54 protein-coding genes (2 of these 54 cut by a window edge) are annotated in these 54,396 nt (G+C 69.9%); 23 read left to right on the top strand and 31 right to left on the bottom strand.

Annotation, left to right across the window (positions count from 1 at the left end):
• The 4 genes from ACLBKU_RS15115 to ACLBKU_RS15100 all read left to right on the top strand — a co-directional run.
• Positions 1-58: the final stretch of a TPM domain-containing protein gene (locus ACLBKU_RS15115; RefSeq protein ID WP_410180386.1), read on the top strand. 797 nt of this gene lie to the left of the window's left edge; 58 of the gene's 855 nt are visible here — the last part of the coding sequence; its start codon lies off the left edge, out of view; the stop codon is at positions 56-58.
• Complete coding sequence (locus ACLBKU_RS15110; protein ID WP_410180385.1) at positions 58-732, top strand: TPM domain-containing protein; 675 nt, start codon at positions 58-60, stop codon at positions 730-732. The genes ACLBKU_RS15115 and ACLBKU_RS15110 overlap by 1 nt, the downstream gene beginning before the upstream one ends.
• Before the next feature lie 110 nt (positions 733-842).
• Positions 843-1,364 (top strand): NUDIX hydrolase, encoded by a 522-nt coding sequence (locus ACLBKU_RS15105; RefSeq protein WP_410180561.1) that lies wholly within the window; start codon positions 843-845, stop codon positions 1,362-1,364.
• Between the two features lie 5 nt (positions 1,365-1,369).
• Complete coding sequence (locus tag ACLBKU_RS15100; protein WP_410180384.1) at positions 1,370-2,152, top strand: SDR family oxidoreductase; 783 nt, start codon at positions 1,370-1,372, stop codon at positions 2,150-2,152.
• Positions 2,153-2,343: 191 nt separating this feature from the next.
• Here ACLBKU_RS15100 and ACLBKU_RS15095 read toward each other — a convergent pair whose 3' ends face one another.
• Genes ACLBKU_RS15095 through ACLBKU_RS15085 form a run of 3 tightly spaced genes read right to left on the bottom strand, consistent with a single transcriptional unit; the run spans position 2,344 to position 2,857 of the window.
• Positions 2,344-2,559, bottom strand: coding sequence for a PspC domain-containing protein (locus ACLBKU_RS15095; protein WP_410180383.1), 216 nt, complete (start codon positions 2,557-2,559; stop codon positions 2,344-2,346).
• Between the two features lie 31 nt (positions 2,560-2,590).
• On the bottom strand, positions 2,591-2,704 hold the full coding sequence (locus tag ACLBKU_RS15090) for an enoyl-CoA hydratase (protein WP_410180382.1): 114 nt from the start codon (positions 2,702-2,704) through the stop codon (positions 2,591-2,593).
• A 39-nt stretch (positions 2,705-2,743) separates the two neighbouring features.
• On the bottom strand, positions 2,744-2,857 hold the full coding sequence (locus ACLBKU_RS15085; protein WP_410180381.1) for an enoyl-CoA hydratase: 114 nt from the start codon (positions 2,855-2,857) through the stop codon (positions 2,744-2,746).
• Between the two features lie 243 nt (positions 2,858-3,100).
• Between ACLBKU_RS15085 and recF the strand changes: the two genes are divergently transcribed.
• Positions 3,101-4,189 carry a DNA replication/repair protein RecF gene (gene recF, locus ACLBKU_RS15080; RefSeq protein ID WP_410180380.1) on the top strand — a complete coding sequence of 363 codons (1,089 nt, stop codon included), beginning with the start codon at positions 3,101-3,103 and terminating at the stop codon, positions 4,187-4,189.
• Positions 4,190-4,275: 86 nt separating this feature from the next.
• Here recF and ACLBKU_RS15075 read toward each other — a convergent pair whose 3' ends face one another.
• Entirely contained in the window at positions 4,276-5,001 is a 726-nt protein-coding gene (locus ACLBKU_RS15075) for an arylesterase (RefSeq protein ID WP_410180379.1), read from the bottom strand.
• Positions 5,002-5,060: 59 nt separating this feature from the next.
• Here ACLBKU_RS15075 and ACLBKU_RS15070 point away from each other — a divergent pair, with 59 nt between their 5' ends.
• Positions 5,061-5,768: an ABC transporter ATP-binding protein gene (locus ACLBKU_RS15070; RefSeq protein WP_410180378.1), complete on the top strand. Its 708-nt coding sequence runs from the start codon at positions 5,061-5,063 to the stop codon at positions 5,766-5,768.
• Positions 5,765-8,290, top strand: coding sequence for an ABC transporter permease (locus tag ACLBKU_RS15065; RefSeq protein ID WP_410180377.1), 2,526 nt, complete (start codon positions 5,765-5,767; stop codon positions 8,288-8,290). Before ACLBKU_RS15070 ends, ACLBKU_RS15065 begins: the two co-directional genes overlap by 4 nt.
• A gap of 1 nt (position 8,291) precedes the next feature.
• On the opposite strand, the gene ACLBKU_RS15060 is transcribed toward ACLBKU_RS15065, so the two are convergent.
• From ACLBKU_RS15060 to ACLBKU_RS15050, 3 genes are all read right to left on the bottom strand, one after another.
• Positions 8,292-9,152 (bottom strand): hypothetical protein, encoded by an 861-nt coding sequence (locus tag ACLBKU_RS15060; RefSeq protein ID WP_410180376.1) that lies wholly within the window; start codon positions 9,150-9,152, stop codon positions 8,292-8,294.
• 117 nt (positions 9,153-9,269) lie between these two features.
• Positions 9,270-9,749, bottom strand: coding sequence for a DUF805 domain-containing protein (locus ACLBKU_RS15055; protein ID WP_410180375.1), 480 nt, complete (start codon positions 9,747-9,749; stop codon positions 9,270-9,272).
• 121 nt (positions 9,750-9,870) lie between these two features.
• Positions 9,871-12,588, bottom strand: a complete 2,718-nt coding sequence (locus ACLBKU_RS15050; RefSeq protein WP_410180374.1) for a TonB-dependent receptor — start codon at positions 12,586-12,588, stop codon at positions 9,871-9,873.
• Positions 12,589-13,009: 421 nt separating this feature from the next.
• On the opposite strand from ACLBKU_RS15050, the gene typA reads away from it, so the two are divergent.
• Positions 13,010-14,842 (top strand): translational GTPase TypA, encoded by a 1,833-nt coding sequence (gene typA, locus ACLBKU_RS15045; RefSeq protein WP_410180373.1) that lies wholly within the window; start codon positions 13,010-13,012, stop codon positions 14,840-14,842.
• Positions 14,843-14,852: 10 nt separating this feature from the next.
• On the opposite strand, the gene ACLBKU_RS15040 is transcribed toward typA, so the two are convergent.
• Positions 14,853-15,725, bottom strand: coding sequence for a DUF4253 domain-containing protein (locus ACLBKU_RS15040; RefSeq protein ID WP_410180372.1), 873 nt, complete (start codon positions 15,723-15,725; stop codon positions 14,853-14,855).
• An 80-nt stretch (positions 15,726-15,805) separates the two neighbouring features.
• On the opposite strand from ACLBKU_RS15040, the gene putP reads away from it, so the two are divergent.
• Both putP and ACLBKU_RS15030 read left to right on the top strand, forming a co-directional pair.
• Positions 15,806-17,275 (top strand): sodium/proline symporter PutP, encoded by a 1,470-nt coding sequence (gene putP, locus ACLBKU_RS15035; protein ID WP_410180371.1) that lies wholly within the window; start codon positions 15,806-15,808, stop codon positions 17,273-17,275.
• Between the two features lie 119 nt (positions 17,276-17,394).
• Positions 17,395-18,123, top strand: coding sequence for an extensin family protein (locus tag ACLBKU_RS15030; protein WP_410180370.1), 729 nt, complete (start codon positions 17,395-17,397; stop codon positions 18,121-18,123).
• 216 nt (positions 18,124-18,339) lie between these two features.
• Here ACLBKU_RS15030 and ACLBKU_RS15025 read toward each other — a convergent pair whose 3' ends face one another.
• From ACLBKU_RS15025 to ACLBKU_RS14990, 8 genes are all read right to left on the bottom strand, one after another.
• The gene (locus tag ACLBKU_RS15025; RefSeq protein WP_410180369.1) at positions 18,340-18,960 is read right to left on the bottom strand and encodes a response regulator transcription factor; all 621 of its coding nucleotides are present in this window, start codon (positions 18,958-18,960) and stop codon (positions 18,340-18,342) included.
• Between the two features lie 142 nt (positions 18,961-19,102).
• Positions 19,103-19,849, bottom strand: a complete 747-nt coding sequence (locus ACLBKU_RS15020) for a peptidase (protein ID WP_410180368.1) — start codon at positions 19,847-19,849, stop codon at positions 19,103-19,105.
• Between the two features lie 71 nt (positions 19,850-19,920).
• Entirely contained in the window at positions 19,921-20,799 is an 879-nt protein-coding gene (locus ACLBKU_RS15015) for a transglutaminase domain-containing protein (protein ID WP_410180367.1), read from the bottom strand.
• Positions 20,796-21,740 (bottom strand): alpha-E domain-containing protein, encoded by a 945-nt coding sequence (locus ACLBKU_RS15010; protein ID WP_410180366.1) that lies wholly within the window; start codon positions 21,738-21,740, stop codon positions 20,796-20,798. Before ACLBKU_RS15010 ends, ACLBKU_RS15015 begins: the two co-directional genes overlap by 4 nt.
• A 121-nt stretch (positions 21,741-21,861) precedes the next feature.
• Positions 21,862-23,292, bottom strand: a complete 1,431-nt coding sequence (locus ACLBKU_RS15005; protein WP_410180365.1) for a circularly permuted type 2 ATP-grasp protein — start codon at positions 23,290-23,292, stop codon at positions 21,862-21,864.
• A 122-nt stretch (positions 23,293-23,414) separates the two neighbouring features.
• Positions 23,415-23,879, bottom strand: a complete 465-nt coding sequence (locus ACLBKU_RS15000) for a hypothetical protein (protein WP_410180364.1) — start codon at positions 23,877-23,879, stop codon at positions 23,415-23,417.
• 142 nt (positions 23,880-24,021) lie between these two features.
• Positions 24,022-24,843 (bottom strand): esterase/lipase family protein, encoded by an 822-nt coding sequence (locus ACLBKU_RS14995; RefSeq protein WP_410180363.1) that lies wholly within the window; start codon positions 24,841-24,843, stop codon positions 24,022-24,024.
• A gap of 86 nt (positions 24,844-24,929) precedes the next feature.
• Positions 24,930-25,469 (bottom strand): DUF3617 domain-containing protein, encoded by a 540-nt coding sequence (locus ACLBKU_RS14990; protein ID WP_410180362.1) that lies wholly within the window; start codon positions 25,467-25,469, stop codon positions 24,930-24,932.
• 121 nt (positions 25,470-25,590) lie between these two features.
• Between ACLBKU_RS14990 and uvrB the strand changes: the two genes are divergently transcribed.
• From uvrB to ACLBKU_RS14970, 4 genes are all read left to right on the top strand, one after another.
• Positions 25,591-27,786 (top strand): excinuclease ABC subunit UvrB, encoded by a 2,196-nt coding sequence (gene uvrB, locus ACLBKU_RS14985; protein WP_410180361.1) that lies wholly within the window; start codon positions 25,591-25,593, stop codon positions 27,784-27,786.
• A gap of 89 nt (positions 27,787-27,875) precedes the next feature.
• Positions 27,876-28,649 (top strand): class I SAM-dependent methyltransferase, encoded by a 774-nt coding sequence (locus ACLBKU_RS14980; protein ID WP_410180360.1) that lies wholly within the window; start codon positions 27,876-27,878, stop codon positions 28,647-28,649.
• Positions 28,650-28,703: 54 nt separating this feature from the next.
• Positions 28,704-28,835 carry a hypothetical protein gene (locus tag ACLBKU_RS14975; protein WP_410180359.1) on the top strand — a complete coding sequence of 44 codons (132 nt, stop codon included), beginning with the start codon at positions 28,704-28,706 and terminating at the stop codon, positions 28,833-28,835.
• Positions 28,832-29,455: a hypothetical protein gene (locus ACLBKU_RS14970; protein WP_410180358.1), complete on the top strand. Its 624-nt coding sequence runs from the start codon at positions 28,832-28,834 to the stop codon at positions 29,453-29,455. The genes ACLBKU_RS14975 and ACLBKU_RS14970 overlap by 4 nt, the downstream gene beginning before the upstream one ends.
• Here the strand turns inward: ACLBKU_RS14970 and ACLBKU_RS14965 are convergent.
• Entirely contained in the window at positions 29,441-31,528 is a 2,088-nt protein-coding gene (locus ACLBKU_RS14965) for a protein-disulfide reductase DsbD family protein (RefSeq protein ID WP_410180357.1), read from the bottom strand. The two genes, ACLBKU_RS14970 and ACLBKU_RS14965, sit on opposite strands and share 15 nt — an antisense overlap.
• A 53-nt stretch (positions 31,529-31,581) precedes the next feature.
• On the opposite strand from ACLBKU_RS14965, the gene ACLBKU_RS14960 reads away from it, so the two are divergent.
• Entirely contained in the window at positions 31,582-32,817 is a 1,236-nt protein-coding gene (locus ACLBKU_RS14960; RefSeq protein ID WP_410180356.1) for a UbiH/UbiF/VisC/COQ6 family ubiquinone biosynthesis hydroxylase, read from the top strand.
• A gap of 116 nt (positions 32,818-32,933) precedes the next feature.
• Here ACLBKU_RS14960 and ACLBKU_RS14955 read toward each other — a convergent pair whose 3' ends face one another.
• The 3 genes from ACLBKU_RS14955 to hemC form a co-directional block, all read right to left on the bottom strand.
• Entirely contained in the window at positions 32,934-33,839 is a 906-nt protein-coding gene (locus tag ACLBKU_RS14955; RefSeq protein WP_410180355.1) for a hypothetical protein, read from the bottom strand.
• A gap of 65 nt (positions 33,840-33,904) precedes the next feature.
• Positions 33,905-34,597: a uroporphyrinogen-III synthase gene (locus ACLBKU_RS14950; RefSeq protein WP_410180354.1), complete on the bottom strand. Its 693-nt coding sequence runs from the start codon at positions 34,595-34,597 to the stop codon at positions 33,905-33,907.
• Positions 34,594-35,535, bottom strand: coding sequence for a hydroxymethylbilane synthase (gene hemC, locus ACLBKU_RS14945; protein ID WP_410180353.1), 942 nt, complete (start codon positions 35,533-35,535; stop codon positions 34,594-34,596). Before hemC ends, ACLBKU_RS14950 begins: the two co-directional genes overlap by 4 nt.
• A 44-nt stretch (positions 35,536-35,579) precedes the next feature.
• Between hemC and tsaD the strand changes: the two genes are divergently transcribed.
• The 8 genes from tsaD (at position 35,580) to ACLBKU_RS14905 (ending at position 43,843) form a co-directional block, all read left to right on the top strand.
• The gene (tsaD, locus tag ACLBKU_RS14940; protein ID WP_410180352.1) at positions 35,580-36,653 is read left to right on the top strand and encodes a tRNA (adenosine(37)-N6)-threonylcarbamoyltransferase complex transferase subunit TsaD; all 1,074 of its coding nucleotides are present in this window, start codon (positions 35,580-35,582) and stop codon (positions 36,651-36,653) included.
• The gene (locus ACLBKU_RS14935; protein WP_410180351.1) at positions 36,650-37,666 is read left to right on the top strand and encodes an NAD(P)H-dependent glycerol-3-phosphate dehydrogenase; all 1,017 of its coding nucleotides are present in this window, start codon (positions 36,650-36,652) and stop codon (positions 37,664-37,666) included. The genes tsaD and ACLBKU_RS14935 overlap by 4 nt, the downstream gene beginning before the upstream one ends.
• On the top strand, positions 37,663-39,174 hold the full coding sequence (locus ACLBKU_RS14930) for a lipopolysaccharide biosynthesis protein (protein ID WP_410180350.1): 1,512 nt from the start codon (positions 37,663-37,665) through the stop codon (positions 39,172-39,174). The genes ACLBKU_RS14935 and ACLBKU_RS14930 overlap by 4 nt, the downstream gene beginning before the upstream one ends.
• 75 nt (positions 39,175-39,249) lie before the next feature.
• Positions 39,250-39,834, top strand: coding sequence for a hypothetical protein (locus ACLBKU_RS14925; protein WP_410180349.1), 585 nt, complete (start codon positions 39,250-39,252; stop codon positions 39,832-39,834).
• A gap of 73 nt (positions 39,835-39,907) precedes the next feature.
• Positions 39,908-40,264, top strand: a complete 357-nt coding sequence (locus tag ACLBKU_RS14920; RefSeq protein WP_410180348.1) for a response regulator — start codon at positions 39,908-39,910, stop codon at positions 40,262-40,264.
• A gap of 215 nt (positions 40,265-40,479) precedes the next feature.
• On the top strand, positions 40,480-41,124 hold the full coding sequence (maiA, locus tag ACLBKU_RS14915; RefSeq protein ID WP_410180560.1) for a maleylacetoacetate isomerase: 645 nt from the start codon (positions 40,480-40,482) through the stop codon (positions 41,122-41,124).
• A gap of 146 nt (positions 41,125-41,270) precedes the next feature.
• On the top strand, positions 41,271-42,281 hold the full coding sequence (locus ACLBKU_RS14910; RefSeq protein ID WP_410180347.1) for a fumarylacetoacetate hydrolase family protein: 1,011 nt from the start codon (positions 41,271-41,273) through the stop codon (positions 42,279-42,281).
• 110 nt (positions 42,282-42,391) lie between these two features.
• A complete protein-coding gene (locus ACLBKU_RS14905; RefSeq protein WP_410180346.1) occupies positions 42,392-43,843 on the top strand; it encodes an NAD-dependent succinate-semialdehyde dehydrogenase in 1,452 nt (483 codons plus the stop codon).
• A 16-nt stretch (positions 43,844-43,859) separates the two neighbouring features.
• On the opposite strand, the gene ACLBKU_RS14900 is transcribed toward ACLBKU_RS14905, so the two are convergent.
• The 11 genes from ACLBKU_RS14900 to atzF all read right to left on the bottom strand — a co-directional run.
• Positions 43,860-44,009: a hypothetical protein gene (locus ACLBKU_RS14900; protein WP_410180345.1), complete on the bottom strand. Its 150-nt coding sequence runs from the start codon at positions 44,007-44,009 to the stop codon at positions 43,860-43,862.
• A gap of 162 nt (positions 44,010-44,171) precedes the next feature.
• On the bottom strand, positions 44,172-45,338 hold the full coding sequence (locus tag ACLBKU_RS14895) for an alpha-hydroxy-acid oxidizing protein (protein WP_410180344.1): 1,167 nt from the start codon (positions 45,336-45,338) through the stop codon (positions 44,172-44,174).
• A gap of 44 nt (positions 45,339-45,382) precedes the next feature.
• Entirely contained in the window at positions 45,383-45,754 is a 372-nt protein-coding gene (locus ACLBKU_RS14890) for a thiol-disulfide oxidoreductase DCC family protein (RefSeq protein ID WP_410180343.1), read from the bottom strand.
• Positions 45,751-45,849 (bottom strand): DUF2474 family protein, encoded by a 99-nt coding sequence (locus tag ACLBKU_RS14885; protein ID WP_410180342.1) that lies wholly within the window; start codon positions 45,847-45,849, stop codon positions 45,751-45,753. Before ACLBKU_RS14885 ends, ACLBKU_RS14890 begins: the two co-directional genes overlap by 4 nt.
• A 35-nt stretch (positions 45,850-45,884) precedes the next feature.
• Positions 45,885-46,880 carry a cytochrome d ubiquinol oxidase subunit II gene (gene cydB / locus ACLBKU_RS14880; protein ID WP_410180341.1) on the bottom strand — a complete coding sequence of 332 codons (996 nt, stop codon included), beginning with the start codon at positions 46,878-46,880 and terminating at the stop codon, positions 45,885-45,887.
• Positions 46,880-48,334 carry a cytochrome ubiquinol oxidase subunit I gene (locus ACLBKU_RS14875; protein WP_410180340.1) on the bottom strand — a complete coding sequence of 485 codons (1,455 nt, stop codon included), beginning with the start codon at positions 48,332-48,334 and terminating at the stop codon, positions 46,880-46,882. The genes cydB and ACLBKU_RS14875 overlap by 1 nt, the downstream gene beginning before the upstream one ends.
• A gap of 170 nt (positions 48,335-48,504) precedes the next feature.
• On the bottom strand, positions 48,505-49,233 hold the full coding sequence (locus ACLBKU_RS14870; RefSeq protein ID WP_410180339.1) for a hypothetical protein: 729 nt from the start codon (positions 49,231-49,233) through the stop codon (positions 48,505-48,507).
• Positions 49,230-50,237 carry a sterol desaturase family protein gene (locus tag ACLBKU_RS14865; RefSeq protein WP_410180338.1) on the bottom strand — a complete coding sequence of 336 codons (1,008 nt, stop codon included), beginning with the start codon at positions 50,235-50,237 and terminating at the stop codon, positions 49,230-49,232. Before ACLBKU_RS14865 ends, ACLBKU_RS14870 begins: the two co-directional genes overlap by 4 nt.
• Positions 50,238-50,374: 137 nt before the next feature.
• Positions 50,375-51,289, bottom strand: coding sequence for a response regulator (locus ACLBKU_RS14860; protein ID WP_410180337.1), 915 nt, complete (start codon positions 51,287-51,289; stop codon positions 50,375-50,377).
• Complete coding sequence (locus ACLBKU_RS14855) at positions 51,279-52,754, bottom strand: hybrid sensor histidine kinase/response regulator (protein WP_410180336.1); 1,476 nt, start codon at positions 52,752-52,754, stop codon at positions 51,279-51,281. Before ACLBKU_RS14855 ends, ACLBKU_RS14860 begins: the two co-directional genes overlap by 11 nt.
• Before the next feature lie 4 nt (positions 52,755-52,758).
• Positions 52,759-54,396 carry the 3' portion of an allophanate hydrolase gene (gene atzF, locus ACLBKU_RS14850; protein ID WP_410180335.1) on the bottom strand. The gene runs 129 nt beyond the window's last position, so the window shows 1,638 of its 1,767 coding nt (coding positions 130-1,767); its start codon lies off the right edge, out of view; it ends in the stop codon at positions 52,759-52,761.

The raw sequence follows: 54,396 nt of genomic DNA, 5'->3' as shown, positions 1-54,396 counted from the left end.
CGGCTTTTCCGGCGGTGGCGGCTCTTTCGGTGGCGGCGGCGCCTCGGGAGGATGGTGATGGCGCACATGGATGAAGCCGGTCGCCAGCTCGTCGGCGCCGCCGTGACCGAGGCCGAGGCACAGACCTCGGGCGAGATCGTCGTCGTGCTCGCGGACAGCTCGGACGGTTACAGCGACGTCGCCCTCCTCTGGGCGATCGGGGCGGCCTTCACCGCGATGAGCGTCTTCGCGGCTGTCCCGAGACCTTTCCTCGACGCCTGGGACGCGCTCTTCGCCGGCTGGGGTCACCAGTGGTCGACGGGCGAGCTCGCCAGCATGGTCATAGCGCTGGGGCTTATCAAGTTCCTCGGCGTGCTGCTGGTCCAGCAGTGGCAGCCGCTCAGGTTCTGGCTGATCCCCGCACCCGTCAAGACGATGCGCGTCCACAACCAGGCGGTGCGGCAATTCAAGGTCGGAGCCGAGCGCCGCACCACCGGGCGCACCGGCGTGCTCATCTACCTCTCGATGCGCGAGCACCGAGCGGAGATCGTCGCCGACGAGAGCATCGCGGCGAAGGTCCCCGCGGAGGTGTGGGGCGAGGCGATGGGAGACATGCTCGCGCATATCCGGCACGGCCGCATCGCCGAGGGCCTCGCGGTCGGCATCCGCGACGTCGGCCACGTCCTCGCCGAGCACTTCCCGCGCGCCGAGGACGACGTGAACGAGCTCCCCGACCGGCTGATCGAGGTGTGACGATTTAGCCCCTTGACCCTTCGTGCGCGAGCCTGTCGAAGGGCGCTCCGAAGCTTTGGACGGAGCAAACCTTGGAACGAGACCGCGACGCCGACCTGCCCGAGCAGGTGATGTGGGAGGGCCGTTTCATCACCGCCAAGACGCGGGGGCGCTGGGAATATGTCGGGCGCGCGCGCGGCATTCGCGCCGCCGCGATCATCGCGCTCGACGTCGACCCTGACGGCACGCGCCACGTGATCCTCGTCAGCCAGTACCGGGTGCCGCTCGGGCGCTTCAGCCTCGAAATTCCCGCCGGGCTCGTCGGCGACGATGCGGGCGGCGAGGGCGAGGACGCCCTCACCGCCGCCGGGCGCGAGCTCGAGGAAGAGACCGGCTACCGCGCCGCCAGCCTCGAGGTGCTGGGCGAGTTCTACTCCTCCCCCGGCATGGTCTCGGAAGCCTTCACGCTCTTGAAGGCGACCGGGCTCGAACGCGTTGGCGAAGGCGGCGGGACCGAGGGGGAGAGCATCACCGTGCAGCGCGTCGCGCTGCGCGATCTCGCGCGCTTCGTCGCCGAGTGGCGGCGGGCTGGCCATGCGGTCGATGTGCGGATAGCGATGCTGCTGACACCGGGATACTTGGGAGAGGAATGAGAACTATGGCAGGACGTGTTGCGGGCAAGCTCGCGCTGGTGACCGGCGGGGCGCAGGGCCTCGGCCGCGCGCATTGCATCCGCCTCGCGCAGGAAGGCGCGCGGGTGCTGGCGACCGACATCAACGGCGCGGGCGCCGAGGAGACGGCGGCGCTGATCAACGCCGAACTCGGCAAGGGCACCGCCTTCGGGATGGCGCATGACGTCACCAAGCCCGATCAGTGGGAAGCCGCGGTCGAGGCCGGGCGGGAGAAGCTCGGCGGCCTCAACGTGCTCGTCAACAACGCCGGGATCGGCGTTCCGGGCAACATCGAGGCCTGCGACTTCGGCGACTGGCAGCGCTGCTTCGACATCAACGTCAACTCGATCTTCCACGGCTGCCAGAAGGCGCTCCCGCTGATGCGCGAGCACGCGCCGGGCTCGATCATCAACATTTCGAGCATCGCCGGGCTGATCGCGAGCGACACCATGCCGGCCTACAATGCCTCGAAGGCGGCGGTGTGGATGCTGTCGAAGTCGATCGCGCTGCACTGTGCGAAGAAGGGGATGCAGATCCGCTGCAACTCGGTGCACCCGACTTTCGTCGACACGCCGATCCTCGACGGCACGGCGCGGGCGCACGCGCTCGACAAGGACGTGCTGATGGAGAAGCTTGCGCGGCAGATCCCCTTGAAATTCGTCGGCGAGCCCAACGACATCGCCAATGCGGTGGTCTACCTCGCCAGCGACGAGAGCCGCTTCATGACGGGCGCGGAATTGAAGCTCGACGGCGGCATTTCGGCGATGTGAGTGGCAGACCGCCCGCCCCGCCTCCCCACCCGGCCACCACAAAATAGTGGTACTATTGGTGGCCGGGTGGGGAGGCGGGGCGGGCGGTCTGAAACGCCGGCAAAAAGAAAGGGGGCCGATAGCCCCCTTCCCGGTCTTCCAAATCAGGTGCAGCGGCCCGATAACCGGGAACCGCTTGTCCGGCGCTGCACTCAGTCGGCGATCAGGGCGATCGCGAGGTAGATCAGCACCGGGCTGCCGAAGCCCAGCAGCGTGGCGAGCACGAAGCCGATGCGGACCAGCATCGGATCGACGCCGAAATAGTTGCCGATCCCGGCGCAGACGCCGAACACCTTGCCGTCCCGCTTGTCGAGGCGGAAGCCGGCGCGGGGGGGCTTGCCGCCCGGGTTGCCGATGATGTCGCTCATGGTGGTCAGTCTTCCTTCTGGGTGGTGACGATCAGGCCATCAGGCCCGGGGTGGCGGGGACGATGGCGTAGGCGAAGCTTGCAACGGTCAGCACGACGGCAAAAGCGGCCGAAGCGAAGCGGGCGGTGGTGTCTTGTCCGAACATGGGTCTGGGTCCTTGGGTCTGGAGTGATCTGCGGGCGGATCAGGCGACGAGCGAGGGGCTGGCGGGGATGATCGCGTAGGCGAGGAAGGCGGCCGAGAGCACCACCGAGAAGGCGGCGGCGGCGAGGCGGTTTGCGGTTTCGGTGACGAACATCTGAGGTCTCCTTGGGTCTTCTGTCTGGCGTTTCCGGGACCGTCCCGGGGATGCCGGATACTTTGCATCAGCCGTGCCAAACTCGAAAAACCGCGGATTTGCGTGGGTTCGCGGCTGTCGCGGGACCAACCCCAGGTTCAGCAAAGCGAAAGCTTGGGAATTTTCGCCAAGGGTTGGCGAGGCACCTTTTGACACGACCCGCGCACTGGCCAAACGCGCCCCCTCCCGCTACCCCGAGGCGCCATGGGCCTCAGCCGCATCACCCTCGCAAACTTCCGCAACCACGCCGCGACGAGCCTTGCCGAGACCGCGCATTTCAACCTGCTGGTCGGCGAGAACGGGGCGGGCAAGACCAACCTCCTCGAGGCTCTGTCGCTGCTCGGGCCGGGCCGGGGCCTCAGGCGCGCGAACCTCGGCGACCTCGCGCGCCGCAGCGCGCCGGGCGAGGCGCCGGGCGCTTTCGCGATCGGGGCGAGCCTCTCGGAGGCAGGCGCCTTGTCGGCGCGGATCGGCACCTACACCGAAGCCGGGCAACCCGGTCGCCGGCTGGTGCGGGTCAACGGCGCCCCGGCGACGGCGGCGAGCCTCGCCGAGTGGCTCGCATTGAGCTGGCTGACCCCCGCAATGGACGGGCTCTTCACCGAGAGCGCGGGGGCACGGCGGCGGTTCATGGACCGCATGGCGCTCGCCATCGCGCCCGATCACGCGCGCCGCGTGAATGCCCTCGAGGCGGCCCTACGCGAGCGAGGCAAGTTGCTGGAAGACAGGGCCGATCCCCGCTGGCTCGATGCCGTGGAGGCTCAGGCGGCCGAGCATGGCGCGAGCGTCGCGCGCGCCCGCGCGGACCTCGTGCTGCGGCTCGCCGACGAGCTCTCCGCCCTGCCGCCCGAGCCCTTCGCGCGGCCTGCCCTCACCTACCGTCCCGGCGGCCCGATGGACGAGACTGCGCTGCGGGCCGAACTCGCCAAGAGCCGCCCCCGCGACCGGGCTGCGGGGCGCGCCCTAACGGGTGCGCAACGCGATGAATTGCAAGTGGAAATGGCCGCCACCCGCCAGCCCGCCGCGTCCTGTTCGACCGGCGAGCAGAAGGCGATGCTGATCGCCATCACCCTCGCCCACGGCATCCTCGCCGCCGCGGGCCGCCCCTCTGTGTTGCTGCTCGACGAGGTCGCCGCCCACCTCGATCCGCTGCGCCGCACCGAGCTGTTCCGGCGCCTGCGCGAAGGCCGCGCGCAGGTGTGGATGACCGGCACCGAACTCGCCCCCTTCGACGCAATTCGCGGCGAGGCGGCGATCTGGCGGGTGTCCGGCGGGGGTGTGGAGCGGGTCTAGAGGGGGTTTGGAAGGGGCTTGGAGGGGTCTTGCGCGGGCTAGGACGGGTCTCTCACCCCCCTGCCTTCGGCTGGCGATGACGAAGGCTACTTCTGTTCCTTCGGCAGCGCCCCCTCCACCTCGCCGAGCGTCGAGGCCACCAGCCGCTCGATCCCGTCGGCGGTGGGGTGGATGCGGTCCGACTGGAACAGCGCGGGATCGCGGTAGATGTCCTCGAGCCAGAAGGGGATCAGCGTCGCGCCATACTCCTTCGCGAGATCGGCGTAGAGCGCGTCGAACTGCGCCTGGAACTCCGGGCCGTAGTTGGGCGGCGCGCGCATCCCCATCAGCAGCACGGGCACCTTCTGCTTCCGGAGGATCGCGAGCATCTTGCCGAGGTTCGCCTTGGTCTCCTCGGGCGAGAGCCCGCGCAGGAGGTCATTGCCGCCCAATTCGAGGATGAACAGCGCCGGCGGCCCGTCCTTTTGCGCGGCGAGGGTGAATTCGAGCCGGTTCAATCCCGCCGCGGTGGTGTCGCCCGAGACGCCGGCGTTGATGACGTCGGCATTGATCCCCTGCGCGCGCAAAGCGCCCTCGAGCTTCTCGGGATAGGCATCGCGCGGGTCGAGGCCGTAGCCCGCGAAGAGGCTGTCCCCGAAAGCGATGATCTTGCGCTCGGGCCCCATCACCGGGACCGCGGGGAGGGTCGGCTGGCCGTCCTCGGCGATCCCGCCGGGAGGGGCCTGCGCGGCATCGGGCTCGCTCCCGCAGGCGGCGAGCGCGAGGAGGCCGGCACCGACGACGCCGATTTTCGACCAACCACCCTTGCGCATCCGACCGCCTTCCATACCAGTAGCTTGTTGCAACCCCTCACCTATGCCATCGAAGCCGCGTGACAAGTCCCTCTCTCGCGATCAGCGCCCGCAACCTCACCCTCACCCTCGGCAGCAATGCTGCGCCGGTCACGATCCTGCGCGGGATCGATCTCGACATCGCGCGCGGGGAGGTGGTCGCCCTGCTCGGCCCCTCGGGATCGGGCAAGAGCTCGCTGATGGCGGTGCTGTCCGGCCTCGAGCGCGCGAGCGGGGGGAGCCTGACCGTCGCCGGGGCGGACTTCGCGAGCCTCGACGAGGACGGGCTCGCCGCCGCGCGCCGGGGGCGTATCGGGATCGTGCTCCAGGCCTTCCACCTCCTCCCCACCATGACCGCGGCCGAGAACGTCGCGACCCCGATGGAACTCGCCGGCATGGCGGACGCCGCCCCCCGGGCGCTCGCGGAACTCGCAGCGGTCGGCCTCGCGCACCGCACCGGGCACTACCCCACCCAGCTTTCGGGCGGCGAGCAGCAGCGCGTCGCCATCGCCCGCGCCACCGCGCCGCGCCCCGACCTCATCTTCGCCGACGAGCCGACCGGCAACCTCGACGCCGCGACCGGCGAGGAGATCGTCAAGCTCCTCTTCGCCCGCCGCGCCGAGACCGGGGCGACGCTGCTCATCATCACCCACGACGCGAGCCTCGCCACGCGCTGCGAGCGGGTGCTGACCATGGCCGACGGGGTGATCGTCTCCGACACCCGCGCAGGGACGACGGCGGCGGCATGAGCCTTCCCCTCGCCACCGCCTGGCGCATCGCCCGGCGCGACCTCAACGCGCGCTTCCGCGGCCTCAGGCTGCTGCTGGTCTGCATCTTCCTCGGCACCGCCGCCCTCGCCGCGATCGGCACGCTCACCGCCGCGATCGAGCGCGAACTCGCCTCGAGCGGGCAGGAACTGCTCGGCGGCGATCTCGAGGTCGAGGTCTGGCAGCGCGACCTGCGCCCCGAGGAGCGCACCGCGCTCGAGGCCTATGGCCGCGTCTCGAGCGGCTTCCGGATGCAGGCGATGGCGAGCACGCCCGAGGCCGCCGCACCGATCGAGCTGAAGGCGGTCGACGCGAAGTGGCCGATGTTCGGGACGCTGACCCTCGCCGACGGGCGGACGGCGGGCGCGCCGACCGGCACCGACGCCTGGATCGCGCGCACCGCCTTGGAGCGGCTCGGGATCGGGCTCGGCGACAGCTTCAAGGTCGGCCGGCTGACCCTGCGCGCGGCAGGCATCATCAAGGACGAGCCCGACCGGCTCTCCGAAGGCTTCCAGCTCGGCCCCACGATCATCGTCGCCGCCGACGTGCCGGGCAAAGCCGGGCTGCTCGAACCGGGCGCGCTCTACCAGAGCAAGCACCGCATCGCCTTCAAGGCCGGCGCGGGGAGCCCCGCCGCGGTGGAGGAGGCGCTCACCCAGCGCTTCCCCAATGCCGGCTTCGACATCCGCACCCGCGACCGCGCCTCGCCCGGCGCGGAGCGCTTCGTGCGGCAGATGAGCGATTTCCTGACGCTGGTCGGCCTCGCCGCGCTCGTGATCGCCGGGATCGGGATCGCGGGCGGCGTGTCGTCCTATCTCGACCAGCGCCGGGCGAGCATCGCCACCCTCAAGGTGCTCGGCGCGACCTCCTCCGACATCGTGCGCATCTATGCGATGCAGATCGGCGTCGCGGCGCTGGTGGGCAGCCTTGCGGGGCTGGCCGCCGGGGTCGCGGTGACGCCGCTGCTGGCGAGCGCGCTCCAGGGGCTCCTTCCGGTCGAAAGCGGCTTCATCGTCGCGCCTGCGCAGCTCGCGCTGGCAGCATCCTACGGCCTGCTGGTCGCCTTCGCCTTCGCCGCCGCGCCCTTGCTGCGCGCGCGGACCTTCCCGGCGATGGCGCTGATGCGCTCAGGGGTCGTGCCGCTGGCGCGTGACCGGCGGGCGTTGATCGCGACCGGGCTCGGCCTTGCGGCAATTTGCGTGCTGGCGCTTGCCACCACGGCGCAGCCGATGCTCTCGGGCGGGTTCCTGCTGGGTGCGGGCGGTGCGCTGGTGCTGCTCGCGGGGCTCGGCTGGGCGATCCAGGCGGCGGTGCGCCGCCTCCCCCGCCCCGCCAACCCGCTGCTGAGGAGCGCGCTCGCCAACATTTACCGTCCCGGCGCGCCGACCGGAGCGCTGGTGACCGCGCTCGGCTTCGGGCTCGCCGCCTTCGTCCTCCTCGCCGCGGTGCAGAGCGCGATCGACGGCAACATCGCGAGCCGCGTGCCGCGCGAGGCGCCCGACTACTTCGTGCTCGACGTGCCGCAGGACGGCGAAGCGCGCTTCGCGAGCCTCGTGCGCGCCGAGTTCCCCAAGGCGACGATCCGCTCGGTGCCGACGATGCGCGGCGCGGTGCTCGCCTACGGCCCCAAGGGCCGGATGATCCGCGTCGCCGACCTCAAGGAGCTCCCCGAGGGTGCCTGGGCGCTGCGCGGCGAGCGCGGGCTGACCTATGCCGACAACCTGCCCCAGGGCAACCGCATCACCGCGGGCCAATGGTGGGGGCCCTTCTACACCGGCGAGCCGCTCGTCTCGGTCGACGCCGACTTCGCCGAGGCGGTGGGGCTGAAGGTCGGCGACTACCTCACGATCGGCATCCTCGGGGTCGAGCGGACGGCGCGGGTCGCCAATCTGCGCGAGATCGACTGGGAGAGCATGGGCTTCAACTTCGCGCTGGTGTTCAGCCGCAACGCGATCTCGGACGCGCCGCACAAGATCGCCGCGACCATCGACCTGCCCCCCGGCGCCGACGACGCCGCGCAGGGCCGGTTGCTGCGCGCGCTGGTGAGGGAGATGCCCTCCTCCTCGGTGATCGAGGTGGGCGGCATTCTCGTCGAGGCGAGGAAGCTGCTCGAACAGGTCAGTCTCGCGACGCTCGCGGCGGCGGCGGTGACGGTGCTCGCGGGGCTCGCGGTGCTGATGGGCGCGATCGCCGCGGCGCGGGCGGCGCGGACCTACGACACGGTGATGCTGCGGGTGCTGGGCGCGAGCCGGCGGCAGATCCTGCTGCTGCAACTCGCCGAATATGGCCTTCTCGCCGGGGTGCTGGCGCTGGTCGCGCTGGGGCTCGGGGGCGGGCTCGCCTGGGTGGTGATTACCCGGCTGTTCGAATTCGACTGGCTGCCCGACTGGGGCGAGGTGCTCGCCGTGCTCGGGTTCGGCATCGCGCTGGTGCTCGGCTTCGCACTCGGCGGCTCGCTGCCGCTGCTGCGAGCCAAACCGGCGCGGGCGCTGCGCGAGCTCTAGCTCAGGCGAAGACCTCCTCGAGCGACTCCGCCCCGCCGCCCGTCATCTCGCTGTGCATCGCGGCGATGAAGGCCGGCGCATAGATCGAGAAGGCGATGAGCAGCGGGATGAAGAGGAGGAGGCCGCCGAGCACCACCCACACGGCCGTTTCGGGTTCCCCGCTCGTCGACCCCACGGCATAGAGGAAGACGAGGAACGGCACGCCGACCGCCGCGAGGCTCACTGCCCCGAAGGCGAGCAGCGCGAGAAACACGTCCCCGGCCCTGCCCCGGGTGACGGCCCAGCAGCGGCGGAGCGCGGCGAGCGGGTTCCACACCTCCTCGACCGCCACCACCGGGACCAGCACGGCAAGGCGGCAGCCGAGCCACGCCAGCAGCGGCAGGACCGCGAGCGCCACCACCACTTCGACCGCCGCGCCAGCGTCCCCGGCAAGCGCCGCGAGGCTGTCGGTCACCGCGACGAAGGCGAGCCAGGCGATCACGCCGACCAGCGTCATCGCGAAGAACGGCAGTGCGCTCCGGAACCCCTTGGCGAGCGCCGCGCCGAACGCGGGTTCCTCGAGCGGCGAGGCTAGCGTCACCAGCGCCGCCTGCTGGGCGAGGAAGACGACGAGGTAGGCGGCGTAGAACAGCACCAGGAAGACGATCATCCCGATCCCCATCCCCGCCAGCGCGCCCGGCTCCTCCAGACCCCCCGTTGCGCCGGCGGTGATCGCCTGCATGCCGAGCACCACCCCGAGGATACCGAGCGCGAAGGTCCCTGCGATCTGGATCACGAGGAACACCGCCCACAGGCCCACGAGCGGCCAGAAGCGCTGGCGGAACATGGCGAAGCTGGTCGCGAACACCTGACCGATCTTCATCGGCGCACTCCTGTCAGGCAAGGACAAGGGGCCGGCCGCGGCGGCCGCCGGCTGAGGAAGCCTCGGCTTACCCGCCCTCCGGCCACAAGGCCGGCGGGCGTGCGGGCACGCGGGGCTCTAGGCGAAGACGTCCTCGCCCATCGGGTTCTTGGGGTCGGGGCCGAAACGGTTGTCGCCCTCGGTCCCGGGCAGCACGAACAGCACGAGCATCGCGATGCTGGCGAGGAAGCCGACGAAGGGCAGCATGCTCGCCACGATCAGCCCGAGATACCACCAGCCCGACATGTCGCGGTCATGCAGCCGTCGCACCGCCACCGCGATCGACGGGATGAAGGCGGCGAGCGTGTAGAGTCCGTAGAGGCCGAGCCCGATGAAGGCGAGGCCGAAGCCGCCGGACATCATCGTCTCGAAAGCCTCGTCACCCGCGCCCGGATTGCCCGCCGCAAGGAGGCCCGCCCCGATCACGCCGACGAGGAAGGGTCCGGCAAGGATCGAGGCGAGGATCGCGTTGAGGAGCGAGAACATCCAGAACTCCCGGCGCCGCGAGCGCCCCGCGAAGTCGGCGTAGCGCTTGAACGGCAAGATCATCCATTCCATGCCAGATCCCCTTTTCGGCAGTGAAGTCGTTGCAAAGCATCACATTCCCGGCCCGCGCGCAAACGAAAAGGCCCCGCACATGGGGTGCGGGGCCTTCTTTTCTCGTGGCCGAGGCTACGCGTCAGAACCGGTAGCGCACGAGCCCGCCCCAGGTGCGCGGCGCGCTCGGGTAGCCCGAGACCGTGCCGCCCTGCGCCACGCCGTCGAACACGGTGAGGATGTAGCGGTCGTCAAGCAGGTTGCGCGCGAAGACACCGACTTCGACACCGTTGTTCAGCCCCAGGGTCATCGAGGCGTTCACCAGGTTGACCTCGCGCTGGAAGATCCGGGTGTCGCCCCGCTGTGCGTTGAACGCAGGCAAGCCGTTGTTGATGTTGACGTTGCTCTCGTGGCTGTAGTCGACGCGGGTGACGAGCTTCGTCCCGTTGTCGCCGATCTCGAGCGTGTGGGTCGCCGAGGTGCGCAGGTTCCAGGCGGGAATGCCGCCGACGCGCCGGCCGCTGAGGTCACCGAGCACCGACCCGGGGAAGCTGTCGAACTTCGGATCGAGGTAGGTCGCAGCGAAAGTGAAGACCAGCGAGTCGGCGGGTTGGACGGTGCTGTCGAACTCGAAGCCCTTGACCGACTGCTGGCCGGCGTTGAGCAGCTCGAAGCCGAGGCCAGTGAAGACGAAGCTCTGGAAGCCCTTGATCTTCTGGTCGAACAGCGCGAGGTTGAAGCCGAAGCCCTCCCACTGCGCCTTCATCCCGATTTCGAAGACTTCAGCGTTTTCCGGAGCGGCCGTGCGTGTGCCGTCGCGCAGGTTGGCGGTCGCAAGGCCGGCGTTGGTGATCGGCGATGCCGGGGCGGCGAAGGTCGACCCGCGACCGCGCGGCCCCGGGCCGGGGCGGAAGTCGGCGATCGAGGGACGGGTGTCGCGCGAGAGGTTGATCGAGCTCGCCTTGAAGCCGGTCGCATAGCTCGCGTAGATGTTCACCTCGCGCGAGATCTCGTAGGAGGCGCGCAGCAGGTAGGTGAACTTGTCGTCGCGGGTCCTGCCGTCCTCGACCGCGTTCGGCACGTCGGGAACGGGGGTCTGGAACTGCAGCGCCGACAGGCCGAGGAACGGGTTGCCGGTGGCAGGGTTGCTCGAGGAGGTGGTCGCCAAGGCCAGCAGGCCCTGCTGCTGGGCAGCGGGAAGCGCCTGGAACTGCGCACGGTTGCGCACCGCTCCGCCGGTGGCGAGGGTGATATAGGAATCGACGAGGTTGATGTTGGCCAGCGGATCGAGCGCGTTGAAATCGATCGCGTAGTCCTTCTTGTCGTCGGTGTAGTTGAACCCGCCCGTGAAGACGAGGCCATCGATCGGCTCGAAGTCGACGGTGCCGAAGATCGACCACGAGGTGTTGTCGACCGCGAAGCGTTCGGTCGTCAGCAGGCTGCCGCCGAAGATCGAGCCGAGCGGCAGTCCCAGGCCGGCTTCCGCCTGGCGCAGCGCGCTCTCGCCAGCGGCAATTTGCTGAGCGTTGGTCAGGCCGGGGATGAGCGAACCGGCGAGCAGGCTGCTGCGAGCCGGGTTGAAGCCGGGCGTGCCAGGGGTGGAATTGTAGAACCCGCCGCTCGCCGCGCTGAACGCCGCGAACTCGCGGAAATCGGCGCCTATTGTGAGCTGGCTGTCCTGACGGATGGACTCATCGAAGTAATAGCCGCCAAGCAGGAAGTTGAGCGGCCCGTCGAAGTCGGACGTCAGGCGCAGTTCCTGGGTGAAGGTTTCGACGCTCTGGTCGCGGGTCTCGGCCGACAGGTCCGCGCTGGTGAAGTCGATGTCCTGGTTGAAGAAGTTCTTCAGCTCGCGATAGGCGGTGATCGAGGTCAGCGAGAGGTTGCCAAGGCTCCAGTCGACCTGGCCCGAGAAGCCGTAGTTCTCGTTCTTGTTGACCGGGACGACGTTGAGGTAATTGTCGTCGCTGAAGAAATCGCTCGGGAACTGGCCGCCGACGCCGACCACCGCGCCGGAGGTGCTCGGGCCGATCACGATGTTGCTGGTCTGGCAGCAGACCTCGTCGATCTTGGTATAGTCGCCGATCAGCCGGATCTTGATGTCGGCCGAGGGTTCGATGAGCAGCTGGCCGCGCGCCGACCAGCGGTTGCGGTCGTTGATCTCGGCGTTGTTGAGGTTGACGATCCGGCCGAAGCCGTCACGCTTCTGGTAGGAGCCGTCGAGCGACCACGCGATCGCGTCGTTGATCGGGCCGGTCACCTCGCCGCGCAGGAACACGGTGTTGAAGTTGCCGTAGACCGCCTCGACCTGGCCGCCGAACTCGTGCTGCGGCTCCTTGGTGACGACCGAGATCACGCCGGCAGACGCGTTCTTGCCGAACAGGGTCGATTGCGGCCCGTTCAGCACTTCGACGCGCTGGACCATGTTGAGGTCGGACAGCGCCGAGGCCGAGCGCGAGCGGAACACGCCGTCGATGAACACGCCGACCGAGGGCTCGATCCCGAAGTTGTTGTCGCCGTTGCCGAAGCCGCGGATGATGAAGGTGGTCGCCGAGGAGGTCTGGAGCTGGCTGACGCGCAGCGAGGGGACCACCGTCTGGAGGTCGAGCACGTCGCGGATCTGCGCGCGCTCGATGGTCTCGCCGCTGGTCACCGAGACCGAGATCGGCGTCTCCTGGAGGGTCTGTTCACGCTTGCTCGCGGTGACGATGATGACGTTGCTCGCCTCGGGCGTCTCGGCGGTTTCGTCCTGCACGTCCTGTGCGAAGGCGGCCCCCGGGATGGCGAGGGCCAAGGTGGCCGCACCCGCAAGCAGGGTGAATCGGTTGGCGCCGGCAAGGCCGGTGAAAGTCGATGTCATGGAAGCTCCTCTCCAAGTATACCCCCGATCCCGGCGCCCCATACTTCGGGCACGCACCGTCCCCGTGCGCTCTCTCCCGGGATCGTGTGGCGCGGTGATAAGCCAGCCGCAGCTTACCGACAAGCCGCGAACCCGCGCTTTTCCGGGGCAATCGGGGTTGCTGTTGCACACAGGTCACAGTGCCCCGCCGCGCCTGCGTGGCCTTGCGCGCTTGCCCCGGACCCGCCGCCCTGCTAGGCGCCGCGGCGATGTTGCAGCGCAGCACATCCGCGCGCGCGGCCGGAACCCTCGGGAGCCGTAGCGTCGGGTGCTCGCGGATCGTCCTGAACCTGTCCCGATGCAGCGCGCGCCCGCGCCCTGCCGCCTGTCGTAACCCCGGATGCCAGCACGCGTCCGGCCTTTCCCCGGAAGTGCCTCCCCCATGTCGTCCGCCCTCAGAAATATCGCGATCATCGCCCACGTCGACCACGGCAAGACCACGCTGGTCGACCAGCTGTTCCGCCAGTCGGGCACCTTCCGCGAGAACCAGCGGGTCGAGGAACGCGCGATGGATTCGGGCGATCTCGAAAAGGAACGCGGGATCACCATCCTTGCCAAGTGCACCAGCGTCGAGTGGGAGCAGGACGGCCAGACGACCCGCATCAACATCGTCGACACCCCCGGCCACGCCGACTTCGGCGCCGAGGTGGAGCGCATCCTCTCGATGGTCGACGGGGTGATCCTGCTGGTCGACAGCGCGGAAGGGGCGATGCCGCAGACCAAGTTCGTGACCGGCAAGGCGCTGGCGCTCGGCCTCAGGCCCATCGTCGTCGTCAACAAGATCGACCGCCCCGACGGCCGGGCGCAGGAAGTGCTCGACGAGGTTTTCGACCTCTTCGTCAGCCTCGACGCGAACGACGAGCAGCTCGATTTCCCCGTGCTCTACGCCTCGGGCCGCGAAGGCTATGCGAGCGAGGACATGGACGCCCGCAGCGGCACCCTCGCCCCGCTGTTCAACAAGGTGATCGAGCACGTCCCTGCCCCGGGCCTCGACCCCGACGCCAAGTTCGCCTTCCTCGCCACCCTGCTCGACCGCGACAACTTCATGGGCCGCGTGCTCACGGGCCGCGTCCAGTCGGGCACGATCCGTGTCAACGACCCGATCCACGCCATCGACATGGACGGCAAGGTGATCGAGACCGGCCGCGCGACCAAGCTGATGAGCTTCGACGGCCTCGAGCGCGTGCCGGTCGAGATCGCGCGCGCGGGCGACATCATCGCGCTCGCCGGGCTCGAGAAGGCGACCGTCGCCAACACCATCTGCGATCCTTCGGTGAGCGATCCCATCGCCGCCCAGCCGATCGACCCGCCGACCCTCGCGATGCGCTTCGCGGTCAACGACAGCCCCCTCGCCGGGCGCGAGGGCAGCAAGGTCACGAGCCGCATGATCCGCGACCGCCTGCTGCGCGAGGCGGAAACCAACGTCGCGATCCGCGTCACCGAGAGCGAGGACAAGGACAGCTTCGAGGTCGCCGGGCGCGGCGAACTCCAGCTGGGCGTGCTGATCGAGACGATGCGCCGCGAGGGCTTCGAGCTCGGCATCTCGCGCCCCCGCGTGCTGTTCCGCGAGGAGGACGGCCAGCGCATGGAGCCCTACGAGACCGTCGTGATCGACGTCGACGACGAGCACTCGGGCACGGTCGTCGAGAAGATGCAGCGCCGCAAGGGCGACCTCACCGAGATGCGCCCCTCGGGGCAGGGCAAGACCCGCATCACCTTCTCGGCCCCCTCGCGCGGCCTCATCGGCTATCACGGCGAGTTCCTGTCCGACACGCGCGGCACGGGGATCATGAACCGCCTCTTCGAGAAGTACGGCCCCTACAAGGGCCCGATCGAGGGCCGCATCAACGGCGTCCTCATTTCCAACGGCGACGGCGAGGCGGTGGCCTATGCATTGAATTCGCTGGAGGAGCGCGGCACCCTGTTCATCTCGCCCCAGATGAAGGTCTACGAGGGCATGGTGATCGGCGAGAACGCCAAGCCCGAGGACCTCGAGGTCAATCCGCTGAAGGCCAAGCAGCTCACCAACATCCGCTCCAGCGGCAAGGACGACGCGATCCGCCTCACCCCGCCGCGCCGCATGAGCCTCGAACAGGCGATCGCCTATATCGACGACGACGAGATGGTCGAGGTCACCCCGCAGTCGATCCGCTTGCGCAAGGCGATCCTCGACCCGCACGAACGCAAGAAGGCGCGCCGCAAGAAGGAGGATTGATCCCGCCGGATCAGTCCCACCAGAAGTACCACCAGCGGCTCTCGAGGTAGGTCGCGGCGAGCGCGGCCAGCGAACCCATGCCCTGCTCGACGATGTCCGCGCAGTAGGCGTAGTGCTCGCGCGCGAGGGCGAGCGCCTCTACGCGGCTCGCCGGCTTGCGGGCGACCCGCAGGTTCATCACGTCGCCGCTCATGCCGACGAGCTCGGCGCCGTAGCGTTCGTGCCATGACTTCAGCGCCGCCACGTGGAGCGCGGGCGCGGGGTTCTCGTTCCAGCCGCCCCAATTGGCATAGGCGGGCACTTCCCAGCCATGCTGCGCGGGGAAGATGACGATGAAGCACTGGCGGTGGGGCTTGCCGGTGAGGATATCCTCGCGGGTGGTGAGCTCCGGCGCGTCGGCGACCTTGGCCGGCCAGTCGCCGACGATCGCCTCGTCGTCTTCCTCGATCTCGCCCGCGCCATACTCGGCGGCGAAGGCCTCGCGCTCGCGGCGGCGGGCATCGAAGATCGCCTGCGGCCATTGCAGCGCCGCGGCCTCCGCGAGGATCGCCTTCGGGTCCTCGCGATCGTCGAAGCCTGCCGCCTCGGCGAGGAATGACAGCGCCTCGGCATCCCCCACCACCACCGGATAGCCCTCTCCGGCCCTACGCAGCGCCTCCCACCGGGCCAGCGCCTGCGCGCCGTCGACCACCTCGACCGGGTAGCCGACCATCGCCCGAAGCGCCGCGATATCGACTGCCGGGGCGGCCGCGCCCGCCGCCTGCCGCACCTTCGCTCCGCCGCGCCCCGCGCCGAGCAGCGCGAGCAACCCGCCCAACAACCCCTTCATCACGCCCCTGCGCTCCATCGCCAAGCCCCACTGCGCCGGATCGCACAGGGCCATGCTAGGGCAGCGCGCCAGCTGTTGCCAAGTGACCATGCGCGGCTAGCCAAGCCCCCTCGCCCTTGTTACGCCCGCTTTCCATGAACCCCTACACCCTCGCCAGCCTCGCCGCCTATTTCGTGCTGATGGTCGCCATCGGGATCTATGCCTGGGCGAAGACCCGGGGCGATTCCGAGGGCTACTTGCTTGCCGGGCGTGACCTCTCTCCTTCGGTCACGGCGCTTTCGGCCGGGGCTTCCGACATGTCGGGCTGGCTGCTGCTGGGGCTGCCGGGCGCGCTCTATGTCGGCGGGCTCGTCGAGGCGTGGATCGCGATCGGGCTGACGGTCGGCGCGGGGCTCAACTGGATCATCGTCGCCCCGCGGCTGCGCGAACAGACCGAACGGCTCGGCAATGCGCTCACCATACCGCAGTTCCTCGCCAACCGCTTTCCGGAGAGCGGGACGGTGCTGCGCGTCGTCTCGGCGGTGGTGATCGTCGGCTTCTTCACCGTCTACACGGCGAGCGGCATGGTCGGCGGCGGCAAGCTGTTCGAGACCGCCTTTGCGGGCGCGCTGCCTGCCACCGGCCTCAGCGACTACATGGTCGGCATCCTGCTGACGGCGGGGATCGTGCTGGTCTACACCACCATCGGCGGCTTCCTCGCGGTGAGCCTCACCGACTTCGTGCAAGGGATGATCATGATGATCGCGCTGGTGGTGATGCCGCTGGTGATCCTCTCGGGATCGGACGGCACCGCGCCGGTCGACCTCGCGAGCGTGACGCAGCCGGGGTTCCTGAGCCTCACCGAGGGCGCCACCCTGGTGGGGGTGATCAGCGCGGTGACCTGGGGGCTCGGCTATTTCGGGCAGCCGCACATCATCGTGCGCTTCATGGCGATCGACCGGGTCGAGAACGTCCCGCGCGCCGGGGTGATCGGGATGAGCTGGATGGTGATCTCGCTCGCCGGCGCGGTGCTGGTGGGGCTTGCGGGGCGCGCCTATGCGCAGGGCAAGGGGCTGGTGGTCGAGGACCCGGAGACGATCTTCATCCTTCTCTCCGCCATCCTCTTCCACCCGGCGGTGACGGGCTTCCTCTACGCCGCGCTGCTGGCCGCGATCATGAGCACGATCTCCGCGCAGCTGCTGGTGTCCTCCTCCTCGCTGACCGAGGACTTCTACCGCCTGTTCCTGCGCCGCGACGCCTCGGAAGCCGAGGCGGTCAATATCGGGCGCCTGTGCGTTGCGCTGGTCGCGGCCGCGGCGCTGGTGATCGCCGCCGATCCCGACAGCGAGGTGCTCGGGCTGGTGGCGAATGCCTGGGCGGGGTTCGGCGCGGCCTTCGGGCCGCTGATCCTGCTCGCGCTGACCTGGCCGCGGATGACCGGCGCGGGCGCGGTGGCCGGGCTGGTGACCGGCGCGGGGGTGGTCGCGGGGTGGATTGCGCTGGGGTGGAACGCGTCCTTCCTCGGCGGGCCGGGGCTTTACGAGATCGTCCCGGGATTCTTTGCTGCTTCGGTTGCAATCGTGGTGGTGAGCCTCGCCACCGGCAGGCGCCCCGCCGCCGGATAGGCTGCCGCACTTCGCGTTTTTTGCAGCGATGGGCGGGGCGCTTCCCCGCGATTCGCCAGCCTTTGTTAACCCAGTTTCTTGCGCGTGGCTTAAGGTTACCTGCGCAATAGTCCTCAGTCATGAGGCACCTGGCACATCTAGGCAGAGCGGGCTTGCTGGCGGGCGCGTTGGCGCTGGCGGGCTGCGGCTCGCTGATCCCCGGCGGCAGCGGCGGCGCGGCGCCGGGCACGGCGAGCGCGACGGCGCGGACACCGGCGCGGCCCGCCATGCCGATCGCCTCGGCGCCGCAGAGCTTCCTCCCGCGACCCGAGGACAGCGGCTGCATCGCCGACCTCGGCGCGAGCGGCGCGCGCTTCGATCTCCTGCCCGACACCTATGCGGCGCCGGGGTGCAACAAGCTCGGCACGGTGCAGCTGATGGCGCTCGCCGGCGACCGTGCGCCGCTCAGCATCGCCAATCTCGGCCCGGTGCAGTGCTCGGTCGCCAAGGCCTTCAACGACTGGGCACGCTTCGGCGTCGACCGCGCTGCGCGGCAGATCCTGAAGAGCCCGGTCGCGCGGATCGAGACGATGGGCTCCTACGCCTGCCGCAATGTGGCGGGGACCGACCGCCGCTCCGCCCATGCGCGGGCCGAGGCGATCGATGTCGCCGCCTTCGTGCTCGCCGACGGGCGGCGGATCGTGCTCAAGCGCGACTGGCAGGGCGGCGATGCGGCGACGCGCGAATTCCTGCGGGTGGTGCACAAGAGCGCCTGCAAGCGCTTCGGCACGGTGCTCGGGCCGGAGTACAACGCCGCGCACGAGGATCACCTGCACCTCGAGGGCACGGGCGCCAAGTTCTGCCGTTAAGGGCCAAGGTTGCCGCATCGCCGCGTCCGGGCAAGACGCTCACCTCGCGGCCTTCCCACCAGCTACCGGCCTTGCGCCCCGCGCTCAGCTCCGCGTCGAGGGGGTCTTCGCGCGCGCCGGCCTCACCTCGCAAAAGGGGGTGGCGGTCCGGGGGTGAGTGGGGGGGGGCTCCCGGACCGCCTGGGGGTGACCCGTGATCGTCTGCCGCGGGCGCACTCAGGCGCGCAGCCTGGGTTCCAGCTTCGCTTCCAGCTTCAGCCGCACCGCCTCGGCCGCGTGGCGGGCGCCCAGCTTCGTCATCATGTTGGCGCGGTGAATCTCGACCGTGCGCGGGCTGATGTCGAGCTCGCGGGCGATCGCCTTGTTGCTGCTGCCCTCGGCCAGCCAGTCGAGCACCTCGCGTTCGCGGGCGGAAAGGGTCGAGATGCGGTCGCGCGCCTCGATCATGCGGCGGCGGGCGGCGCCGAAGAGTTCAGCCTCCTTCTCGATGCGCAGGAGGGAGCGGGTGAAGCGTTCGGGATCGAGCGGCAGGGCGAGGTAATCGAGCGCGCCCGCCTTGATCGCCTCGACGATGCGCCCCGGGCGCGGCTGGACATCGACCGCGATCAGCGGCAGCCAGATGCCGAGCCGCCCGAGCCGGTCGAGGATCATCCCCACCCCGCCCTCTTCCGCGGTGTCGCGGGCGATGATGATGCCGTCGCGCGGCGGGTGCACCGCGAGCTCCGACAGGTCGCCATAGACCTCGCAATGATGGCCGAGGCCGAAGCCCACGCGGGCGAGTTCGGCGCGTTGGCGGCTGCACGAATCGATGAAGTGGAGTGAGGCTTTGCGTGTCATGGCAGGCTGTCTGCGCTAACCCCTTATGGGTTACACGCAGGAGCGCCGCCGATCCGGAGGATTTACCATATCCGAAAAGGGTTAACCTGCTGATCTACAACAGCTATTCCGCTCCGGAACGGAGGCAGATCAGGCCTTGCCCCTAAGCGTCATCGCTGAAGTGGTAGGGCGGCAGCGAGTGGAAGGCCTGCCGCAGGGCATTGCCCCAACCCGATGAAATCGTGTCGAAATAGGGGTCGTCCTCGGTCACCCGGTGAGCGTGCGTCACCGCGAAGGTATCCTTCGCCAGCACCAGCAGATCGAGCGGCAGGCCGACTGACAGGTTAGCCTTGAGAGTCGAATCGAAGCTGACCATCAGCAGCTTGACCGCATCCTCGAAGCTCATGCCGCGCTCGTAGCCGCGGATCAGGATCGGGCGGCCGTACTTGGTCTCGCCGATCTGGAAGAAGGGCGTGTCCCAGCTCGCCTCGATGAAGTTGCCCTCGGGATAGATCATGAACAGGCGCGGCTGCATCCCCTTGATCTGCCCGGCGACGATCATGGTGGCGGTGAAGCGGCCCTTGCCGGCATCGCCGTTGGCGCGCTGCACCTCCTCGATGGTGTTCCTGAGGATCCGCCCGATCTGGGTCGCCACCTGGAACATCGTCGCGCCCTGGAGGATGCAGTTCTCGCGGTCCTCGGGCGCCTTGGTACGCTCCTCGAGCTGGCTGATCACCGCCTGGGTGGTGGCGAGGTTGCCCGCCGTCATCACCGCGATCATGCGCTCGCCGGGCACGCCCCAGTGGAACAGCTTGCGGAAGGTCGAGATGTTGTCGACGCCCGAATTGGTGCGGGTGTCGCTCATGAGCACGAGGCCCTTGTCGAGCACCATGCCAACGCAATAGGTCATGCCGTCATCCTCTTTCCGCCCAGCCCGGCCCTAGCCCGATGCGACCGTGAGCGCAAAGGGGGCATGATCCCCTACTGGTTCGACTGGCTCTGGCTCTGACCTTGACTCTGGCTCTGGCTCTGGCTCTGGCCGGACGCCTGCGCCTCGACCGCGACGCCGACGGTCAGCACCTGCTCGGAGGCGCCGATGCTGATGCCGGTGACGGGCGCGGCGTCGCGGTAGTCGCTCCCCGTCGCGACGCGCACGTAGCGCGGATCGGGCGAGATGCCGTTCGAGACGTCGAAGCCGACCCAGCCCAGCCCCTCGACATGCGCCTCGGCCCAGGCGTGGGTCGCCTCCTGCTCGATCCGGTCGTTCATCATCAGGTAGCCGCTGACATAGCGCGCGGGGATGCCGCTCGCCCGCGCGGCGCCGATGAAGATATGCGCATGGTCCTGGCATACGCCCGCGCCCTGCGCCACCGACTCCTCGGCGGTGGTGGCCGGATGGGTGCGCCCGGTCTCGTAGACGACCCGCTCGCGGATCAGCGCCGAGAGCGCGTGGAGCCCGTCGAGCGGCGCCTCGGCGGCGGCGACCGGCAGGTCGCGCAGCAGCGCGCGCAGCCGCGGCCCCGGGCGGGTGAGCGGGGTCTGGCGCAGGAAGCTCCACAAGGGCAGGTGGCCCGAGTGGCGGCCGATCACCCCGGCATTGTCGTCGGTCTCGACCGTGCCCTCGCAGGTCACCGTCACCTCGCGCGCGCCGGGGGCGAGGCTGACGAGGGTCACGTGGTTGAAGTGCTGGTCGTCGTACTGGAGCTCGGCCGCGGCATTCTCGAAGCTCATCCGCCAGTCGAGGATACGCTGCCCGTGGGTCTCCTTGGGGGTGAGCCGCAACCGCTGGAGCGCGTGCACCACCGGCGTCGCGAAGGCGTAATGCGTCGTGTGGCGGACCTGGAGGGTGAGCTTGCTCATGCGCGGAACCGGTAGTCCTCGGCGATCGCCTGGGCGATGGCGTTGTTGCGGGCGAGGAAGTCGACGAGGAATTCGTGGAGGCCCTGCTCGAAGATCTGGTCGACGGTGAGGTTGCTGATCCGCGTGTCGGCCTCGCGGCTCAGCGCGACGGCGCGGCCCTCCCCGCCATGCGCGCGGGCGAGCGCGCCGAGGCAGCCGCGCAGGGCAGAGCGGCAGAAGGCGAGGCTCCTCGGGAAGCGCTCGTCGAGCACCACGAATTCGACGATCCCGCGCGCCTCGATCTGTCCGGCGTTGAGCCATGAGTAGGCCCGCGCCCCGGCGACCGAGCGCAGCACCTGCTCCCACTGCCCGGTGTCGAGGCTCGACCCGACATAGGAGAGCGAGGGCAGCAGCAGGAAGTACTTCATGTCGAGGATGCGCGCCGAGCTGTCGGCGCGTTCGATGAAGGTGCCCGCGCGGCTGAAGTGGTAGCCCTCGTCGCGCAGGATCGAGCCGTCGAAGGCGCCGTGGACCTGCGTGCCCGCACGGCGGATCGCGGCGAGCACCTCGCCGACCGCGCCCTGCCCGACCGGCCGGGCGAGCAGCCGGTCGATGCGCATCCAGTTTTCGTTGACCGCCTCCCAGACGTCGGAAGAGATATTGATCCGCGCCGCCCGCGCATTGGCGCGCACCGCGCCGAACATCGCGCGGACATTGCCGGGATTGCCGCTCCCGCGCAGCACGAAGTTCCAGACGGCGACGCCGTCATAGCCGTCATGGGCGGCGCGGTAGGCCTCGGTGAGGCCGAGCGTCGCGATCACCGAGCGCCACTCGGCCTCGGCGGTGACGAGGTCGCGGGTCAGCGCCATGCGCAGCGCCGCCTCGAGCAGGCGCGCGGTGTTCTCCGCGCGCTCGAGGTAGCGGAACATCCAGAACAACCCGTTTGCGGTGCGGCCTAGCATTCTCCCCTCCCGCTTGCGGGAGGGGCCGGGGGTGGGCACGCTCCCCGCGCCGGCACTTGCCCACCCCTAACTCCTCCCGCAAGCGGGAGGGGGACTGTCGAGAGGCGAACATCCCGCGCCATCAGTCCTTCAGCACCCAGGTATCCTTGGTGCCGCCTCCCTGACTGGAGTTGACCACCAGCGAACCCTTCTTGAGCGCCACCCGGGTGAGCCCGCCGGGCGTGATGTCGATCCCCTCGGGGCTGACGAGCACGAAGGGCCTGAGGTCGACGTGCCGCGGGGCGAGGCCCTTGGCAGTGTAGATCGGGCAGGTCGACAGGGCGAGCGTGGGCTGGGCGATGTAGTTCTCGGGCCGGGCGATGAGCTTTTCCCGGAAGGCGGCGATCTCGCGCTTGGACGAGGTCGGCCCGATCAGCATCCCGTAGCCGCCCGAGCCGTGAACCTCCTTCACCACCAGCTCCGACAGGTTGTCGAGCACATAGGCCAGCGCCTCCTTGTCGGCGCAGCGCCAGGTTTCCACGTTGGGCAGGAGCGGCCGCTCGCCCGTGTAGAACTCGACGATCTCGGGCATGAAGGAATAGATCGCCTTGTCGTCGGCAACCCCGGTGCCCGGCGCGTTGGCGATGGTGATCCCGCCCGAGCGGTAGACGTCCATGATCCCCGGCACCCCGAGCACGCTATCGGGGTTGAAGGTCAGCGGATCGAGGAACTCGTCGTCGACCCGGCGATAGAGCACGTCGATCGGCTGGTAGCCGCGGGTGGTGCGCATCTGCACCCGCCCCTCGACGACCCTGAGGTCGCTGCCCTCGACGAGCTCGGCGCCCATCTGGTCGGCGAGGAAGGCGTGCTCGAAATAGGCCGAGTTGTAGATGCCGGGCGTGAGCACCGCGACGGTCGGCTTGCCGCCGCGATAGGCGGGCGGGACGCAGGCGGCGAGACTGCGGGCGAGGCGGCGGGGGTAGTTGGAGACCGACTCCACCCCGATCCGGCTGAACAGGTCCGGGAACATCCCCATCATCGTCTCGCGGTTCTCGAGCATGTAGGAGACGCCCGAGGGGGTGCGGGCGTTGTCCTCGAGCACGAAGAATTCGTCCGGCCCGGTGCGCACGAGGTCGATGCCGACGATGTGGGTGTAGATGCCGCCGGGCGGCGTGAAGCCGACCATGTTGGCGAGCCACGCATCATTGGTGCGCAGCAGCCGTTCGGGCAGGCGTCCGGCGCGCACGATCTCCTGGCGGTGGTAGAGGTCGTAGAGGAAGGAATTGAGCGCGCGCACCCGCTGCTCGATCCCGCGGCTGAGGCGGCGCCACTCGGCGGCGGTGATGATGCGCGGCACCATGTCGAAGGGGATCAGCCGCTCCTCGGCCGCATCCTCGCCATAGACGTTGAAGGTGATGCCGGTGCGGCGGAAGGTGTCGTCGGCCTCGCGGTCCTTGCGGCGCAGGAACTCCGGGGGCTGCTCGCCGAACCAGCGCGCGTATTCGGCATAGGCGGGCCGGGTGTTCCCCGCGCCGTCGAACATCTCGTCGAAATTGCTGCCCCGCCCGTGCATCGACCCCCGCAGAATGACTTAGTCCGGGCACTCTAACCGGGCTTTCGCAAAAGGAAAGCCGGTGGGGCATTTGACGTAGATCGGGACGGGGCAGATGCCTGTGATGCGATGCTGCCGGGCCGCTAGCGGCCAATCAGGACTGTGCCAGATGGACGAGTGAGCGGGGCAGCAGGTGGGACGGTCGGATTGCCGGGGTAACGCTCGCCATCGAAACGCAAGCGGGCGATGGAGGGGCGAGTGGTGCCGCCCCCCGAGACGTTCACTCCCACATCCCGCCAGCCATTCGTCGAGGTCTCGAGCAGCCGTATCGGCAGCTGCGTCACGGTGGATCGCATGACAACGCGGAAGCCGTGGCCTTGCGGCGACAGGACAACCAGCGTGCAACCGCCGCTGCCACAATATGCCGGATCGGTCGCGTATACGAATGTTTCCGCTCGACCATCGCCATCGAGGTCAGCTTCCGCGCGCTGGTAGCTGCTGAAGTGCAAGGTGCCTTCGACATATCGTGCTACCGCGTCCGAAGGCTCCCCGCCGGCAGGCGCAGTCACAGCGAGGGAGGCGGCGGTGACAAGAATGACGGCCTTCATCGTCTTGGCATATGCCGTTTTTTTACGATTTGCGACGATCGATCCCGATCTGCGCCATCCCGACGGTAGCTGGGACCAAACTGCGGCAAGCGCTAAACCATCGGAGCCCGAAGCCCGCCTCTCGCCGGTGTGACGAGGAGGCTCAGCCCCGCGTCGCCTCCAACTCGGCGAGCAGCGTCGCGATCACCTGGGGGTCGTAGGTGAAGCCCATGTGGGTGCAGCGCAGCGGGATCGCACGGTCGCGTTCGCCGGGGCGGCCGGCGGCGCAGCGGGGGGCGATCACGCCGTCGTTGGCGCTCCACAGGGCGACGGTCTCGACCGGAGGCTTGCTGCGCAGGTCCGCATCGATCGGCGGGGCGTCCACGGAATGCCCGGTGATGAACTGGTAGGCGCGCCACACGTTGTTGGCCCGCGGGGATCCCGAGAAGGGCGAGCCCATCGAGATCACCTTCGCCACCGCCTGCGGCTGGCGCTTGGCGATCTCGCGCGCGTAGAGCCCGCCGAGGCTCCAGCCGATCAGCACCACCTTGCGGCCGTGGCGCGCGTGAAGCTCGAGCAGCCTCGCCTCGACCGCATCGAAACGCTCTTCGGTCGGGCCCCAGTTGAAGCCGAGGCCCCAGCGCTTGGCAATGTGCCCGGCGCGCTCCAGATGGCGGGCGAGATAGCGCATCCGCATCGGGTGCGCGCCGAAGCCGGGGAGGATCATCGCCACCTGCGGGTTGGCGGTCACCGCGACCGGCACCTTGCGGCGCGGGCGGCGCACGGGCTCAAGCAGAACCTGCGCCTCGCCGAGCAACCGCGCGAGGGCTGGCTTGCCGGTCTCGAACTCCTCGGGGCAGGCCTCGCGGGCGAGCGCAAGCCGGCGCGCCAGCTCGCTCGCCGCATAGGCCTGCTGCCCGCGCGCGCCGGCCGCGAGCAGCGGGGCGGGAAGGCGCGGAGGGGCAAAGGCGAAGCGCGAGGCCATGCGCCCTCCATAGGCAGCATCGACCTGAATATTCAATGAAGTGTAACAGATGAAATAAAACCGTCACACTTTGCGCGAGGCCCGCCTCACTTGGCGGCGCATTCCCCGATCCGCTCGTGCTTGACGCTGGCGGTCATCGTGCCCTTGCCTGCGCCGTCGAAGGCCATCTGCGTGGTCGCGACGAGGTCCGCGCCGGTCGCGCTGGCGGTGCCGCTGAGGGTGCTGCGGACCTCGCGCCCTTCGGCCTTGCACACCATCACCGCATCGAGCTTGTTGCCCGCGAGCGCGAAGCTCTCGTAGCCGCAATCGCCGTTCTGGCCTTGCTTGACCATCTCCTCGAAGCCCTTGCCGACCTCCTCGGCGGTGAGGCAGTCCTCGACCGTGGTGGTCATGCCGGCGCCGTGGCCCTTCATCTCGGGCGGCAGGCCGGGGATCTGGAGATCGGTCATGGTGACTGTCGTCCTGTATAGGCCCGGCTGCGGCTTGAGCCCCGCGGCCTCGACCTCCTTCGCCGCCTCGCCGAGGCTGAGCTTGCCCTCCGCGTCGGCATCGGCCGAGCCTGCATCGGAACAGCCGACGAGCAGCAGCGCGGCGGCGGCGGCGGCGATGATGGCGTGGGACGTCATGACGGGTCTCCTGTTGCTCGCGGGGACCATAGCCCGGATTGCGGCGAAGCGTGATCCGAAAAGCGCGGCCGCGCCCCCGCGCGCCTTGCGCGTCCCCGCTTTGTTCCCCATACAGGAGCGCATGGCCGAACTCGTGATCCGCCGCGGACTGGACGAGCCCGAGACGGGCGCCGATTTCGTCCCGCACCGCCCCGCCCGCCCCGAGAAATCGATGGGCGGCATCCCCTTCAAGCTTGTCTCGGACTATCAGCCGGCGGGCGACCAGCCGACCGCGATCAAGGAGCTGACCGAGGCGGCGCTTGCGGGCGACCAGACCCAGGTGCTGCTCGGGGTGACCGGCTCGGGCAAGACCTTCACGATGGCCAAGGTGATCGAGACGCTCCAGCGCCCCGCCCTCGTCCTCGCCCCCAACAAGATCCTCGCCGCGCAGTTGTATGGCGAATTCAAGAGCTTCTTCCCCGAGAATGCGGTCGAGTATTTCGTCTCCTACTACGATTACTACCAGCCCGAGGCCTACGTCCCGCGCTCCGACACCTATATCGAGAAGGAGTCGAGCGTGAACGAGGCGATCGACCGGATGCGCCACTCGGCCACCCGGGCGCTGCTCGAACGCGACGACGTCATCATCGTGGCGAGCGTTTCGTGCCTCTACGGGATCGGTTCGGTCGAGACCTATTCGGCGATGATCTTCGACATCAAGGTCGGCGAGAGCGTCGACCAGCGCGAGCTGATCAGGAAGCTCGTCGCCCTGCAATACAAGCGCAACGACGCCGCCTTCGCCCGCGGCAATTTCCGGGTGCGCGGCGACAGTCTCGAGATCTTCCCCTCGCACTACGAGGACGTCGCGTGGCGCGTCACCTTCTTCGGCGACGAGATCGAGGAGATCGCCGAGTTCGATCCGCTGACCGGCACCAAGGGCGCGAAGCTCGACAAGGTGCGGGTCTATGCCAATTCGCACTACGTGACGCCCGGCCCGACGATGAAGCAGGCGATGGCCGCCATCAAGTTCGAGCTCGAGGAGCGATTGAAGGAGCTCGAGATCGAGGGCAAATTGCTCGAGCGCCAGCGGCTCGAACAGCGCACCAATTTCGACCTCGAGATGATCGCGGCGACGGGCTCCTGCGCGGGCATCGAGAACTACTCGCGCTTCCTCACCGGGCGGCTGCCGGGCGAGCCGCCGCCGACGCTCTTCGAATACCTGCCCGAGAACGCGCTCCTCTTCGTCGACGAGAGCCACCAGACCGTGCCGCAGATCGGCGCGATGGCGCGCGGGGACCACCGCCGCAAGCTGACGCTTGCCGAATATGGCTTCCGCCTGCCCTCCTGCATCGACAACCGGCCCCTCAGGTTCAACGAATGGGACGCGATGCGCCCGCAGACGGTCTGCGTCTCGGCGACGCCCGGCGGCTGGGAGATGGAGCAGACCGGCGGGGTCTTCGCCGAGCAGGTGATCCGCCCCACCGGCCTCATCGACCCGCCCGTCACCATCCGCCCGGTCGAGGACCAGGTGCAGGACTGCATCGCCGAGTGCAAGGCGACCGCGAAGCTCGGCTACCGCACGCTCGTCACCACGCTGACCAAGCGCATGGCCGAGGACCTCACCGAGTTCATGCACGAGGCGGGCGTGCGCGTGCGCTACATGCACTCCGACGTCGAGACGCTGGAGCGCATCGAGCTGATCCGCGATCTTCGGCTCGGGGTCTATGACGTGCTGGTCGGCATCAACCTGCTGCGCGAGGGGCTCGACATTCCCGAGTGCGGACTGGTGTGCATCCTCGATGCGGACAAGGAAGGCTTCCTGCGCTCCGAAACCTCGCTGATCCAGACCATCGGCCGCGCCGCGCGCAACGTCGACGGGCGGGTGATCCTCTACGCCGACCGCATCACCGGCTCGATGGAGCGCGCGCTCGCCGAAACCGACCGCCGCCGCGCCAAGCAGCAGGAATACAACGAGGCGCACGGGATCACCCCGCAGACGATCAAGCGCAACATCCACGACATCGTCGCCCACACCGCCTCGCAGGACGGCGTGGTGATCGACACCGGCGACGACGAACGCAACAATCTCGTCGGGCACAATCTCAGAAGCTACATCGAGGATCTCGAGAAGCGGATGCGCAACGCGGCCGCGAACCTCGAATTCGAGGAAGCCGGCCGGTTGCGCGACGAGATCCGCCGGCTCGAGGCGGACGAACTGGGCCTGCCCGACAACGAGAAGAAGGCGCCGATCGTGGGGCGCAGCAACGAGGGCAAGCCGGGGACGCGCAAGACGCGGTTCGGCAAGACAAGGTACAAACGGATGGGTGGGAAACCCTAGACCTCCGTCGAACGCTGACGCCGTTCGTCCGTCAGCGCTTGCCGCCCGGCCCGTCACGGGTCTTCCTTGCGTGCGAGGGGAGACCTGCCATGACCAATGCCATCAAGACCGCCAGCCTGCTCGCGCTCGCCATCCTTGCCCTGCCTGTTGCGGCGAAGGAGGCCAAGCCCAGGCCGCTCTCGCTCGAGGCGAGCGTCGCCGCTGCCGACCGGCCGGGCGAGGCGCGTGAACTCGATGCCAGCCGCAAGCCGGCCGAGACGCTCGCGCTGCTGGGGCTCAAGCCCGGCATGAAGGTCGCCGACATCATGACCGGGACCGGCTATTGGGCCGACATCCTCGCCGAGGTGGTGGGCCCCAAGGGCAAGGTCACCGCGCTCGAGCCCGAGGAGTTCTATGCCGATCCCAGGGGACAGGCAGTGCTCGCCGATCTCGTCGCGCGCAATCCGAACCTCACCCTCACGCCCTATCCCTTCAAGGCGCTCGCCGTGCCCGCGAACAGCTTCGATGCGGCGATCATCCACCTCTCCTACCACGACCTCTACTGGCAGTCCGAGCAGTACAAGATCCCGCGCAGCGACCCCGCCGCCTTCGTCGCGGCGCTCTACGCGGCGATGAAGCCGGGCGGGCGGCTGCTGGTGGTCGACCATGTCGGCGGGCCGGGCGACACCCGGGCGATCGTCGACAAGCTGCACCGCATCGACCCGGCGGTGGTGAAAGCCGATTTCGAGCGCGCGGGCTTCCGTCTCGCCAAGCAGTCGGACCACCTCGCCAACCCGGCGGACGATCACACGAAGCTGGTGTTCGACCCGGCGGTGCGCGGGAAGACCGACCGCTTCGTCTACCTCTTCGAGAAGCGCAGGTGACAACCGCCTGACCTGCGGTTGACCGCCGGGCGGGCCCCCGCATAGAGCCGGGCCATGACGCCCCGCCGCCCGGCCGCTTCCCACCTCGCCGCATCCGCGCCCCTGCCCGCCGCAGGGCGCTGGCACGATGCGCCGCAGCGCGCCTTGCGCCGTGCCGACAGCGGCGCCGAGGAGCGGATCACGTGAAATTATCGCGAGGGAGGGCCCGGCCCGGCGGAGGACCCGCGATCCTGTCGGCGCTCGTCCTCGTGGGGAGCGTCGCGGGATGCAAGCCGCCGCCGACCGACTCTGCCGTCGCCCGCGTCGCGCTCGAGATGCCCGCCAAGGGCCCCTCCGAGCCGATCGCCTCGCCCGATGTCGCCGGGGCCGTCTGGGCAGCGACCGCCAATCCGTTGCGGCTGGTCTACGGCAAGCCCGGCCAGCCGGTGCTGCTCGCGCTCGAGTGCCTCGCGCCCGGCAGCCCGCAGGCGCAACTCCGGATCACCCGCCACGCCCCCGCCGACGAGGGTGCGGCGGCGCTGCTCGCGCTGATCGGCAACGGCTGGATCGGGCGCTTCCCGGTCGATGCGACCAATGTGCGCGGCGCCTTGCTGTGGCAGGGCGACGTGCCCGCCACGCAGCGCGAATGGGCGGCGCTGAGGCCCGCGAACGAGGCGACCGTCACCGTGCCCGGCGCGGGCCTTCTCAGGCTCAATCCGAGCCCGCTGCCGATGGCGCTGGTCGAGACCTGCCGCGGCGCGGGCGCTGCCGCCGGAGGCGAGGTCCAGCCCGCCGACCCCTCGCTCGAGCTTTCAACCGCCCGCTGAGGCCTTCGTCGCCAGCAGTTCCGGGGTGAGCACCTGCGGCAGCTGCTCCGGCGTGCGCGATCCGGGCGCATACCACAGGTAGAGCGGCACGCCCGCAGCGCCGTGTTCGTCGAGGAAGCGCGTGATCGCCTCGTCGCGGCGCGTCCAGTCGCCGACGATCGGCACCACGCCCGCCTTCGCGAAGGCCGCGCGGGTGCTCTCGCGCTCGATCGCGACGCGCTCGTTGACCTTGCAGGTGAGGCACCAGTCGGCGGTGAACCACACGAACACGGGCTTGCCCGAAGCGCGCGCCTCGGCGAGGGTCTCGGCGCTGAAGGTGCGGGGCGCGAGGATGCTCGCGCTCGCCTCGCCCGCCTTGACCTCGTAGACCGACGGGAGCCCGATCGCGGCGAAGGCGACGAAAGGCGCGGCGACGAGCGCGAAGGCGGGCCACGCCATCTTGCCCCCGCGCTGCAACTTGCCGACCACGAAGAGGCCGAGCAGCACCCCGAACACCATCACCAGCGCGATCCCGCCGAAGGGCCGCCCGCCGATCTGCACCGTCAGCCACAGGAGCGCGAGGAAGGTCAGCGCCATCGGCACCGCCATGATCCGCCGGAAGCGCTCCATCCATGCGCCCGGCTTCGGCAGCATCCGGCGCAAGGGAGGCACGAAGCCGAGCAGGAGGAAAGGCAGCGCCAGCCCCAGCCCGAGGCAGGCGAAGAGCAGCAGCGCGAGCGGCACCGGCAGCAGCAGCGCCGCACCCAATGCCGCGGCCATGAAGGGACCGGTGCAGGGGGTCGCGACGAAGGCCGCGAGCAGCCCGGTCGCGAAGGCCCCGGTGCGCTCGCCGCCCAACCTGACGGAGATCGCGGGAAGCTCGAACAGCCCCGCGAAATTGGCGGTGATCGCCGCGGCGAGCACCAGCAGCGCGACCACCACGCCCGGCTCCTGCAACTGGAACGCCCAGCCGACCTGCTCGCCGGCAGCGCGCAAGGCGAGCAGCAGCGCGCCGAGCCCGAGGCAGGCGATCACCACCCCGGCGGTATAGGCGATCCCCTCGGCCCGCGCCCGCGCCTCGCTCTCCCCGGCGCGGGCGAGTGCGATCGCCTTGAGGCTGAGGATCGGGAAGACGCAGGGCATGATGTTGAGCAGCAGCCCGCCGACCAGCGCGCCGAGCACCAGCGTCCACAGCGGCGGCGTCGCGACCGCCATCTGCGGCCCCGCCACCAGCTCGCCCCCGGAAGGCACCGCGCCGAGGCCCGCCTCGAAACGGAAGCCGTTGCCGTCGCCGAAGGCGAGGATCCCGGAGAGGCGCTCGGCCTTGCCGGTCCCGTAGGCGTCGAGCGGGATCTCGGCGACCAGCGTCTCGCCCGCGCGGCGGAAGGTCTGCGGCGCGGCATAGGCGACCAGCCGCTCGTTGGCGACGAAGACATACGGGTCGGCGAGCGCCATGCTCGCGGGGAAGGGGATCGCGACGCGCAGGGTCTTGCCCGTGATGGCGAAGGACGCGCGCGCGTCGAGCGGCGGGGCGATCGCGGCCCGCCAGCGCGCGAAGTCGCCGCCGCTGCGCGCGATGAGCCGCGCCGACTGCGGCACGCAGATCTGGTCGGTGCAGGCGAGGTAGTCGACGCTGGCCTTGATCGGGCCGACATCGGCGCCGTTCACGCTCGGCCCCGGGGTGACCGGCACCAGCACCGTGTAGGGCCCCTCGTAGATGTGGTTCATCAGCCCGCTGACGAGCAGGCGCTTGGGGACGGGATAGCGCGCCTCGCCCACCTCCCAGTCGGGCGGCAGGTCGAGCGAAAGGCGCATCCCCTGCCCCGCATCGCCCGGGTTCGTCCAGTAGCCGTGCCACTCGGGCGCGCTCGGCATGAAGCGCAGCGCGAGCAGGAACTCCTTGCCCTGCTGCGGCGCGCCCGCCGCAGCGTCGACATAGAGCTCGACCGCGATCCGGTCCGAGCCGATCAGGCCGGCGTCGGAAGCGCCCTGCGGCTGCGCGGTCGCGGGCACGCCCGCCAGGAGCATTGCGGCGAGCGCAAGCACCCATGCAGCGAATTGTCGGGCGGGAGACGGGAAGAATCTTGCGTGCATCGCGCCCTACCCTCTAGGCATCACGGCAGTTCTTCGCAATCGGAGCGGCCAAGGTGACAGCGACTTCAGACAATCCCGAAGGCCCCCGCGATCTCGTGATCCTCGGCGGCGGCCTCGTCGGCATGACGCTCGCGCTGGCGGCGGCGAAGAAGGGCCTGTCGAGCCACGTGATCGACCGCGCCGACCCGGCCGAGCTCACCGCCGAGGGCTTCGACGACCGTGCCACCGCGATCTCGACGGCGAGCTGGCATCTGTTCGAGAATATCGGCATCGCGGCGGGGCTCGAGGCATTCGCCTGCGACATCGCGAGCATCGCCGTCACCGACCAGCAGAAGCCCGGCCGCCTCGACTTCGTCCCCGGCGAGGGCGACGGGACGCTCGGGCGGATGTTCCCCAACCGCCGCCTGCGCCTCGCGCTGTTCGAAGCAGCGGCGAAGGAGCCGCTGATCCGGTGGACCTCGAAGGCGACCGTCGTCGAACGCCAGCGCTCGCAATACGGCGTCGCCGCGGTGACCGCCGACGGGCGCAAGTTCCGGGGCGCGCTGATGGTCGCTGCGGAAGGGCGCCAGTCGCCGACCCGCGACAGCGCGGGGATCACCATCGCCAAGTGGGACTATCGGCACCGCGCGATCATCGCCGGGCTGACCCACGAGAAGCCCCACGGCAATGTCGCATGGGAAATCTTCTATCCCGCCGGGCCCTTCGCCCTGCTGCCCCTGAACGACGACGCCGACGGCACGCACCGCTCCTCGCTGGTGTGGACCGTCTCGGAGGATGATGCGGCGGGGGTGACGAAGCTCGGCGACCGAGCTTTCCTCGCCGAGGTGGAGAAGCGCATGGGCGGGGTGCTGGGCCGGGTGCGCTCCGTCGGGCACCGGTCGAGCTATCCGCTGGGCTTCCACCACACCGCGAAGATCACCGCCGAGCGCCTCGCGCTGATCGGCGACAGCGCGCACGGCATCCACCCCATCGCCGGGCAGGGCCTCAACCTCGGCCTGCGCGATGTCGGCGCGCTGGTCGAGGTGCTCGCCGAGGGCGCGCGATTGGGACTCGATCCGGGCGATCCCGAGGTGCTCAAGCGCTACGAGACCTGGCGCGGGCTCGACAGCTTCATGGTCGCGCTCGCCACCGACGGCCTCACCCGCCTGTTCGGCGTCCCCGGCAGGACCGCAAGCGCGGTGCGCCGCCTCGGCATGGCCGCGGTGCAGAGGACGCCGCTGCTCAAGAGCTTCTTCATGGACGAAGCGCGCGGGGTCTCGGGGGACCTGCCGGAGATTTTGCGGGGGTAGGATTACGCCGAACCGTTCGTGCTGAGCTTGTCGAAGCACCGTCCTTCTCTCCAACCACGCGGGGAGAAGAAGAAAATGCGGTCCTTCGACAAGCTCAGGACGAACGGGGTTGGCGACTAAGGCCGCACCAGCGGGCTCAGCTGCTGCACCGGGTTGCCCGCGCCGTCCCTCAGCCCGCGCTGGTCGAGCACGGCGGCGGTCTCGATCACCTCCAATGCGTCCATCGCCTTCCTGTAGCGCTCGGCATCCGCGATCCAGCTCTGCGCCTTGGCGGCGCCCGGCATCCCGCGCACCTCGGCGATCGCCGCCTCGTAGCGCCCCTGCTCGAGCGCCCAGCGCGCCCGCTCGAGGCGCTGCTGCGGCTGCGGCGAGGGGGTGGTCTCGCGGCGCACCACGAACAGCTGCTTCAGCTCGCGCTTGAAGGCGCCCCACGAGGGGCCCTCGTCGCTCTGGCGCAGCTGCGGGCCGAGGCCGTCGAGCCGCGCCACCAGCGCATCGAGCCGGACCGGGTTGCGCGCGAAGTCGATGATCGTGCCGACCGCGTTCGGCCAGCCGTCCCCGAAGCGCAGGCGCAGCTGGTCGGCGAGCGGTCCGAGCTCGCCCCCGCGCTCGATCGAGCGGCGGGTGGCGAAGGCGATCAGCAGGCTCTCGGCCCGGGCGGCATTGCCGGCGGCGGCCTGGGCCTGGAGGTCCAATCGGGTGAGGCGCTGCTCGGCGGCGGCGAGGCGCTGGTCGAGCCCGCCCTGCTGCTCGGCGACCTTGGCGACCGCCTGCCCGGTCGCGGCGACCGCGGCCGCGGCGGCCTGCGGGGTCGGCGAGGGGGCGAGCGCCGGGCTCGGCGCGGCGGCGGCCCCGGCGACGGTGCGCGATGCGGCGGCGCCGGGCAAAAGGTCGCTCCACATCAGCCAGCCGACCAGCGCGCCCCCGGCGAGGAAGGCGAGGCAGACGGCGAGGACGACGCCGCGCGCCGAAGCGCCGCGGCTGGGGGTGCCATAGGGCGATGGTCCCGGTTGTGATGCCATCGTGATCCGTTCTCAGGCGTTCAATGCGGGAGCCCGGCTGGCGCGGGCCGGCCGGTGCGAGAGGGTCATGTGGAGCGCGTGGCGCGGCACAAGTCAAATGCCAATTGCATCAGGCTCGCCTCGTCGGGCCGCGCGGCGGTGTGGACCGCGGCCCAGCCCCCGCTCGCCGCCGCGGCGATCCGCGGGCCGAGCGCGGCGAGGGTCACGCCGCTGCGGCCGATCCCGAGCCGGTCGCACTCGGCGGCGAAGTGCGCGGCAGTCGCGGCGGAGTGCAGCAGCACCAGCGCCTCTCCCGACGCCAGCAATGGGGCGACCGGATCGAGCGGGAGCATCACCGCGCGATAGGCGATCACCTCGGCGATGGTGACGCTCGGCGGCGGCGTGAGCGGCACGTGCTCCTCCCCGGCGATGCGCAGCAGGCGGCAAGGACCGGCAATGGCGTCGAGCACCCCCTGCAATCCCCCGCTCCCCGTCGTCGCGACGGTGAACCCGGCGGCGCGCGCGGCGGCGGCGGTGGCCTCGCCGACGGCGTGGACGGGCTTGGCGGCGAGCCGCGCGAGGTGCGGCCCGCCGTGGAGGATCGCGTTGGCGCTGCCGATCAGCAGCCCGTCGATTCCGGCGGGGTCGGGGCACTCCCACGCGACCGGGCGGATCTCCGACAGCGCGTGCCCGGTGATCGTCAGCCCCATTGCACGGGCCCGCTCGAGCGTCGCGGCAAGGCCGGGCTCGGGGCGGAGCGCCAGCAGGTGCAGGGTCATTTCCCGCTGCGGAAGTGCGGCGCGATCCCCGGTGTCGCGCGTCCGAGCAGCTCGGCGGCGAGCGCCGCTACCTTCGCGTGATCGCCGGGGGCGAAGGTGGCGCTCCCCTCGATCCGCTCGGCCCCGTCGGGGGAGAACAGCGCGGCGCGCATCGTCAAGGCATCGCCCGCAAGCTCGCACAGCACCGCCACCGGCGAGTGGCAGGTGCCCCCCAGCTCGGCGAGCAGCGCGCGCTCGGCCTCGAGCTCGGCGCGGGTCGGGGCGTGGTCGATCGCGGCGAGGAGCGCGGTGGTCGCGGCGTCCCCGGCGCGGCACTCGATGGCGATGACGCCCTGCGCGGCGGCGGGAATCCATTCATCCGAGCCGAGCGGATGACCGACGCCGCTCTCGCCCAGCCGCTCGAGCCCGGCGGCGGCGAGGAAGGTCACGTCGGCCTCGCCCGCCTGCAACTTCGCGAGCCGCGTCGCGACATTGCCGCGGAAGGTCACGACCTTGCAGTCGGGCCTGAGGTTGAGGAGCTGCGCGGCGCGGCGCGGCGCGCTGGTGCCCACCACGGCTCCATGCGGGATGGCGGCGATGCTCGCCGCACCGACGAGGCAGTCGCGCCGGTCAGCCCTCGGCAGGAAGGCGGGGAAGTGGAATTCGGCCGGGCGGATCGTCTCGACGTCCTTGGCCGAATGCACCGAGACGCCGATCCGCCCCTCGCCCAGCCACTGGTCGAGTTCCTTGGTCCACAGCGCCTTGCCGCCGATCTCCGAAAGCGGCCGGTCGAGCACCTTGTCGCCGCTCGCCAGCACGGGGACGAGTTCGACCTCCTCCTCGGCCCAGCCATGCGCGGCGCAGAGGCGGGCGCGGGTCTCATGGGCCTGCGCCATCGCCAGCGGGGAGTTGCGGGTGCCGAGGCGGAGTTTGGGGCGCGGTGCGGAAGCGTCAGTCATGGCTGCGCTTGCCCTAGCCCGCACAAAGACTAGATGGAAGCCGGATGGGATCGTCAACGCACACCTCTGAAGGGCCGCTCGTGCTGGGGATCGAGTCGAGCTGCGACGAGACCGCGGTCGCGCTGGTGCGCGGCGACGGGACGATCGTGGCGCAGGCGATCGCTAGCCAGGAAGCCGAGCACGCTCCCTATGGCGGCGTCGTCCCCGAGATCGCCGCGCGCGCTCATGCCGAGCGCCTCGCGCCGATGCTGGAGCGGGTGATGACCGAGGCGGGCGTCGCGCTCGGCGAAGTCGATGCCATCGCCGCGACGGCCGGGCCGGGGCTGATCGGCGGAGTGATGGTCGGTCTCGTCAGCGCCAAGGCGCTCGCGATGGCCGCGGACAAGCCGCTGATTGCAGTCAACCACCTCGAGGGCCATGCCCTGTCGCCCCGGCTGGCGGACGCGGGGCTGGGCTTTCCCTACCTGCTGCTGCTGGTCTCGGGGGGGCATTGCCAGATCCTCGCGGTCGAGGGCGTCGGGCAGTATCGCCGCCTCGCCACCACCATCGACGACGCGCTGGGCGAGGCCTTCGACAAGACCGCTAAGATCCTGGGGCTCGGCTATCCCGGCGGGCCGGCGGTCGAGCGGCTGGCGCGGGAGGGCAATCCGGGTGCGGTTCCCTTGCCGCGGCCCTTGAAGGGTTCGAGCGAACCGCATTTCTCCTTCGCGGGGCTCAAGAGCGCGGTCTTGCGGGCCTACGAAAGCGGGGCGCACTCGGACGCCGATATCTGCGCCAGTTTCCAGCAGGCCGCCGTCGAGTGCCTGATCGATCGCCTCGAATTGGCGCTGGAGACCGCAGGACCCTTCCCAGCGCTGGTGGTGGCGGGCGGGGTCGCCGCCAACAGGACGATCCGCGCGGCGCTCGAGGACTTCGCCGTGCGCCATTCCATGCGCTTCACCGCCCCGCCGCTCGCGCTGTGCACCGACAATGCGGCGATGATTGCCTGGGCGGGCTGCGAGCGGCTCGCGCAAGAGGGCCCGGACTTCGCGGGCGACCCGCTCGATTTCGTCGCCCGCCCGCGTTGGCCGCTCGATCCGGCCGCCGAAGCGGTGCGCGGTGCGGGGGTCAAGGCATGACGCATGAAGGCGTGACCTCGCTCCCGACCATCGGCGTCATCGGCGCAGGGGCGTGGGGCACCGCGCTCGCGCAGATGCTCGCCTCCGACGGGCGCGCGATTGTGCTGTGGGCCTACGAGCCCGAGGTGGCCCACGCGATCAACGCCGAACACCGCAACCCGCTCTACCTTCCCTCGGCCAGCCTCGCCCCGACGATCCGCGCCACCGGCGATCTTGCCGATCTCGCCGGAATCGGCACCGTGCTGGTCGTCACCCCGGCGCAGGTGCTCGGGCGCGTGCTCTCCGGCCTCGCCGCGCACCCCCGCGATCTCGTGCTGTGCTCGAAGGGCATCGAGGCGGGCACCGGGCGCATGATGAACGACGTCGCGCGCGAGGCCGCGCCCGGCAGCGACATCGCCGTCCTCTCCGGCCCGACCTTCGCCCACGAGGTCGCGAGCGGCCTGCCGACCGCCGTCACCCTTGCCTGCGGGGGCGGACAGGCGCAGTGGGAGCGGCTCGCCCCGGCGCTCGCGCGTCCCACCTTCCGGCCCTATTTCTCCGGGGACGTCGCGGGCGCGGAGATCGGCGGGGCGGTCAAGAACGTGCTCGCCATCGCCTGCGGGGTGGTCGACGGCCTCGGCCTCGGCCAGAACGCGCGCGCGGCGCTCATCACCCGCGGCTTCGCCGAGATGGCGCGCTTCGGCGCCGCGCACGGGGCGAGCTTCGACACCATCGCCGGGCTGTGCGGCCTCGGCGACCTGGTGCTGACCTGCTCCTCGACCTCGAGCCGCAACTTCAGCCTCGGCAAGGCATTGGGCGAGGGGATGAGCGCCGCCGAGGCGCTCGCCGACAAGCGCACCGTGGCGGAAGGGGCGCACACCGCGCCGGTGCTCGCGCAGCTGGCGCGGGAGAAGGGCATCGACATGCCGATCACCCTCGCGGTCGCCGACATCCTCGCCGGCACTCCGGCGCGCGCGGTGGTGCAGAGCCTGCTCGCCCGGCCGCTCAAGGCCGAGCGGGACGGGGCTGCATGAGCGCGCCCGCCGCCCCGGCCGCCGGGGACGACACCGACGACCTCGCCACCCTCGCCAAGGGCGGGCGGACCAACACGCTCGGCTTCGTGGTGCGCCTCATCGCGCGCATCCCCTTCCTCGTCATCGCCACCCGCCTTTACGGGGCCGAGGCGCTCGGGCGCTTCGCCTCGGCGCTGGTGCTGATCGAGATCGTCGCGCTGGTCTGTTCATTGGGCGAAAAGCGCGGCCTCGCCCAGCGCCTCTCCGAAGGCGCGGGCGAGAACCGCGCGGCGGAGGCGAACCTCGTCTATGACGGGATCCTCCTCGCGCTCGGCTATTCGGCGGTCGCGGCGGCGGTGCTGCTGGTCTTCCCCGAGCCGATGTTCCCCAACGGGATGAATTCGCAGCTCGACATCTGGCTGGTCGCGACCATCCCCGCCTTCGCCGTCACCGAGATCCTGCTCGCCGCACAGGCCTATCGCTTCGACATCGCGACGACGGTGCGCGCGCGGGCGGTGATCGAGCCGTGGACGATCTCGATCGGCGCGGGCGCCTTCTTCTTCATCCCCGCCACCCGCGAGAGCGGCCTCGCGCTCGCCTATATCGCCTCGATCTATGCCGGGCTGCTGACCGCGCTGTGGCCATTCCTGCGCACCTACGGCCTCCCGCGCGCGTGGCGCCCGCGCGGAATGCTCAAAATGTCCGCGCGCGCCTTCCCGCTGGTGGGGGCGGACGCGATCGAGCGCGGCACGCGGCTGCTCGACATCTTCATCCTCGGCCTCTTCGCCCCCCCTTCGGCGGTCGGGATCTACTACGCCGCCCAGCAGATCGCCTCGCTCCCGCAGAAGCTGAAGACCAGCTTCGAGCCGATCCTCTCGCCGGTCATCACCAAGAACCTGCGGATCGGCAACATGGAGGCGATCGCCGCGCAGGTGCGGCAGGTGGGGTTCTGGATCATCGCCGTCCAGCTCGGCATCGCGCTGGTGCTGGGCGTGCCGGGCGAGGCGGTGATGGGCCTGTGGGGGCCGGACTATGTCGCGGGCACCGCCGCGCTCGCCCTGCTGCTCGCCGCGGAAGTCGCCGCCTCGATGGCGGTCGTCTCGGAGAGCGTGCTCGTCTACATCGCGAGGAAGCGCAACCTTGCGATCTCGGTCGCGATCATCGCCTTGCAGGCGGTGCTGACGATCGCCTTCATCGAACTCGCGCGCCGGATGGGCTACGGCCGCGGCTTCCAGGCGGCGGGTGCGGCGGGCGCGCTGCTGATCGCGCTCGCGACCTCCAGCCTCGTCAAGGCGCTGCTGCTCAAGCGCCTCCTCGCGGCCCCGGTCTCGAACTGGCGCTGGGCGCTGGTCCATGCCGCCGCCCTGGCAGTGGTGGTCGGCTATGCCTTCACCTTCCTCCCCGAATGGATCGAGCTCCTCCTCGGCGTCCCCGCGGTGCTCGCCACCTACGCCGCGGTGATCTGGCGGCGCGGCTTCCGTGAGGAGGACAAGGTGCTGTTCCGCAAGCAGGTCGAGCGCCAAGACTAACCTCGCGCTTGGGATTGCCGGCTAAGGCCTGCTAAGAGCCTCGCGAAGCTGTTCATCCCGGAGACGCCCCACGCCATGTCCGCCGACCTCGCCCCCTACCTGCCGCTGATCCTGATCGCGCTGGTCGTCCTCGCCATCGCCGTGTGGCTGTTCCTGCGCGCCAACCGCAAGGCGCGCGTGGTCGACGACGGCACCGCGCCGAAGATCGGCCGCGACGTGCTCGAGGACGGCGCCGGACGGGCGCTACGCAACCAGGCGCTGATCGATTCCCCGTGCGGGGTCGAGATCATCCAGGGCGAGCTTTCCGGCATGGCGAACGCGCAGGTCACCGGCACCTCGCCGCTCGGCACCGATGCCGAGGCGGGGCCCGAGCTCGCGCCCGCCCCCGCCCCCGATGTGCCGATCCCCGCGCCCGGCGGCGGCGACGACCTCACCCGCATCAAGGGTTTGGGCCCCAAGCTCGCTGCGCTGCTCGGCCAGTTCGGCATCAACCGCTTCGACCAGATCGCCGCCTGGACCCCGGAAGACATCGAGCGCATCGATGCGCAGCTCGGCCGTTTTTCGGGGCGCATCACCCGCGACCAATGGGTCGAACAGGCCAGGTTGCTTGCGGCCGGCGACGAGGCGGGCTTTACGCGGCATTTCGGCAATAACGGATGATATTCTAGGCAGCTTGACGTCTAAACCGTGATACAGTCCTCGTTTGTGGGATTCGTTCATAGGGGAGAGGCCGATGGCATTGCGTATCCTGGTCGCCGAAGACGAGTTCATCACCGGCTCCGATTTGTGCGATACTTTCGAGGAGGCGGGCTACGAGGTCGAAGGGCCGCACGCCGGGATCTCCTCGGCGATGCTCGCCTGCCAGAAGGAGAAGCCCGACCTCGCGGTGCTCGAGATCGAGCTTGCCGACGGGCTGACCTACGAGCTCGCGCAGAAGCTGATCGAGGAGAACGTGCCGGTGATCCTCCACTCCGACATGGCCGACCCGCTGGCGATCGCCGCGCGCTTCCCGGGCGCGACGATGCTCGCCAAGCCCTGCCCCCCCGCCAAGCTCCTTCAGACCGTGCAGCGGGTGCTGGTCTCGGCGTGACAAGAGGAAGCAGCACCCTTTTCGTCTCCCCGGACCTGATCCGGGGCCCAGCTTCTTGCTGCTAGGCGCTCGATCCGCGCGGAGCCTGATCAAGAGCAGCGGGGCCCCGGGTCAAGCCCGGGGAGACGGAATGCGCAAGACAAGCCTGCCGCGAACACTGCCCCCCACCCCTTGCCCCTCTGCCCCAACCCTGCGATGGCAGGCGCATGAGCACGATGAAACTCTACGGCTATTTCCGCAGCTCGACCTCCTATCGCCTGAGGATCGCCCTCAACCTGAAGGGCCTCGCCTTCGAGAACATCCCCGTCAACCTCGTCACCGCCGAGAACAAGGCGCCCGCCTTCACCGCCCGCAACCCCTTCGGTTCGCTCCCCCTGCTCGAGGCCGACGGGCGCGACCGGGCGCAGTCGATGGCGCTGCTGGAATGGCTCGACGAGGCCTATCCCGAGCCGCCCTTCCTGCCTGCGGACATCGAGGCGCGCTACACCATCCGCGAACTCGCCTATGCCATCGCGACGGAGATCCACGCGGTGAACAACCTGCCGGTGCTCAAGTATCTGAAGGAGCATTTCGATGCCTCGCAGCAGGCGATCGACGACTGGTATCGCAACTGGCTCGCGCGCACGCTGGTCCCGGTCGAGGCGCGGCTCGCGCAATTGCGGACGGGCGACTTCCTCCACGGCGATGCGCCCGGCCTGTTCGAGATTGTGGCGATCCCCCAGCTCTACAACGCGCGGCGCTTCGATTTCGATCTTGCGGCCTGCCCCCACCTCACCCGCATCGAGGCCGCCTGCCTCGCGCTGCCCGCCTTCGCGGCGGCCAACCCCGATGTGCAGGCGGATGCGCCGCAACGGCCATGACCCCACTTTGTCATTGCGAGGAGCCGAAGGCGACGCGGCATTCCATGGCGTGCCGCTTCTGCGTGACGCAAGGGCAGTCCATGGATTGCCACGCCTGCGGCTCGCAATGACGAGACCGAGAACATAAGCGACAAGGACGCACGAAAATGAAACTCGCAACCCTCGACAACGGCACGCGCGACGGGCGGCTGGTGGTGGTCAGCAAGGACCTCACCCGCTGCTCGGCGGCGGGCTATATCGCGCCCACGCTCCAGGCCGCGCTCGACGACTGGGACCGGATCGCGCCCGAGCTCGAGGTGCTCGCCCGCGACGTCGAGCACGAGGCGGTGCCCTGCGAGCGCTTTCACGAGCGGCAGGCGCACTCCCCGCTCCCGCGCGCCTACCAGTGGGCGGACGGCAGCGCCTATATCAACCATGTCGAACTGGTCCGGCAGGCGCGCGGGGCCAAGGTGCCCGAAAGCTTCTACTCCGACCCGCTGATGTATCAGGGCGGCTCGGACAGCTTCCTGCGGCCGCGTCAGGACATCCCCTTGGGCGACCCCGCCTGGGGCTGCGACATGGAGGGCGAGATCGCGTGCATCACCGGCGATGTGCCGATGGGGTGCTCGGTCGAGGAGGCCGCCGCGCAGATCCGGCTGCTGATGCTGGTCAACGACGTGAGCCTCAGGGGCCTGATCCCCGCGGAACTCGAGAAGGGCTTCGGCTTCTTCCAGTCCAAGCCCGCGAGCGCCTTCTCGCCGGTGGCGGTGACGCCGGACGAGCTGGGCGATGCGTGGCAGGACGCGCTGATCCACCTGCCGCTGATGGTGGACTTGAACGGCCAGCCCTTCGGCCGGGCGAATGCGGGGCAGGATGCGACCTTCAACCTCGCGCAGCTGGTCGCCCATGCGGCGAAGACGCGCCACCTCGGCGCGGGGACGATCATCGGCACCGGCACGGTCTCGAACAAGGGCGCCGACGGCGGCCCCGGCACGCCGGTCGCCGAGGGCGGCGCGGGCTATTCCTGCATCGCCGAGATCCGGATGATCGAGACGATCCGCGACGGCCAGCCGTCGACCCCGTTCATGCAGCCGGGCGACTCTGTGCGGATCGAGATGCGCGACGCCGCGAACCACTCGATCTTCGGGGCCATCGAGCAGCACGTCATCGCGGTCTAGACCCCCTTTAGACCCTTGTTACACCCCCTCTAGACCCCACCTAAACCCCCGCCCGCAGCGGTGTTTCACGTGAAACATCGGCCTTCCGCACCGATCCGAGGACCCTCGCCATGACCGCCTATCCGACCCTCCAGATGCTCATCAACGGCGAGTGGACCGGCACCGGCGGCGCGGGGACGATGGCGGTGGTCAACCCCGCCACCGGAGGGGTGATCGGCCACTGCCCCAAGGCCGGCCCCGCCGATCTCGACGCCGCCCTCAAGGCCGCCGACGACGCCTTCCCCGGGTGGAGCCGCACCGCCGGCGCAGACCGCCACACGATCCTGCGCCGCGCCGCCGACCTGCTGCGCGAGCGCGCGCTCGAGATCGCCGCGGTGGTCACCGCCGAGATGGGAAAGCCCCGCGCCCAGGCCATCGGGGAGATCACCGGCTCGGCCGACGTCATTGATTTCCTTGCCGAAGAGGCCAAGCGCCGGGGCGGCCGGCTGATCCCGACGCGCGGAACCGGGCTGATCGCGCAGATGGTGACCCACGAGCCGATCGGCCCGGCGGTGCTGCTGACGCCGTGGAATTTCCCGATCAACCTCCCCGCCAAGAAGATCGCCGGCGCGCTCGCCGCGGGCTGCACCGCGATCCTCAAGCCCGCCGAGAACACCCCGGCTTCCGCGCAGCTGCTGGTCCAGTGCTTCGTCGATGCGGGCGTGCCCAGGGGCGTGCTCAACCTCGTCCACGGCGACCCGGGCCCGATCGCCGAGCACCTGATCGCCTCGCCCGTGACCCGCAAGGTGAGCTTCACCGGCTCGACCGCGGTCGGCAAGCACCTCGGCGCGCTGGCGGCCAGCCACATGAAGCGCTTCACCCCCGAACTCGGCGGCCATGCCCCTGTAATCGTGAGCAAACATGCCGACCTCGCGCGTGCGGTGGCGATGTGCGCGGCGACCAAGTTCCGCAACGCCGGGCAGGTCTGCGTCTCCCCGACCCGCTTCCTCGTCGCCAGGGAAATCTACGACAGCTTCGTCGCCGATTTCGCCGCAGCAGCGAGCAAGTTGAAGGTCGGTGATCCCGGCGCGGACGAGGCCGTCGACATGGGCCCCCTCGCCCATGCGCGGCGGATTTCGGCGATGGAACAGGTGGTTGCCGATACCGGCGGGAACCGCGGCGAGGTCGTGACCGGCGGTTCGGTGATCGCAAGCAGCGGGTTCTTCTTCCAGCCGACCGTGATCGCCAACCCCGCCCCCGACAGCCGCTTCATGACCGAGGAACCCTTCGGCCCCATCGCCGGGATCGTCCCCTTCGAGAACATCGAGGATGCGGTCGGCATCGCCAACTCCTTGCGCTATGGCCTTGCCGCCTATGCCTTTTCCGGCGACCTCGACGAGGCGCACTGGCTCGGCCGGAGCTTGCGGGCCGGGATGGTCGGGATCAACCAGCTGATCGTCTCCTCGCCCGAAACCCCGTTCGGCGGCATCGGCGATTCGGGCTTCGGCTCGGAGGGCGGCGAGGAAGGCTACCTCGCCTTTACCGACACCAAGCTCGTCATGCTGGCGAAGGCCGGGGGCTGAGCCCCGCCGCGCGCGGTCAGAACCCGGTGAGGCGTGCGAGGAAGGACTTGTGCGTTTCCATCGGCTGGATGCGGCCGTAGCGCGCCCGGCGCGAATGCTCGTCCTGCACGCAGACCGTGCGCCGCATCGGATCCGGCCGGTTCGACCAGAAAGTCGGTTTTTCCATGTTACGCGTTTCCCGATTCGCGTGAACTGATGTTGCGTCTGCTAACACCAATGCTGTGGATAAAGCTAGGGCGGATGACGGCGACCGTTGTTTTGTTATTGCCGCTGTCACTCCGTACAAGCCCTCAGGGTGTCGCCGGTTCCCAGGTTAGCGGGAACCCGGCTAAATCGTCATACGCCGAGCCCCCGCAGCGCGCACGTCGGCGAGGGTGGGGTAGCCGTTGACCGCCATCAGCAGGTCGGCCTCGGCAAGGATCGAGCGCAGCACGAAGGCCGCCCCCTCCGCTCCGCCGAGCGCCAGACCGTAGGTGTAGGGCCGCCCCACGCCGACCGCGCGCGCGCCGAGCGCCAGCGCCTTCACCGCGTCCGTGCCCGAGCGCACCCCGCTGTCGAACAGCACCGGAGTGTCGCCCGCCGCCGCGACGACATCGGCGAGGAGGTCGATGGTCGCGATCCCCCCATTGGCCTGCCGCCCGCCGTGGTTCGAGCAATAGACCGCGTCGGCCCCGTGATCGACCGCGCGGCGCGCATCGTCGGGGTGGCAGATGCCCTTCAAGACGATCGGCAGCTTCGTCACCGACTTGAACCACGCCATGTCGTCCCAGGTCAGCACCTGCCCGAAGGTCGCCGCCCAGGTGAAGATCGCCGCGGCCGGGTCCTCCTCAGGGGGCCGCGCGAGAAGCGAGCGGAACACGGGGTCGGTGAAGTAGTTCTGGAGCACCTTGCCGCGCAATTGCGGGAAATTCGAGGCGTTGAGGTCGCGCGGGCGCCAGCCGGTCACCCAGGTGTCGAGCGTCACCACCAGGGCGGAATAGCCCGCTTCCTCGGCACGGCGGATCAGGCTTGTCGCCAGCTCGCGGTTCTTGGGGGTGTAGAGCTGGAACCACGCTGGCGTGTCCCCGCAGGCGGCCTTCACCTCCTCGAGCGGGTCGTTGGCGAGGGTCGAGGCGCAGAACGGCACCCCCGTCAGCGCCGAGGCGCGCGCCGCGGCGATGTCGCCGTGGCGGTCCTGCGAGGCCTCGCCGTTGAGGCCGATCGGGGCCATGAACAGCGGGGTCAAGTAGCGGTGGCCGAACAGCTCGACAGAGAGGTCGCGCGTCGCGCAATCGACCATCATCCGCGGCACCATGCCCCAGTGGTGAAAGGCCTTCGCGTTCCGGTCCTGCGTGTGCTCGTCCCCGCACCCGCCCGCGACGTAGTTGGTGAGCATCGGCCCCAGCGCCTCGTGCGCGCGCTTCTCGAGGGTGGCGAAATCGACCGGATAGGGGGGCAGCACGCCCTTGAGTCCGGCATTGTAGATCTCGTTCTGCATCGCGCCGAAATAGGTCATGGCGGCGTATCCCTCCCGTTGTGTTTGCACGGGAGATCAGCCGATCAGCGGGTGCCGGGCAAGCGCTTTTTCGCCGCGAACCGGCGTTGCAGCCGCGGGCGGACCTTGAGGAAGCGCAGGTAGGCCGCCTCGAGCGCTTCGAGCACCAGGGGATGCCGCGCGGCAAGGCCGAAGGGGCGCAACAAGGGGATCGCCCGCCACATCGCCGCAAAGGCCGCCGCGCCGCTGTGGACCTCGCCGTCCTCCTCGGCATGGAAGCGGGCGAGGAGCTGTGTGCGGTCGACAGGGCAGGAGGGGTCGGCCCCTCCGGCGACGTCGACGAAGGTGATCGCCCCGCGCCGATCGAGACGCCGCATCAGCGCGATTTCGCGGGCGCACAGCGGACAGGCGCCGTCGTACCAGACCTTGACCGTCACGGCGCGATCCACAGGCGGATGATCCAAGCCACCACGCCGAGCACCGCGACGCTGGCCGCCCAGATGCCCGCCATCCAGAGGAGGCGTCGCCACAAAGGCCCTTCCGGCTCCCTTTCGGGAGGCGCAAGCATCAGTGATACCCCTCGTGCCCCACCTTGCCGCGGAACACCCAATAGGCCCAGGCGGTGTAGGCGAGGATCAACGGCATGGTGAGCGCGACGCCGACCAGCATGAAAGCCTGCGAGCGATAGGGCGCGGCGGCCTCCCAGATCGTGACGCTCTCGGGGACCGCATAGGGCCAGATCGTCACGCCGAGCCCGCTCATCCCGAGGAAGAACAGCGCGATGCCGAGCCAGAAGGGCTTCGAATTGTGCTCCGTGAGGATCGCCCGCAGCATCGAGAGCGCGACGATGCCGGTGAGGATCGGGACCGGGGCGACCCAGTAGATCTCGGGCGCGGAGAGCCAGCGCTCGGCATACTCGGGGTTGAGGAAGATGTTGTAGAGGCTCACCGCCCCCATCAGCACGACGGTCGCAGCCCCGGCGCGCAGCGCGAGCTTCCTCGCGTGGCCCTGCTCCTCGCCGTCGAGCTTCCAGATCAGCCACGCCGCACCGAGCAGCGCATAGCCCGCGACCGTGCCGAGGCCGGTCAGCAGGGTGTAGGGGGTGAGCCAGTCGAACCAGCTTCCCGCATAGGCGCGGTTCTCGACCTCGATCCCCTGGAGGAGCGCGCCGAGCGTCATGCCCTGCGCGAGCGCCGCGACGAAGGAGCCGCCGGTGAAGGCGAGGTCCCAGAACTTCTGGTGCGCCGGATCGCGCCAGCGGTACTCGAAGGCGACCCCGCGGAACACGAGGCCCAAGAGCATCGCGATGATCAGCGGATAGGTCGCGGGGAGGATCACCGCATAGGCGAGCGGGAAGGCGGCGAAGAGGCCCCCTCCCCCCAGCACCAGCCAGGTCTCGTTCCCGTCCCACACCGGCGCGATCGAGTTCATCGCCCGGTCCCGCTCGCGCCCGGCGGCAAAGGTCGGAAAGAGGATGCCGATGCCGAGATCGAAGCCGTCCATCACCACGTAGGCGAAGACCGCGAAGGCGATGATGAAGGCCCAGACGATGGTGAGGTCCATCACGCGGGCTCCCGTTCCGGCGGCGCCTCGGTCGGCAGCGGCTCCGCGCCGCCGGGGTTCTGGGTCGGCCCGGGGGTGATCCCGGCGGTGCGGATCGGGCCGACATCGCCGCGCTTGACCCCGTATTCGCCGGGCTGCGGCGCCTTGCCCATCAGCCGCAGGATGTACCACACGCCGATGCCGAAGACGGTGAAGTAGACGAGCACGAAGGCGAGCAGCGAGGCGGCGACCGCGGGCGCGGCAAGCGGGCTCGCGGCCTCGGCGGTCCTGAGGAGGCCGTAGACGACGAAAGGCTGGCGCCCGACCTCGGTGGTGATCCACCCGGCGAGCACCGCGGCGAAACCCGATGGGCCCATCAGCACCGCGGCGCGGTGGAGCCAGGGCAGATCATAGAGCGTGCCACGCAGGCGCCCCCACAGGCTCCACAACCCGATCCCGAGCATCGCGAAGCCGAGGCCGACCATGATGCGGAACGACCAGAACACCACCGGCACCGGCGGCTCGCGGTCGTCGGGGATCGTGTCGAGGCCGGCAAGCGGTGCGTCGGGATCGTGCTTGAGGATCAGCGAGGAGGCCTTGGGAATCTCGATCGCATAGCGCACCGTCTTCGCCTCGCTGTCGGGAATGCCGAACAGGATCAGCGGGGCGCCCTCGGGGTGCGACTGGTAGTGCCCCTCCATCGCCATGACCTTGGCGGGCTGGTGCTCGAGGGTGTTGAGGCCGTGGAAGTCGCCCGCGACGATCTGCGCGGGGGTGACGATCGCGGCCATCCACATCGCCATCGAGAACATTTTGCGCGCGTGCGGATTGGCGCGGTCCTTGAGCAGGTGCCAGGCGCCGACCGCGCCGACCACGAAGGCGGTGGTGAGGTAGGCGGCCATCACCGTGTGGACGAGGCGGTAGGGGAAGCTCGGGTTGAAGATGATTTCCGACCAGCTCTCGCCCGGCAGGAATTGCCCATTCGCGCCAAGCACATAGCCCGTCGGCGTCTGCATCCACGAGTTCACCGAGAGGATCCAGAAGGCCGAGACGAAGGTGCCGAGCGCGACCATCAGCGTGGCCGCGAAGTGCAGGCGCTTGCCGACCTTCTGCATCCCGAACAGCATGACCCCGAGGAAGCCCGCCTCGAGGAAGAAGGCGGTCAGCACCTCGTAGGCCATCAGCGGGCCGATCACCGGCCCGGCCCTGTCGGAGAACACCGCCCAGTTGGTCCCGAACTGGTAGGACATGACGATCCCCGAGACGACGCCCATCGCGAAGGCGATCGCGAAGATCTTCAGCCAGTACTTGAACAGGTCGAGATAGACGCTCTTGCCGGTCTTCAGCCAAAGCCCTTCCAGAACAGCCAGATAGCTCGCCAGCCCGATCGAGAAGGCGGGGAAGAAGAAGTGGAAGCTCACCGTGAAGGCGAACTGGATCCGGGCCAGCAGCAGAGCGTCGAGGGTGTCGAACATGATCGTGGAGCTAGTCCCTTGGGGCCAGCGATCAATTGCAATCGCTGCACCAGCAATACGGTTCAAGGCCGAAAGGGTTGCAGGAACGGGGGGTGTAAGGGGGGTGTCGAGGGGGTGTGAGGGGGGTATGGAGGGGGCTTGGCGGTGTCCGGGGGCCGGCAATCCCGCCCCTAGGAGGCGGCCGCTTCGATCGGGCTGGCCAGCGCCGCGCGGAACCGGCGGCGCGCCAGCCATGGCTCGAGCCAGCGGCCGAGCAGGTAGAGCGCCGCGAACAGCCCGGCGAGGAAATAGCCGGGCTCGGGCGAATGGCGGCCCTCGTCCTCTTCCTCCTTCTTGTCCTTCTTCTTCTTGGCCGGGTCTTCGGGAGCGGGCGCGCCGAGGAATTCGTCGATGGGATTGAGCTTGGGGACGGGCTTGTCCTTCTTCTCTTCGTCCTTCTTCTTGTCCTTGCTCGCGGCCTCCTCGGCCTTGGCGGCGGCCTTCTCGTAGTCGTTGATCGTCACCGCGAGCTGCGCGAAGCCGAGGAACAGCAGCGGTGCGAGGAAGCACAGCAGCAGCGCGTGGCTGAACAGCTCGAAGCGCAGCACCGCGCCCGCCCCGGCGCGCTCGATCCACAGCCTGCCGCGGGTGAAGGTCGCGAAGGGGTCCTGCGCGGCCGGGTTGTGCTTGGCATAGGCGAGCACCCCGCCCTCGGCGGCGAGATCGGTGCCCGGGGTGCCGAGCAGCGGCCCCAGCCGGGCGAAGGCCTCCTCGGGCGAGAGCGCGGGGTCGACCGGCACGGCGCCGCGGACCCGCCAGATGTGATCGATATAGGGGATGCGAAAGCCCGGAGCGGGACGCGCAGAAACGCCCGCCGCCGCTTGTCCCCAGGGCCCCGGCGCGCCGGCGGCCTCGCTCATTCGGCGGGTTCCAGCGCGCCCGCTGCCGGAGCCTTGCCGCCGAACTTCCGCGCCACCCACGCCTTGCCGTCACGCCAGCCCTCGCGGAAGGGGAAGACCATCGTCTCGCCCAGATGCATCCGCCGGCCGCCCTCCATCCCGAGCACCTCGGCCTCCCCGTCGACGCAGGTGCCGAAGATCCGGTCCCAGATGATCCAGGTTCCCGAATAATTGCTGCGGGTCGCCTCGTAGTCCTGCGAGTGGTGGACCGAGTGGTGCTCGGTGGTGTTGAAGATGAAGCGCCACCAGCGCGGCACGTTGAAGCGCACGTTGATGTGCTGGTAGGCGCCGACCGTCATCCCGATCGCGCCCGCCAGCAGGAAGGCGCGCGGCAGGAAGTCGAACAGCCCGCCGATCCCGAGCCCGATCAGGAACAGCTCGACCGGATTGCCGACCGCGCCCTTCTGCACGTTCAGCTGGGTGATGTAGTGGTGCGGCGCATGGGTCAGCCACAGCGGGTGCCAGTTGTGCATCGCGCGGTGCATCCAGTACTGGCCGAAGTCGAAGATCATCGAGATGATCACCGCCTGCACCAGCAGCGGCAGGCCGGTGAACCAGTCGAATTTCTTCCAGTCGAAGGCGTCCTGCACTGCGCCGATGATCGCGCCGTCGCCGATGTAGCTTTCGACCATGCCGATGAAGGTCATGCCGAGGCCGACGTAGAAGGCGTCGGTCACGCCCTCCTTCCAGGTCAGCTGCCAGCTCCTGTGGCGCGGGTTGATCCATTCGAGCGCAAGCAGCAGCACCGTCCAGCCGAGCCGGATCGCGATTCCCGTCGAGGCGACGGCGAGCCAGTTGGGGGCGTAGTACCAGAACAGGATCGCCGCGAAGAGCATCGCGGGCTGGAAGTAGCTGAACACGAACCGCTTGATCGGCCCGCCCTCGACCCGCGGGATGTTCTCCCAGCCCACGGTCACCGGCGCGTCCGCCCCGATGATCCGCTTGCCCACCTGAACTCCAGCCATTCGCAACTCCGATCAGAAGAATTCCGCTTCGCTCGCGCCACACAGCCATGCCTTCCCCGCGGGGGCGAGGAAGTGGCCGAATGACGTAATCCCTGTGCGAACCGTTCTTATCGTTGTCGTAGTGTGTCTTGGCGTCCTCAGTCGGCCATCAGCCGGACCGCGATCGCGGTGGCTGCCGCGCGGGTTTCGACCCCCAGCTTGCGGAACACCTGCTCGAGGTGCTTGTTGACCGTTCGCGGGCTTATACCAAGGATTTCGCTGACCGTCTTGTTTGTTTTACCATAGGAAACCCACAGCAGCACCTCGGCCTCGCGGCGGGTCAGGCCGGCCCTGCCCTGGAGCGCGGCGATGCGACCGTCCTCGCGGATCTCGGCGAGGCGCAGGAGGACTTCGCCCGGACGCTCGCTCGCCTGGCGGGTCAGCTCGATCTCGACGCCGCCGGCCGCGGCGCGCAGCGGCTGCGCGCTCTGGCCCGGCGCGGCGGCAGCGGCGAGCGCCTGCGCGAGCTCGGCGAGCGCCTCGGGCAGCGCGCCGCTCTCGGGCGTCCAGGCGGGGTCGAGCCGGGTGAACAGCGCCTCGGCCTGCGGGGTCGCCCAGGCGAGCCTCCCGTCCGCATCGAGCGCGGCGAGGCTCTTGCCCGCAAGGTCGAGCGCCAGCCGCGTGCGCGCCGCGGCGCGGGCATTGGCGAGGTGGACCCGGATGCGCGCGAGCAGTTCCTCGATCACCACCGGCTTCCTCACGTAGTCGACCCCCCCGGTGCCGAGCGCCTCGACGACGTGGTCGGGATCGGTGAGGCCGGTCATGAAGATCACCGGGATGTGCGCGGTGCGCGGGTTGCCCTTGATCGCGCGGGTGGTGTCGAGCCCGCTCATCCCGGGCATCAACCCGTCCATCAGGATGCAGTCGGGCGTTGCCTCCTGGAGCAGGCCGAGCGCTGCCTCGCCGCTGCGCGCGATCAGCACCGTCAGCCCCGCCGCATCGAGCGTGTCGACGAGGAAGCGCAGCTCGTCCGGGCTGTCGTCGACGACGAGGATCGTGTCCCTAGCCGGCATCGCTCTGCACCCTCCTGGCAAGGCCCGCGAGCGCCTTCAGGTCGAAACGGTCGAGGCCCGCGCACAGCGCCTCGGCGAGCGGCGCCGTCTCGGGGCCGAGCGCGGCGAGCTGCGCGATCTCGGCCTCGATCGCGCGGACATGGCCGATCCGCACCAGCCGCTCGATCTCGGCACAATGCGCGGCGGCGGTCGCGGCGATGTGCGGCGGGAGCACGAAGGTGGCGGCAGCGGCGGCGCCCGGCGCGGGCGCTGCGCCAGGCACCGCCGCCGCCTGCGCAGCCCCGGGCGCGCGCACCCATTCGAGGCCGAGTTCCTCGCCGATCGTCTGGAGGAGGTCCGCGAAGTCGAAGGGCTTGGCGATGAAGCGGGTCTGGTCCCCGGGGCGCTGCGGCTCGCCCGAGAGCATCACGATCCTGAGGGCCGGCCCATGTCGGCCGCGCAGCTGCGCGGCAAGCGCGCGGCCGTCCTCGCCCCCGAGCGCGATGTCGCACAGCACCAGGTCGGGCTGAGCCTGCGCGGCGATGGCAAGCGCGGTGTCGCTGTCTCGCGCGGTGCGCAGCTGGAAGCCGAGCGGTTCGAGCAGCGCGCGCAGCATCGCGAGGTGGCCCGGCTCGTCGTCGACCGCCAGCACCCAGCGCTCGCGCCCGAGGTAGCCGGTGATCGCGCCGGGCTCCGGCGCGGCGAGGGTCTCGGGCGGGGTGAGCGGCTGCGAGAGCATCAGCCGGACGGTGAAGCGCGAACCTGCGCCGAGCGCGCTCTCCACGCGGATCTCGCCGCCCATGATGTGCACCAGCGCCTGGGTGATCGCGAGGCCGAGCCCGGCGCCCGGGCGCTCGGCGGCGGGGCCTGCGATGCGCTCGAAAGGGGCGAAGATGCGGCCCGCGTCCTCGGGCGCGATGCCGATCCCGGTGTCGATGACGGCGAAGGTCGCGAGCTGGTTGCGGTATTCGACCTTGAGGGTCACCTGCCCCGCATCGGTGAACTTGATCGCATTGCCGAGGAGGTTGATCAGCACCTGGCGCAGCCGCCGGGGATCGCCCTGCACCCATTCGGGCAGGCCCGGCGGCGTCTCGAGCACCAGCGCAAGGCCCTTGGCCTCGGCCTGCACCGCGAGCATCGCGACGAGGCCCTCGAGGAAGTCGGGAAAGCGGATCGCCTCGCGCTCGAGCTTGAGCGCCCCGCCCTCGACCTGCGCCATGTCGAGCAGCCCCTCGACGAGGTGCGCGAGGTGCTCGGCGCTGCGGCGGATGGTGCGCGCGGCGCTGACCGGATCGCGGCCCTCGCCGCGCTCGATCAGCTGGGCATAGCCGTAGATCGCGTTGAGGGGCGAGCGGATCTCGTGGGCGACGCTGGCGAGGAAGCGGGTCTTGGCCTCGTTCGCGGCCTCGGCCGCACGCAGGCGCGCGGCGAGGTCGGCTGTCTCGCCGCCCTCCCCGCTGAGCCATGTCCTGAGCCGCCCCGCCATCGGTTCACCGCGAAGCGATGTAGGCGCGCCAGCCGCCGAGGTGGGTGATGTCCTCGGCGCCGTTCAGCGCGCGCGGCTCGGCGACGAAGCCCTTGACGCTGCTGCCGTCGGCGAGGGTCACGGTGCCGATCGCGAGCGGCGGGGGAACTTCCGCGACGAAGCTGCCGAACTCGGCAAGGCCGAGCTCGTAGACCTCGAGCTGGATCGCCGCCCCGTCCTCGGAATGGACCAGCGCGGGCTTGGGCGGGACGGAGTCCGCCATCGCGTAGAGCCGGTAATTGGGCGCGGTGGTGAAGGCGCCGACGAAGGTCGCCTCCCGGCTGGTGAGCTGCCAGTGGAGCGGCATGCCTTCGAGATGCGCGCCGACGACGGCGAGTTTGATCCTGTCCATGCGGTCTCCGAGATCGAGTTGCGGGAGTGGCGGCAAGTCGGCCGCGGCGAGGTATTTCCCGGCGAGCGCGACCAGCGCCCGGTCGGTGTGCGCCGGGCCGATCAGGGTGATGCCGAAGCCCGTCGCATTGTCGCGCGCCCCGGCGGGCACAGCAATCGCGGCCATGTCGAGCAGGTTCACGAAATTGGTGTAGAGCCCGAGGTTGCTGTTGAGCGCAATCGGCGCGGCTGCGAGCTCGGCGACGCGGTAGGTGGTGCCGGTGGTCGGGAAGGCGAGGACGTCGACCTCCTCCCACAGGCCTTGCGCCGCGCGGGCGAGTTCGGCGAGGCGGTAGTGGCCCTGCCATACCTCGACCGCGCTCATGTCCAGCCCCGCGCTCACGATCTCGCGCACGGTCGGGTCGATGGCCTCGGGGTTGCTTTCGAGGAGCGGCAGGATCGCGGCGGTGCGCTCCGCCAGCCACGGCCCGCCGTAGAGCAGGCGTGCGGCCTCGAGCAGCGGGGTGATGTCGATTTCCACGAGCTCGCCCTGCCCCGCCAGCGTGGCGAGGGCGCGCGCGTAGAGGTGCTCGGCCTGCACGTCGCCGAAGAACTGCCGCTGATCGCGGCGCGGCACGCCGATGCGCTTGCCCTTGAGGGGCAGGTCGCCGGGCGGGCGCGAGAAGGGGTCCGCGGCGTCGAAGCCCGCCAGCACCGCGTCGACGGCGGCGGCATCCTCGAGCCTGACGGTGAAGACGGTGATGCAGTCGATGCTCCGGCAGGCGGGGACGAGGCCGCGCGTGCTCCACCGCCCCTTGCTCGGCTTCAGCCCGACGAGGTGCTGGAACGCCGCCGGCACCCGCCCCGAACCCGCCGTGTCCGTGCCTAGCGCAAAGGCGACCAGCCCCGCCGCCGCCGCCACCGCGGAGCCCGAGGACGACCCGCCGCTCACGTAATCGCGGTTGTAGGCATTGCGCGGAATGCCATAGGGGCTGCGCGTGCCGACGAGGCCGGTCGCGAACTGGTCGAGGTTGGTCTTGCCGACGCAGATCGCCCCCGCCGCCTTGAGCCTTTCGATCACGCTGGCCGAACGCTCCGGGCGATAGGCGAAGGCCGGGCAGGCGGCGGTTGTGTCGAGCCCCAGAACGTCGATATTGTCCTTGGCGGCGAAGGGCACCCCGGCAAGCGGCAGGCGCTCGCCAGCGGCCACGCGCGCATCGACGGCGCGGGCCGCGGCGCGCAGGGTGTCGGCGTCGAAGCGGCTGATCCACAC

The sequence above is a fragment of the Erythrobacter sp. NE805 genome, assembly GCF_046452355.1.
Lineage (GTDB): Bacteria > Pseudomonadota > Alphaproteobacteria > Sphingomonadales > Sphingomonadaceae > Erythrobacter.
The sequence above is the reverse complement of the archived record's forward strand: the minus strand, read 5'-3'. Positions and strand labels throughout refer to the sequence as shown.

What these genes read in the sequence shown, in the direction of transcription:
- ACLBKU_RS15110 (WP_410180385.1), top strand. Translation starts at nt 58, where the DNA reads ATGGCGCACATGGATGAAGCCGGTCGCCAGCTCGTCGGCGCCGCCGTG.
- ACLBKU_RS15105 (WP_410180561.1), top strand. Translation starts at nt 843, where the DNA reads ATGTGGGAGGGCCGTTTCATCACCGCCAAGACGCGGGGGCGCTGGGAA.
- ACLBKU_RS15100 (WP_410180384.1), top strand. Translation starts at nt 1,370, where the DNA reads ATGGCAGGACGTGTTGCGGGCAAGCTCGCGCTGGTGACCGGCGGGGCG.
- ACLBKU_RS15095 (WP_410180383.1), bottom strand. Translation starts at nt 2,559, where the DNA reads ATGAGCGACATCATCGGCAACCCGGGCGGCAAGCCCCCCCGCGCCGGC.
- ACLBKU_RS15090 (WP_410180382.1), bottom strand. Translation starts at nt 2,704, where the DNA reads ATGTTCGGACAAGACACCACCGCCCGCTTCGCTTCGGCCGCTTTTGCC.
- ACLBKU_RS15085 (WP_410180381.1), bottom strand. Translation starts at nt 2,857, where the DNA reads ATGTTCGTCACCGAAACCGCAAACCGCCTCGCCGCCGCCGCCTTCTCG.
- recF (WP_410180380.1), top strand. Translation starts at nt 3,101, where the DNA reads ATGGGCCTCAGCCGCATCACCCTCGCAAACTTCCGCAACCACGCCGCG.
- ACLBKU_RS15075 (WP_410180379.1), bottom strand. Translation starts at nt 5,001, where the DNA reads ATGCGCAAGGGTGGTTGGTCGAAAATCGGCGTCGTCGGTGCCGGCCTC.
- ACLBKU_RS15065 (WP_410180377.1), top strand. Translation starts at nt 5,765, where the DNA reads ATGAGCCTTCCCCTCGCCACCGCCTGGCGCATCGCCCGGCGCGACCTC.
- ACLBKU_RS15060 (WP_410180376.1), bottom strand. Translation starts at nt 9,152, where the DNA reads ATGAAGATCGGTCAGGTGTTCGCGACCAGCTTCGCCATGTTCCGCCAG.
- ACLBKU_RS15055 (WP_410180375.1), bottom strand. Translation starts at nt 9,749, where the DNA reads ATGGAATGGATGATCTTGCCGTTCAAGCGCTACGCCGACTTCGCGGGG.
- ACLBKU_RS15050 (WP_410180374.1), bottom strand. Translation starts at nt 12,588, where the DNA reads ATGACATCGACTTTCACCGGCCTTGCCGGCGCCAACCGATTCACCCTG.
- typA (WP_410180373.1), top strand. Translation starts at nt 13,010, where the DNA reads ATGTCGTCCGCCCTCAGAAATATCGCGATCATCGCCCACGTCGACCAC.
- ACLBKU_RS15040 (WP_410180372.1), bottom strand. Translation starts at nt 15,725, where the DNA reads ATGGCCCTGTGCGATCCGGCGCAGTGGGGCTTGGCGATGGAGCGCAGG.
- putP (WP_410180371.1), top strand. Translation starts at nt 15,806, where the DNA reads ATGAACCCCTACACCCTCGCCAGCCTCGCCGCCTATTTCGTGCTGATG.
- ACLBKU_RS15030 (WP_410180370.1), top strand. Translation starts at nt 17,395, where the DNA reads ATGAGGCACCTGGCACATCTAGGCAGAGCGGGCTTGCTGGCGGGCGCG.
- ACLBKU_RS15025 (WP_410180369.1), bottom strand. Translation starts at nt 18,960, where the DNA reads ATGACACGCAAAGCCTCACTCCACTTCATCGATTCGTGCAGCCGCCAA.
- ACLBKU_RS15020 (WP_410180368.1), bottom strand. Translation starts at nt 19,849, where the DNA reads ATGACCTATTGCGTTGGCATGGTGCTCGACAAGGGCCTCGTGCTCATG.
- ACLBKU_RS15015 (WP_410180367.1), bottom strand. Translation starts at nt 20,799, where the DNA reads ATGAGCAAGCTCACCCTCCAGGTCCGCCACACGACGCATTACGCCTTC.
- ACLBKU_RS15010 (WP_410180366.1), bottom strand. Translation starts at nt 21,740, where the DNA reads ATGCTAGGCCGCACCGCAAACGGGTTGTTCTGGATGTTCCGCTACCTC.
- ACLBKU_RS15005 (WP_410180365.1), bottom strand. Translation starts at nt 23,292, where the DNA reads ATGCACGGGCGGGGCAGCAATTTCGACGAGATGTTCGACGGCGCGGGG.
- ACLBKU_RS15000 (WP_410180364.1), bottom strand. Translation starts at nt 23,879, where the DNA reads ATGAAGGCCGTCATTCTTGTCACCGCCGCCTCCCTCGCTGTGACTGCG.
- ACLBKU_RS14995 (WP_410180363.1), bottom strand. Translation starts at nt 24,843, where the DNA reads ATGGCCTCGCGCTTCGCCTTTGCCCCTCCGCGCCTTCCCGCCCCGCTG.
- ACLBKU_RS14990 (WP_410180362.1), bottom strand. Translation starts at nt 25,469, where the DNA reads ATGACGTCCCACGCCATCATCGCCGCCGCCGCCGCCGCGCTGCTGCTC.
- uvrB (WP_410180361.1), top strand. Translation starts at nt 25,591, where the DNA reads ATGGCCGAACTCGTGATCCGCCGCGGACTGGACGAGCCCGAGACGGGC.
- ACLBKU_RS14980 (WP_410180360.1), top strand. Translation starts at nt 27,876, where the DNA reads ATGACCAATGCCATCAAGACCGCCAGCCTGCTCGCGCTCGCCATCCTT.
- ACLBKU_RS14975 (WP_410180359.1), top strand. Translation starts at nt 28,704, where the DNA reads ATGACGCCCCGCCGCCCGGCCGCTTCCCACCTCGCCGCATCCGCGCCC.
- ACLBKU_RS14965 (WP_410180357.1), bottom strand. Translation starts at nt 31,528, where the DNA reads ATGCACGCAAGATTCTTCCCGTCTCCCGCCCGACAATTCGCTGCATGG.
- ACLBKU_RS14955 (WP_410180355.1), bottom strand. Translation starts at nt 33,839, where the DNA reads ATGGCATCACAACCGGGACCATCGCCCTATGGCACCCCCAGCCGCGGC.
- ACLBKU_RS14950 (WP_410180354.1), bottom strand. Translation starts at nt 34,597, where the DNA reads ATGACCCTGCACCTGCTGGCGCTCCGCCCCGAGCCCGGCCTTGCCGCG.
- hemC (WP_410180353.1), bottom strand. Translation starts at nt 35,535, where the DNA reads ATGACTGACGCTTCCGCACCGCGCCCCAAACTCCGCCTCGGCACCCGC.
- tsaD (WP_410180352.1), top strand. Translation starts at nt 35,580, where the DNA reads ATGGGATCGTCAACGCACACCTCTGAAGGGCCGCTCGTGCTGGGGATC.
- ACLBKU_RS14935 (WP_410180351.1), top strand. Translation starts at nt 36,650, where the DNA reads ATGACGCATGAAGGCGTGACCTCGCTCCCGACCATCGGCGTCATCGGC.
- ACLBKU_RS14930 (WP_410180350.1), top strand. Translation starts at nt 37,663, where the DNA reads ATGAGCGCGCCCGCCGCCCCGGCCGCCGGGGACGACACCGACGACCTC.
- ACLBKU_RS14925 (WP_410180349.1), top strand. Translation starts at nt 39,250, where the DNA reads ATGTCCGCCGACCTCGCCCCCTACCTGCCGCTGATCCTGATCGCGCTG.
- ACLBKU_RS14920 (WP_410180348.1), top strand. Translation starts at nt 39,908, where the DNA reads ATGGCATTGCGTATCCTGGTCGCCGAAGACGAGTTCATCACCGGCTCC.
- maiA (WP_410180560.1), top strand. Translation starts at nt 40,480, where the DNA reads ATGAAACTCTACGGCTATTTCCGCAGCTCGACCTCCTATCGCCTGAGG.
- ACLBKU_RS14910 (WP_410180347.1), top strand. Translation starts at nt 41,271, where the DNA reads ATGAAACTCGCAACCCTCGACAACGGCACGCGCGACGGGCGGCTGGTG.
- ACLBKU_RS14905 (WP_410180346.1), top strand. Translation starts at nt 42,392, where the DNA reads ATGACCGCCTATCCGACCCTCCAGATGCTCATCAACGGCGAGTGGACC.
- ACLBKU_RS14900 (WP_410180345.1), bottom strand. Translation starts at nt 44,009, where the DNA reads ATGGAAAAACCGACTTTCTGGTCGAACCGGCCGGATCCGATGCGGCGC.
- ACLBKU_RS14895 (WP_410180344.1), bottom strand. Translation starts at nt 45,338, where the DNA reads ATGACCTATTTCGGCGCGATGCAGAACGAGATCTACAATGCCGGACTC.
- cydB (WP_410180341.1), bottom strand. Translation starts at nt 46,880, where the DNA reads ATGGACCTCACCATCGTCTGGGCCTTCATCATCGCCTTCGCGGTCTTC.
- ACLBKU_RS14875 (WP_410180340.1), bottom strand. Translation starts at nt 48,334, where the DNA reads ATGTTCGACACCCTCGACGCTCTGCTGCTGGCCCGGATCCAGTTCGCC.
- ACLBKU_RS14870 (WP_410180339.1), bottom strand. Translation starts at nt 49,233, where the DNA reads ATGAGCGAGGCCGCCGGCGCGCCGGGGCCCTGGGGACAAGCGGCGGCG.
- ACLBKU_RS14865 (WP_410180338.1), bottom strand. Translation starts at nt 50,237, where the DNA reads ATGGCTGGAGTTCAGGTGGGCAAGCGGATCATCGGGGCGGACGCGCCG.
- ACLBKU_RS14860 (WP_410180337.1), bottom strand. Translation starts at nt 51,289, where the DNA reads ATGCCGGCTAGGGACACGATCCTCGTCGTCGACGACAGCCCGGACGAG.
- ACLBKU_RS14855 (WP_410180336.1), bottom strand. Translation starts at nt 52,754, where the DNA reads ATGGCGGGGCGGCTCAGGACATGGCTCAGCGGGGAGGGCGGCGAGACA.